Below are 54275 nucleotides of genomic sequence, written 5' to 3' on the forward strand. Positions count from 1 at the left end.
AGAGCACGATGAAAAAACTCATAAAATTCTCGCGGGCTTCGTAAGCCTGCCGTGCCGTCATCAAAACGCGTTATCGCGAAGGTCTCGCGTGCGTGCGCCATGCTCGCGAAAAATAATTCCGGCGCGGTTGCCGCGACGGCGCGTCAGTAGAAGCCGTTATGATGCGAGGCATCGAAACTCTGCGCACGGCCGTGCGGAAAGCGTGGCGCACGGTTACGCCGCCGCTAACGAGCGTGGTTGACGCTTTCTTTGGCCTGTGTCGCGGCGCTTGCCATGATGGCGCGGAACGTGGTTAAGACGTTTCCACGTGTCTGCAAAACGAATGCGGACCGCGGGTCCGCACGCGAGAAAGAACAGTCAAAATGGCCGGAATCGTTGCTGGAAAAGTCGCCATCGTCACGGGTGCGGGCCGCGGGATCGGCCGCGCCATCGCGCTGCTGTTGGCGCAGGAAGGCGCGAGCGTCGTCGTCAATGACGTCGGCGCAAGTCTCGAAGGCGCGGGCGCCGACACCGGCCCGGCCCAGGAGGTCGTCAACGAAATCAAGAAGGCGGGCGGCAAGGCCATCGCCTCGACCGACAACATCGCGGAGCCGAAGACGGCGGACGCCATCGTCAAGGCGGCGATCGACGCCTTCGGCAAGGTCGATATCCTCGTCAACAATGCCGGCATCCTGCGCGACCGTATCTTTCACAAGATGAGCTGGTCGGACTGGTCCGACGTCATCGCCGTCCACCTGCACGGCTCGTTCAACATGAGCAGTGCCTGCGCCCGGTTGTTCCGCGAGCAGAATTCCGGCGCCATGGTTCACATGACCTCGACCTCCGGCCTGATCGGCAATTTCGGTCAGGCCAATTACATGGCAGCCAAGCTCGGCATCGCCGGCCTGTCGCGCGGCATCGCGCTCGACATGCAGCGCTATAATGTGCGCTCGAACTGCATCGCGCCGTTCGCCTGGAGCCGCATGATCGGCTCCATCCCGGCCGAGACCGACGCCGAGAAGAAGCGCGTCGAACGCCTGCAGCAGATGACGCCGGAAAAGATCGCGCCGCTCGTCGTCTATCTCGCCTCCGACAGCGCCGAGGGGGTGTCCGGGCAGATTTTCTCGGTGCGCAACAACGAGATTTTCCTGTTCAGCCAGCCGCGGCCGATCCGCGTCATTCATCGCTCCGAGGGCTGGACGCCGGCGAAGCTCGAGGAGCAGCTCAAGGGCGCTTTCGGTCCCTCGCTGACGCCGCTTGAGCGTTCGGCCGACGTGTTCGCGTGGGATCCGGTCTAGATGCCGATCGTCTACGACAAGCTGCTCGCGCTGAACATTCCGGAAGTCGAGCACGTCTATACCGAAAAGGACGCGATCCTCTACGCGCTCGGTCTCGGCCTCGGTCAGGATCCGATGAACGAGGACGAGCTTGCCTTCGTGTATGAGAAGGCGCTCAAGGTGTTGCCGACCTATGCGCTGGTGCTCGGCTATTCGCCGTACTGGCTGCGCAACCCGGAGTCGGGCGTCACCTGGAACAAGGTGGTGCACGGCGAGCAGTCCTTCACCGTTCACAAGCCGATTGCGGGCAAGGGCACGGTGATCGGCAAGACCCGCATCGTCGAGGTGATCGACAAGGGCGAGGGCAAGGGCGCGCTGGTCTATTCGGAGCGCAAGGTCACCGACAAGGCGACCGGCGACCTCGTCGCGACATTGAAGCAGACCACGTTCTGCCGCGCGGACGGCGGCTTCGGCGGGCCGGCGCGCGAAGCGCCGCCGGTGCATGCCATTCCCGACCGCGCGCCGGATATCGTCTGTGATCTGCCAACCCGGCCCGAAATGGCGCTGGTCTACCGCCTCTCCGGCGATATCAATCCGCTGCATGCCGAACCGGCCTTTGCCAAGGCGGCCGGATTTCCGCGGCCGATCCTGCACGGGCTCGCGAGTTTCGGCGTCGCCGGCCACGCGATCCTGAAAAGTGTGTGCGGCTATGACCCGGCGCGTCTGACGGGCATGGCCGGGCGTTTCTCCGCGCCGGTCTATCCGGGCGAGACGATCCGCACTGAAATCTGGCGTGACGGCAGCGTGGTGAGCTATCGCGCCCGCGTCGTCGAGCGCGACATCGTCGCGATCAACAACGGCCGTGCCGAAATCTCCGGGTGATGCGATGACCCTGCCGCTCGACGGCATCCTTGTCGTTTCCATCGAGCAGGCGGTTGCCGCGCCGCAATGCACCTGCCGGCTGACGGATGCCGGCGCGCGCGTCATCAAGGTCGAGCGGCCGGAAGGCGACTTCGCCCGCGACTACGATCATGTCGTCCACGGCGAGAGCGCCAATTTCGTCTGGCTCAACCGCGGCAAGGAATCCGTTGTCCTCGACCTCGGCAAGGACGAGGACAAGGCCGTCCTCGAGGCCATGCTCGCGCAGGCGGATGTGTTCGTGCAGAATCTCAAGCCCGGCGCGCTCGCCAAACTCGGCTTCGCGGTGTCGCGGCTGCGCAAGGACTATCCGAAGCTGATCTGCTGCTCGATCTCCGGTTACGGCGAAAGCGGCCCTTACAAATCACGCAAGGCTTACGATCTTCTCATTCAGGCTGAGTCCGGCGTCGCCTCGGTGACCGGCGGGCCGGATGCGCCGGCGCGCGTCGGCATCTCGCTGGTCGACGCCACCGCCGGCTTCAACGCCTATCAGGCGATCCTCGAGGCGCTGCTGGCGCGGGCCAGAACCGGGCAGGGCGCCGACATTGCCGTGTCGATGTTCGACGCCATGGCGGAATGGATGACGGTGCCGCTGCTGCATGCCGAAGGCGGCCAGCCGTTCAAGCGTATCGGGCTTGCCCATGCGACCATCGCGCCCTATGGCGTGTTCAAGTCGCGCGACGGCGCGGACATTCTCATCGCTATCCAGAACGACCGCGAATGGCGGGTGCTGGCGGAGAAAATTCTCGGCAACGCCGCGCTCGGCACCGATCCGAAATTCGCGACCAATCCCAGGCGCGCCGAAAACCGTGCCGAGACCGACGCGGCCGTGGGCCAGTCCTTCTCGAAGCACGATGTCGCCGAGCTGATGAAACTGCTCGAGGCCGCCGATATCGCCTTCGCGCGGGTCAACGATTCGATGCTGCTGTCGCAGCATCCGCATCTGCGGCGGATCACGGTCGGCGCGCCGACCGGCCCGGTGTCGACGCCGGCGCCCACGCCGATCGTCAACGGAGAGCAGCGCCGCTATGGCGCGATCCCGGCGCTGGGCGAGCATACCGGCAAGGTCAAGGCCGAGTTTTCAAAGAAGTAGTCGTTCAGTCCATCGCGTGCGCCGCGGACGCCTGCGGGGCGCTCGCGCGTGACGTGCTGATCAGCAGCACCAGCGGAATGGTCGCGATGGCGAGAATCATCAGCAGCTTGAAGTCGTTGGCATAGGCGATCACCGCCGCCTGTTCGGTGACGATACGGTCGAGCATGGCGCGGCCGAGATCGGTCTGCATGTTGAGCGTGCCGGCGACATCGGGCATCTGCAGCGCGTTGTTGAACGGCGTCACACTCTCGGTCAGCCGCGCGTGCATCAGCGTCGTCTTGCTGGTGAGATTGGCGATCACCATCGAGATGCCGATCGACGAGCCGATGTTGCGCACCAGCGTCATCATCGCGGTGCCGCTGGTCCGCAGATGACCGGGCAGCGTCGCGAAGCCGACCGAGGTGACAGGCACGAACAGCAGGCCGAGGCCAATGCCCTGGATGATGCTGATGGTCACGATGGTCGAGGGCTGGGTGTCGGTGGTGAACCCCACCATCTCGTACAGCGTTCCGGCGGTCAGCAGCAGACCGGCCAGGATGAGATAGCGCGATTCGACGTGCTTCATCAGCCGTGGCGCCGCCATCATCGTCATCATGGTGCCGACGCCGCGCGAGCCGAGCAGCATGCCGGCGGTCAGGATCGGATAGCCGAGCACGTTCTGCATGAACGGCGTCACCAGCGCCATCGTGCCGAACAGCACGATGCCGATCACCACCATGAACAGGCAGGCGGCGGCGAAATTGCGGTCCTTGAACAGCTCGAAGCGGATGAACGGCGCATCGGTCGTCAGCGAATGCGCGAAGAAGTAGTAGAAGCCGGCGGCCGAGATGATGGTCTCGATCCAGATTTCGCCCGCGTCGAACCAGCCGACCTGCTCGCCGCGATCGAGCATCAGTTGCAGCGCGCCGATGCCGACCGCCAGCGCGCCGAAGCCGAACCAGTCGAAGCGCAGGTGTTCCTGCTTCTTGGTTTCTTCCATGAAGAACATGAGGCCGAGCACGGTGATGATGCCGATCGGCAGGTTCACCAGGAACACCCAATGCCAGCTGTAGTTGTCGGTCAGCCAGCCGCCGAGGGTGGGGCCCATGATCGGGCCGAGCATCACGCCCATGCCCCAGATCGCCATCGCCGAGCCGCGCTTCTCGATCGGGTAGGCGTCGAGCATGACGGACTGCGACAGCGGCACCAGCGCAGCGCCGGCCATGCCCTGCATCAGGCGGAACAGCACCATCTGCTCGATGTTCTGCGCCATGGCGCACAGCACCGAGGCAAAGGTGAAGCCCGCGGCGCAGATGATGAACAGCGTCTTGCGGCCGTAACGGTCGGCGAGCCAGCCGATCGGCGCGGTCATCACCGCGGCGGCGACAATGTAGGAGGTCAGCACCCAGTTGATCTGGTCGAGCGAGGCCGACAGCGAGCCCTGCATATAAGGCAGCGCGACGTTGGCGATCGTGGTGTCGAGCGCCTGCATGATGGTCGCGGTCATGGCGCAGACCGTGACCATCGTGCGCCGGAGTTCCGGCGATATGGCGCTTGCCGTCGTCATCGAAGGGCGTCTCTGCTTACTTCTCCGCCGGCGCCGCGTTGGCGACGAAGGGGAGGCGGCTGTAGCCGGTATCGATCGAGACCGTCGCGCTCATGCCGGAACGCAGGCGGGTCAGATCCTCGTTCTTGTCGAACACGATCCGGACCGGAACGCGCTGCACGACCTTGACCCAGTTTCCGCTCGCGTTCTGCGCCGGCAGGATCGAGAACTGCGAACCCGTGCCGGGGCTCACCGACTGAACCGTGCCGTGGAAGGTGTGCGAGGGGAAGCTGTCGACGTCGATCTCGACCTTCTGGCCGATGCGCAGATGGGTGATGTCGGTTTCCTTCGGATTGGCGTCGATCCAGGGCGCGCTGTCGTCGACGATGCTGAACACCGGAGATCCCGCGGTGACGAAGCGGCCGAGCTGAATGTTGTCGACCTGCGTCGCGATGCCGGCGATCGATGACCGCAGCACGGTATGGTCGAGATCGCGCCGTGCCTGCCCGACCGCCGCCCTGGCCTGCTCATAGGCCGGGAACTTCTCGAGCGGCAGATTGGGGTCGCCGAGCAACTGGTTCAGCGTATTGGCGCGCTGCTGCGCGGCGTACTGCGACTGCAGCTTCGCCGCGACGAGGGCGGCCGCGGCAGTGTCGACCGCGGCTTGGGCGCCGGTGCGGTTCTGCAACAGTTCCATCTTGCGATCGACATCGGCCTTCTTCAGATCGACGTTCTTCTTCGCCAGATCGGAGAGGTCGGTCAGCGACTCGAGGTTGGTCTTCAGATTGTCGTACTGGACCTTGGTGTCGGCGAGCTTGGCCTCGGCCTGCGCGAGCGCCAGCTTGTAGGGCTGGGGGTCGAGTTCGAACAGATCGTCGCCGGGCTTTACGCGCTGGCCTTCGTGCACCAGCACCTTGGTGACCTTGCCGGACACGTCCGGCGTCACCAGCACTTTCTGCGCGCCGACATAGGCGTTGTCGGTGGAGATGTAGCGGCCGCCGACGAAATAGATGCCGGTGCCGATCACCAGCGCCAGGGCCGGGATGCCGATCAGGAGGATTTTGCGCAGCCGCGCGCGGTCGATGCGCGCGAACGGCCCACGCTTGCCGGACTGTTCTGCGGGCGCATCGGGCGACGACTTCGCCTGGGGCGCGTCGACGACTTTGAGGGTACGGTCAGCCATATTTCTTGCTCTTGCTACTGGTGTCGGTGTCCTTGGCGACGAGTTCGCCGCGGATGTTGTCGCGGACGGCGCCGATCTGGCTCGTCAGGCTCGCCAGGGCGTCGGCGGATATGCCTTTGAGCACGTTGCGCATCATGTCGCGGCCGAGCGCATCAAGGCGGTCGACCAGCGGCTTGGCCGCGGGCGTGAGATAGAGCCGCCATGCCCGGCGGTCGTTTTCGTCCGGCCGCCGCTCGATCAGGCCGTTCTCCGCAAGGCGGTCGAGCAGCCGGGTCAGCGTGATCGGCTGGATCTCGAGGATTTCCGCGATCTCGGATTGCTTGAGGCCTTCGTTCCGCTCGATGCGGGCGAGCACGGCCCATTGCGCGCGGGTCATGCCCATCCGGCGAACCTCCTGATCGGAGAGCGTTCGCAGGAGCCGCGCGGTATCGATTAGCGTGAAGGCGAACTCGCGATAGGGATGGCGCGGCGGCATCGCAGGATCCAAGAGGTTCGGGACGTCAGCTTGCACAAATTCTAAGCAGCAATATAATAAGCTTGCTTATTATCTCCAAGCGCAATCTTCTCAGGGCTGCCATGCGCCGCAAGGGCCGGTAGCCTGCCACCATGAGACGGCGTGACGCCGCCGCCCGGCTTCGGCAAACTCCTGCAAACCTTGAGGAAGCGGGCGGAGGCGGCGATGGAGATCGGATTTATCGGGCTCGGCAACATGGGCGCCCCCATGGCACGGCGGCTGATCGAGGCCGGCCATTCGCTCGTCATCTACGATACCCGCAACGACGCCGCGGTCCCGCTGGTCGCGCTCGGCGCGAAACTCGCCGCCTCGCCGGCCGACGTCGCCGACCGCGCCGAGACGGTGCTGGCGAGCCTTCCGGAGCCGCACATCGTCGCGAAGGTCGCGACCGGCGCGGGCGGTGTCATCGAAGGACGAAGGATCAAACGCTTCGTCGATCTTTCGACCACCGGCTCGCGCGTCGCCGCCGAAGTCGCCGCCGCGCTCGCGGCGAAGACCATCGTCCAGATCGATTCGCCGGTGTCGGGTGGCGTCGCCGGGGCACAAAAGGGGACGCTTGCGGTGATGGTGTCAGGCCCCGCGGCCGAGATCGCGCATGTGAAGGATGCGCTCGCCGTCTTCGGCACGGTGTTCGTTGTCGGTGACAAGCCCGGCATGGCTCAGACCATGAAGCTCGCCAACAATATCCTGTCCGCCTGCGCGCTGGCCGCGACCTCCGAGGCTGTGGTGATGGGCGTCAAGGCCGGGCTCGATCCCGCGATCATGATCGACGTCATCAACGCCGGCTCTGGACGCAACACCGCGTCGACCGACAAGTTCCCGAAAGCGATTCTGCCGCGCAGTTTCAACCTCGGCTTTGCCACCGCGCTGATGACCAAGGACGTGCGGCTCGCGCTCGACGAGGCGAAGGCGCTCGGCGTGCCGGACGATATCATGCGCGCGGTCGGCCGTGCCTGGGAGACGGCGTTCAGCGAGATCGGCCCCGACAAGGACTTCACGACGATCGTTCAGCCGATCGAGCGCCGCGCCGGCGTCGTTGTCGGCAAGCAGACATAAAGCGTGCCGTCAGGCCCACTCGGCCTGTACCTCCGAGCGCAGGTCCACGGTGCCGCGTTCGCCGATGTCGTTGAAATGCTCATCGAGAAAACGCCGCGCCGCGCGGCGTCCGTTGGTGCGCAATAGCTCGAAGAAATCGTAGTCGGTGTTGAGCCGGCTCTCGGCGTTCAGCGTCTTGGCGGAGCCGGCCATGGCGATGCGGTGCATGTTGATGCGGCGGTATTTGCCGGCGCCGGCTCCGCGCGGCAGCCGGCCTTCGTCGATCAGCCGGCCGACGAATTCGATCGCGCGCAACTCGCCCATCAGCGGCGAGTTGAAGGTGATCTCGTTGAGCCGGCTCATGATCTCGGAGGTCGAGGTCGGCATGGCGTTGCGCACCAGCGGGTTGATCTGCACCAGCAGCACGTCCTCGGTCCGGGTGCGGCCGAACAGCGGAAAGATCGGCGGATTGCCGAGATAGCCGCCGTCCCAATAGGGTACGCCGTCGATCTCGACGGCGCGGAACAAGAGCGGCAGGCAGGCGGAGGCGGCGACCATCTCGGCCGTGAGCTTCTCACGCGCGAAGATCCGCAGCCGGCCGGTGTGCACGTTGGTCGCGGAGATGAAGATCTGCGGAGCATCCGCCTTGCGCAGCGCCTCGAAGTCGACGAAGCGCTCGATCAGATCCTTCAGCGGGTTGATGTTGAGCGGATTCATGTCGTAGGGCGACAGGTAGCGCGACATCGCCTTGAACCAGATGCCCATCGGCGAGTCCTCGAGCGGCATGAAGGTGAACAGCCGGTCGATGACCTTGCGCTGCATGTCCGGCAGGTTGCCGCCGAGACTTGCCGCGCGCCAGAAGTCGGCGAGGCGTTTTCGTGCCTCCTCGCGGCCGCCGCGCGCGAGGCCGTCGGCGAGCAGAACCGCGTTGACCGCGCCGGCCGATGCGCCGGTGATGCCGTCGATCTCGATCCGGCCGTCTTCCAGCAGGAAATCGAGCACGCCCCAGGTGAAGGCGCCGTGCGCGCCGCCGCCCTGCAGCGCGAGGTTGACGAGTTTCGTCGACGGCTGGTCCGGCTTTTTCTCTTTGGAGTCGCGTCCGAGCGCGCGGTTGATGATGCCGATCATGGCGTTGCCGCGCTTACTGCGCGACCCAGCCGCCGTCGATCGAATAGGCCGAGCCGGTAATGCTCTCGGCGGCGTCGCTCGCCAGAAACACCGCGAGGTTGCCGATGTGCTCCGGCGTGGTGAACTTGTGCATCGGCTGCTTTTCCGACAGCAGCGCGATCTCCGCCTCGCGCTCCTTCTGGCCGGCCGCCTTGGCGCGGGCGTCGATCTGCTTCTGCACCAGCGGGGTGAGCACCCAGCCGGGACAGATCGCGTTGCAGGTCACGCCGTCGTTGGCGGCCTCGATGGCGACCACTTTGGTCAGGCCGATCAGGCCGTGCTTGGCCGCGACGTAAGCGGCCTTCTCGCCGCTGGCGACGAGGCCGTGCGCCGAGGCGATGTTGATGATGCGGCCCCATTTCTTCTTTTTCATCGCGGGCAGCGCGGTGCGGATGGTGTGGAACGACGACGACAGGTTGATGGCGATGATGGCGTCCCATTTCTCCGGCGGGAAATCCTCGATCTTCGCGACATGCTGGATGCCGGCATTGTTGATGAGGATGTCGACCGCGCCGAACTCCTTTTCGGCATCCCGGATCATGCCGGCAATCTCGTCCGGCTTCGACATGTCGGCGCCGGAATAGTGCGCCTTGATCTTGAATTCCTTTTCGAACCCCGCCCGCAATTTCTCGATCTCGCCGCCGTCGCCGAAGCCGTTGAGCATGAGGTTGGCGCCGTTCTTCGCGAACATGCGGGCGGTGGCGAGCCCGATGCCGGAGGTGGAGCCGGTGACGAGGGCGGTTTTGCCATTGAGCATGGGATGGTCTCCAAGGTGCTGGGATCGGAAGGAGGGGACGGTTCCGGATGGAGCCTGCCGAGATTTTTGTTGCGCTGCAATATGGCGATTAGGTGGTTGTCCTCTTTTTGCCAGACCCCAGATATGCGGTAGAAACAGGCGGTTGGAGGCGATTTCCAGGTGGCCCGAAAGTCATCCGCCCGGGCGGTATTCCCGGCACCCGATCACGATCATTCGCAGTGCTCGAGCGACGCGATCGCGCATGCCGAATCGATCTGCGCGGCGCGCTCGCAGCGGCTGACGCCGATCCGCCGCCGGGTGCTGGAGGCGCTGCTGGCGAGCCATCAGCCGCTCGGCGCCTATGACCTGATCGAGCGGCTGTCGAGCCGCGGCGAGCGGCCGGCCCCGATCACGATCTACCGGGCGCTCGATTTTCTGCGCGAGAACGCGCTGGTCCACCGCATCGAGAGCCGCAACGCTTTCATCGCCTGCGCGCACAATCACGACAGCGGCGATCCGGTGGTGTTCCTGATCTGCGAACGCTGCGGGGCGGTCGGCGAGGCGGCGGGCCAGGCCGTCGCCGAGACGATCAAGACCGCCTCGCGCGCCGCCGGCTTCACCCCGAAATCTCCGGTGATCGAAATCTCCGGCGTCTGCTCGCACTGCCGCGCTGCGTGATGTCGCAATCCGACGTGCCGGTCCATGACGCCAAGCCTGTTCATGACGCCAAGACGCGGGCGCTCGAGCCGCTGGCGGCCGGGCTTGTGCTGCTGCTCTGCTTCTCGTGGGGCTTCAACTACGTCGCGGTGAAGCTCGCGATCCCCGACATTCCGCCGATGACGCAGGCCGCGATTCGTTCCGCCGGCGCCTGCGTGCTGGTGTTCCTGTGGTGCCTGTTGCGCGGCATCCGGCTGTTCGAGCGGGATGGCACGCTGAAGGCCGGCTTGCTGTGCGGCGTCTATTTCGGCGTCGAGTTCCTGCTCGTCTATCAGGGCCTGCAATACACCACGGCGATCCGCGCGGTGGTGTTTCTCTATATGACGCCGTTCATGGTCGTGCTCGGCTCGCGCATCGTGCTGCCGTCGGATCGTTTCAGCGGCGCGCAATGGGCGGGACTGTTGATGTCGTTCGCGGGCATGGTGCTCGCCTTCGGTCTGCCGACGCCGGCGCTTGATCCCCGGCAGCTGCTCGGCGACCTGATGTCGGTCGCCGCGGCGTTTTTCTGGGCGATCACGATCCTGACGATCAAGGTGACGCGGCTGGCGCGCGCCTCCGCCGAGAAAACGATCCTCTATCAACTGGTCGTTTCCGCGCCGATCATGGCGGCCGGCGCCTGGCTGATGGGTGAGACGATGGCGCCCGTACTGTCCACCGTGTCGATCGTGTCGATGCTCTATCAGACCGTCTGGGTCGTCAGCATTACCTATGTGATCTGGTTCTTTCTCGTCTCGCATTATTCGGCGAACCGGTTGTCGGCTTTCACCTTCCTGACGCCGCTGTTTGGCGTCGCCGCCGGCCATTTCGTGCTGGGCGAACCGATGACGCCGGCTTTCGCCGCCGCCGTCGCGCTGGTCGCCGGCGGCCTCGTCTTGGTCAATCGTTCGTCGTGATGCTAGCGTTGCCCGCATGAAGCCGCCGCCATCACCCTTCGCGCCGCGCCCCAACGCCACCGAGCAGGCGTTGCAAGCCGCGGCCTTTGCGCTGCAGGCGAACCGCCCGGCCGAGGCCGAGCGCATCGCCGGCGAGGTTTCGCGCCGCAACCGCAGCGATCCGCGCGCCGCGCAGCTTTACGGTTATGCGCTGCTGATGCAGGGCAAGGCGAAGGACGCGATCCCGCCGCTGGAGCGCGCCTTCAAGCAGACCCGCGATCCGGCCGTCGAGACGCAACTGGCGATGGCGTTGCGCGAGGCCGGGCAGACCGAGCAGGCGCTCGAACGCTTCCAGCATGCGGTGTCGCGCAAACCGGTCTTTCCGCCCGCCTTCCTCGAATACAGCGTATTGCTGCTGAATCTCGACCGCACCGCAGAAGCGATCGATCTGATGAAGCATGGCGCGGCGCTCGCGCCGGAGTTCGGTGACCTGTCGTTGCAGCTCGCGCGAGAACTGTCCGGCGAGGGAGAGCTCGAGGCTTCGCGCGACGTGTTGTTGCGGGCGCATGCCGCTGCGCCGAAAAACTGCGATGTGCTCTTCTCGCTGGCGCGCACCCATCAGGCAATGCACGACTTCGAGCGGGCTGCCGAAACCTACCGCCTGATTCTTAAGATGATGCCGCAGGACGGAGCATCGAAAGTCGGTCTCGGCATCTGCCTGCTGGAGCTTGGCCGCGAGGACGAAGCCCTTGTGCAATTGCGCGAGGCGAGCCGCATGAGCGACAAGCTGCTCGGTGAAGCCATCGTCGCGCTGATCGACGCCGGCCGCGGACGGTTCTGGCTGAAACCAAGCGAGGCGAAGCGCATGCTTAGGGGCGAGACGAAATAGTTCGCCCGCGGCGCGTCAGCGCTTGCCGGCGCGGAACTGGTGGCGATAGACGCCTTCCTCAAGGGTGATCGCCTTGGAGACCGCGCGCAGTTTGCGGCTGTCCTCGTCCGACAGCGTCTCGACGCTCAGCGTCCAGCTCTCGCGCTTCACCGGCACGCATTGCGCGATCGGGGTGCCCTTCGGCAGGACACCGTTGAAGCCGATGTCGTGCCAATGCGCGGGAAAGTGGACCAGACTGTCGTGATAGAGATCGCAATCGACCAGGCCCGTCAGCGTGGTGAAGGGCAGGTCGGCCCGGTTGACCGGATGTGTGAACAGCACCGAGTAGCCGGGCGGCGCTTCGATGCTCCAGAAATTGTTGAACTTGATCGCGAAACGGTCGTCCTGAAAAAACGGCGTGCCCTTGATCTGGCTCGAATCGTGGAACGCGAGCGGCGAGCGCACGAAATTGTCGATGGTGTTGACCGGCATGTCGAAGTCCCAGGTGAACTCGCCATTGTTCACCTTGACGTCGCACGGCAGCGGGATCAGGAAGCCGTACGTCATGGCGTCGATGAAGGGCGGGCAGCGTTTCACAGTCTGTCCCTCGACCTGCGAGGTGTCGTTGAAGGCCCGTTGCGGCAGCGCCTTGAACCAGTCCGGCAGGCCCTGCACGGCCGGGATCGGCGGCGGCAGTTTGCCGGCAAGCTCGGGCCGGCAGCGGAACGTCAGTGTCATCGGGCCGTCTTGATCCATCGCGCTTTTCGGGCTCCTGCGGTCTTCGGCGGGGACACTAACGCACCCGGCGGTGGGTGTCAGCGTCCGTTGACCGTCCTATATAAGTCTGGCACTCCGAAGCCTTGGGAACAGCGATGACGGCAGCGATGCAACAGCGTCACAGAACGATGGCGGTCGACGTGGGCGGCGTCACGGTCGGCGGCGATGCGCCGGTCGTCGTGCAGTCGATGACCAATACCGACACCGCGGATGTCGACGCGACGGTCCGTCAGGTCGCGGCGCTGGCGCATGCCGGCTCGGAACTGGTGCGCATCACGGTCGATCGCGACGAGGCCGCCGCCGCCGTGCCGCATATCCGCGACCGCTTGCGCAAGATCGGCGTCGCGGTGCCGCTGGTCGGCGACTTCCACTATATCGGCCACAAGTTGCTGGCCGATCATCCCGGCTGCGCCGAGGCGCTCGGCAAGTACCGGATCAATCCCGGCAATGTCGGCTTCAAGGACAAGAAGGACAAGCAGTTCGGCGCCATCATCGAGATGGCGATGAAGCACGGCAAGCCGGTGCGCATCGGCGCCAACTGGGGCTCGCTCGATCAGGAGTTGCTCACCACGCTGATGGATGAGAATTCGCGGTCCACGCAGCCGCGCGACGCCCGTGCGGTGACGCAGGAAGCGATGGTGCAGTCGGCGTTGCTGTCGGCCGCGCGCGCCGAAGAGATGGGGCTGCCGCGCAACCGCATTATCCTGTCCGCCAAAGTGTCGGCGGTGCAGGACCTGATCGCCGTCTATCTGGAACTGGCGCGCCGCTCGGACTATGCGCTGCATCTCGGCCTTACCGAAGCCGGCATGGGCACAAAGGGCATCGTGGCCTCGAGCGCGGCGATGGGCGTGCTGCTGCAACAGGGCATCGGCGACACGGTCCGCGTTTCATTGACGCCGGAGCCGAACGGCGACCGCACGCGCGAGGTTCAGGTCGCGCAGGAGCTGCTGCAGACGATGGGCCTGCGCACTTTCGTGCCGCTGGTTGCGGCCTGTCCCGGCTGCGGCCGCACCACATCGACGACGTTTCAGGAACTCGCCGGCGACATCCAGAGCTTCATCCGCACGTCGATGCCGGAATGGAAAACCCGCTATCCGGGCGTAGAGACATTGAGCGTCGCGGTGATGGGGTGCATCGTCAACGGGCCGGGCGAGAGCAAGCACGCCGACATCGGCATCTCGCTGCCCGGCACCGGCGAGCAGCCGACAGCGCCGGTCTTCGTTGACGGCAAGAAGGCCGCCACCCTGCGCGGCCCGACGCTCGCCGCCGACTTCAAGCAGATGGTGATCGACTATATCGAGCGCCGCTTCGGCGCGGGCGCGAAAGCCGCCGAATAACAGAGTGTTCCGCCGGGCCGCCGGTTAAGCCGTGCCCTTTCATTGCCGAACGTCGATTGCTATCTGAATAGAGGGCGACTCCGCATCGTTTTCAAGCTGCGAGGAGATCAGCCATGTCTCAATTGCAACCGTTTCCCTTCGGTGTTGCTGTCGGCGTCGTGTGGGGAGTCGGCATTTTGTTCGCCGGCCTGATGGCGATGACCGGCTATGGCGCGGTGTTCGTCAACGCGCTCGGCACGGTCTATATCGGCTACAGCGCGAGCATTGTCGGCGCCATCATCGGCACGGTCTGGGCGCTGGTCGACGGCTTTGTCGCCGGCGCGCTGATTGCCTGGGTCTATAACCGCGTCGCGTCGTAAGCCCGCCCGCGCGGCGATCCTAGATCGCGCTTGCGGCGATGTTCACCATCAATGCCATCAGCGCGACGTTGAAGAAGAACGCGACGATGCTGTGCGCGAGCACGGTGCGCCGGATCGGCCGCGAAGCAGTGGCGACGTCGGAGACCTGAAAGGTCATGCCGATGACGAATGAGAAATAGACGAAATCAAGGTAATCCGGGCTATCCTCCTCGGAGAAAGACAGTCCGCTCTTCTTGGCGTGGCGCTCGCCGTAATACTGATGCGCATAATGAAACGCGAAGATGGTGTGAATGAAGAACCACGACAGCAAGATGGTCGCCGCAGAAAGCGACAGCAGCGCCGCATCGGATTTTTCCTCTCCGCCGAGCAGCGCGATGATGGCGGCAAAGCTTGCGAGCGTTGCGGCGACGGTCAGAACCAGGATCAGCGTGCTGCCTTCGTCCTCGATGGCCGCCCGGCGGCGGATACGGTCGACGTCGAAGTGCGCCATCGGCCAGATCGAACCGAGGAGATAGCAGCCGATGCCGGCGTCCCAGCCGAGTAGCAGTCGGGCGGACAGCGACCAGTCGGTGGGGAAAATGAACGCGAGGCCGAGCCCGACAGCGGCGGCAACAAACAGCCGCATTCTCGCGTGGATCACGCGGACCGGCAGAGGGAGATGCGACACCGCTCTGGTCTTTCGCGCCATGCTGGCCTCCGGATCAAGCCTTTCGTGCCGCGACGAACCGCGCCGCCGCCCGCAGCATGTCGGCCTTCGGCCCGAACCGAGCAAGCGCGGTTTCCGCATCCCTGACGAGCGCTGAAAGCCGCGCCGCGGCGGCGTCGCGGCCGAGCAGCGCCGGCAGCGTCGCCTTGCCGGCGGCCGCGTCCTTGCCGGTCGATTTGCCGACCACCGCCGCGTCGCCTTCGAGATCGAGCAGATCGTCCGCGATCTGGAACGCCTGGCCGATCGCGCGGCCGTAACGGTCGATCGCCACGCGCGCCTTTTCGTCGGCATTGCCGAGCAGCGCGCCGGCATTGCATGCGAATAGGATCAGCGCGCCGGTCTTCATCGATTGCAATGTCGTGACGTCGTTTTCTTTCAACGCTGCCTTGCCGAACCGCCCTTCGGCGGCGAGGTCGAGCATCTGTCCGCCCGCCATGCCGCCGAGACCGGAGGCGCGCGCGAGATCGCGGATCAGCGCAATGCGCGTCGAGGTGTCGGGATGCATGGCTTCGCGCGCCATCAGATCGAAGGCGAAGGTGAGCAGCGCGTCTCCCGCGAGGATCGCGGTTGCTTCGTCGAACGCTTTGTGCGCGGTCGGCCGGCCGCGGCGGAGGTCGTCATTGTCCATCGCCGGCAGGTCGTCATGCACCAGCGAGTAGCAATGCACGCATTCGAGCGCCGCGCCCGCCATCAGTGCGCGCTCGCGACGGCTGTCGAACAGCGCCGCGGTCTCGATCAGTAGGAACGGCCGCAGACGTTTGCCGCCGCCGAGTGCGGCGTGGCGCATTGCCGCAAGCAGGCGCTGCGGCCGCGTAATCTCGCCCGGCTCGCATGTGTCGGCCAGCAGCCCGTCGAGCAGCGCTTGCGTGTCCGCCGCCGCCGCCTCCAGCCGGATTGCAAATTGATCCGCCACGCCTGCTGCCTCGAAATCCGCGCCTGAGCTTGCCCGTTTCGGTCATGGATAGGCTAACCTAACACGGAAGGAAACGGCGTGAGGCATCGGCAGCGTGGCGTTGAAGCGGATGCAATCCTGGTCCTGGAAATCCGGGATATCGCGGCTCCCGCCCTGGCGGCGGGTGCTGCGCGCGGCCGCCGTCACGCTCCTCGTGCTGGTCGTCGCGCCCTATCTGCTCGCGCCGCTCTACAATTTCGGCCATCCGGTCTCGACGGTGATGCTGTGGCGCTGGGTGACCTTCCAGCGGGTCGAGCGGGAGTGGGTGCCGCTCGCACGGATCGCGCCGGTTCTCGCGCGCAGCGTGATCGTCGCCGAGGACGGCCGCTTCTGCGGCCATGCCGGCGTCGACCTGCAGGAGCTGCAAGAGGTGCTCGCGGAGGCCGAGGAACTGGGCGATCTCGAGGATCTGCGCGGCGGTTCCACCATCACCCAGCAGCTCGCCAAGAACCTGTTTCTCTGGCAGGGCCGTTCCTACGTCCGCAAGGCGCTGGAGTTCCCGCTGGCGCTCTGGATCGACCTCGTGATGCCCAAGCGCCGCATTCTGGAGATCTACCTCAACGTTGCCGAATGGGGCCCGGACGGCACCTTCGGCGTCGAGGCCGGCAGCCGCCGCGCCTTCGGCAAGCCGGCCCGCAGCCTGGGGCCTCGCGAGGCGGCGCTGCTGGCCGCCATGCTGCCCAATCCGGTCCGCCGGGACGCCAAAAAGCCGGGCCGGGGCCTGCAAAGGCTCGCCGGGCTTTATGTTTCGCGGGCCCGCCGGGCCGGCGGGGCCGACGATTGCCTTCGTCCGGGCCACTAGCCACGCCGGATATCTTCCTCTATAAGCCCGGCCTTACTGAAATTCCGCTGTTCAGCGCCGTCTGGAGCACGAGTTATGGCCGTCCCGAAGCGAAAAACCTCTCCGTCCCGGCGCGGCATGCGCCGCTCCGCCGATGCGCTCAAGCAGCCGACCTATGTCGAAGACAAGGATTCCGGCGAGCTGCGCCGTCCGCACCACATCGACCTGAAGACCGGCATGTATCGCGGTCGTCAGGTTCTGAAGGTGAAGAAAGAGGCGTAAGCCTTTTCGCGGGAGGGTGGGGCCATGTGGCTTGTCGGGTTTCCCCTCCTGCTGATCCCGTTCGCGATCTACAACATCGTCGCCTTTCTGATGCCCGACGTGGCGTGGGACGGTCCCGCCACGTCGCTCGGTATGGCCTCCGGCGTCCAGTGGGCTATGACGACCGGCGCCTGGCTGCTTGTGCTCGCGGTCTTCATGCTGATGCTGGAGACCATCAAGGCGACGCGCACCAGTCCCCGCAGCATCGTCGATCACGCGCTGTCGCTGATCCTGTTTCTCGCGATGGTCGTCGAGTTCATCCTGGTGCCGCGCGCGGCGACCGCGACGTTTTTCATCATGCTGGTCATCGCCTTTGTCGATGTGGTCGGCGGCTTCGCCGTGACGCTGCGGACCGCGCAGCGCGACCTGACCATCGAGGGCCACGACCGCCTCGTTTCCTGATAACTGTTCTCAGCCGGATTTCCCATGCCCCGTGATTTTCATTTGCCCGGCCGTTCGCCGGTGATCTCGTGCAATGCGGTTGCCGCGACCTCGCATCCGCTCGCGACGCTCGCGGCGATCGACATCCTGCGTGCCGGTGGCAATGCGGCAGATGCCGCGGTTGCGGCCTGTGCGGTGCTGTGCGTGGTCGAGCCGCACATGACCGGCATCGGCGGCGATTGCTTCACGCTCGTCTCGAAACCCGGCCAGCCGGTGTGGGGTTACAACGGCTGCGGCCGCGCCGGCGCGGCGGCGAGCACCGAGGCATTGCTCGACAAGGGCATCAAGACTATCGGCAACTCGATCCATGCCGTGACGGTGCCCGGCGCCATCGAGGCCTGGGGGGAGATTCTGAAAACTCACGGCAAGCTCGGCCTCGATCGCGTGCTGCAGGCCGCGATTGGCTACGCCGAAGGCGGCTTTCCGGTGGCTTCGCGGGTGGCAATGGACTGGTCATTCAACATCGGCAAGCTGAAGAACGATCCGGGTGCGACGAAGCATTATCTATTCAACGGTGCGCCGCCGAAGGAAGGCGATGTCATTCGTGCGCCTGCGCTGGCCGCCACGCTGAGAACGCTTGCTGCAAAGGGTGTACGCGCCTTCTACGAAGGCGAGCTCGCCGAGGACATGGTCAGGACGGTGGCTACGCGCGGCTCTTTCCTGACGATGGACGACTTCGCCAATCACAGAGGCGAGGTTGTCGCGCCGATCTCGACGAATTACCGCGGCCTCGACGTTCTCGAAATCCCGCCGAACGGGCAGGGCCTCACCGCATTGGTGATGCTCAACATCCTCGAGACTATCGATATGAAGTCGCTCGACGCGATTTCCGCCGAGCGCTTTCATTTCGCGCTGGAAGCCGCGCGCATGGCCTATGGCGTGCGCGACAGCCACATCGCGGAAGCCTCCTTCATGCGCATCGCCACCGACGCGCTGCTCGACAAGGCGTTTGCGAAGAAGCTCGCGGCGAAGATCGATCCGGCTCGCCGCTCCGACCTGCCGAAGGCGCCGGCGCCGGGCAACGACACTATCTACCTCACGGTGGTCGACAAGGATCGCATGGCGGTGTCTTTCATCAATTCGCTCTACTCGGCGTGGGGCACCGGCATCGTCACCGAGAAGACCGGCATCTCGCTGACCAATCGCGGCGCGTGCTTCGTCGTCGATCCGACGCATCCCAACACCTTCGGTCCGGGCAAGCGGCCGATGCACACCATCATTCCCGGCATGGCGATGCGGAACGGCCGCTGCGCCTATTCGTTCGGCGTCATGGGCGCACACTATCAGCCGATGGGTCACGCCCAGGTCATCAACAACATCGTCGACTACGGCATGGACGTGCAGCAGGCGGTCGATGCGCCGCGCGTGTTCTTCGAGGGCGACGACGTGCTGGTCGAGCGCGGCATGCCACTGGCGGTGAATGAGGGTCTTGCCGCGCGCGGCCACAAGGTCAGCGTCACGCCCTCGCCGTGGGGCGGCGCGCAGATCGTCAATATCGACTGGGATCGCGGCGTGCTGATCGCGGGCTCGGAGCCGCGCAAGGACGGCTGCGCGCTGGGCTACTAGCGCGGGATTATCTTCATCGCTGTCCGGTAGGCATTCGCCGCCTCGGCGGGGTCGGCGCGGCGGCGCTCGCGGGTCTGCGGATGGCTCTGCTTCACGGCAATCAGGTGCGCAAGGAATGCGGCCGGACGGACCGCTGCGCGCCGCCGCGGCGACGCAGGGCCGAGCGCCGCCAACGCGCGGCATTCGCCGTCCGCGGGCTCCGCCGTTAACGTTTGCTCCACCACGCGATGTTCCCTTTCAGGACAGAAACCGTGCCTCTGCGAAGAACGTCGCAAGCACCGTGCCGGTTGCCCGAATTCACACATTGCTCATTGTAAACGCCGGGAAATCGCACTTTTCCCGGAAATTAAAGAATTCCCGCTATCGTCGGCGGTAAATCGAATGACCCAATTCGTGCCGGAACGCGCGGCTTGCCGTTCCAAAACGGGGCGAACGTGATCCGACCTGACGAGTCCTCATCTCCGGGCGAAAAGCTTCGCCTGCCGCAGCGTTTCACCGCCGCGGCCGGGCCTGACGCCGCGCAGGTGCTGCGCTCGATCGGCGAGGCGGCCTATGAGTGGCATCTCGACACCGACAAGCTGACCTGGAGCGGCAATGCCGGCGAGGTGCTCGGCATCGCCGACATGACGACGCTTGCGAGCGGACGCGCCTTTGCCGAGCGCACAGAAGCCGAAACGGATGCCAGCCGCTTCGACGCGGTGACGCGCTCCAACCAGCGGGACGACGGCAAGGGCGTGTTCTATCAGACGCAGTATGCCTTCAAGTCCGGAACCGGCGACGAAAAAATCCGGCTGGAAGACACCGGCCGCTGGTTCGCCGGCGCCGATGGCAAGCCGGGCCGCGCGCACGGCGTGGTGCGCGTTATTACCGAACGTTACGAGCGCGAGGCGAGCCTGACGCAGAGCGCGCGCTACGATTCGCTCACCGGCGAATTCAATCGCGGCTATCTGTTCGAGATGTTGAGTATGACGCTCGACGAAGCCGTGCGCTTCCGCGAATCCTGCGGCTTCCTGCTGGTCGCCATCGACCATCTCGAGCAGCTCAATATTTCATATGGCTACGAGGTTGCCGACGACGTGATCGCGCAGGTTGCGAAGCGCCTGCGCCAGCACATGCGCAACGGCGACCATATGGGCCGCTTCTCCGGCAACAAGCTCGGCATCATTCTCAAGAAGTGCTCGCCCGAGGAGATCACCGTTGCGGCGGATCGTTTCCTCGCCTGCATCCGCGAGGAAACCTTCCTCACCAATGCCGGTGCGGTCGCCGTCACCGTGTCGATCGGCGGCGTCACCGCGCCGCGCCACGCGCGCAATGCGCAGGAGATCATGGCGCGCGCGCAGGATGCGTTGTCCGAGGTCAAGATGCGCCGCAACGGCGCTTTTGCGATTTATCATCCGAGCGTCGAGCGCGAGACCTTGCGGCGCGAGAGCGCCCGCGTCACCGACGAGGTGGTTGCCGCGCTGAACGATCGCCGGGTCGCGCTTGCGTTCGAGCCGGTGGTGCATACTAAGACGCGCGACACGGCGTTCTACGAATGTCTGATGCGGGTCGCCCGCGCCGACGGCACATTCGTCCACGCCAACGAGATCATCCCGATTGCCGAACGTGTCGGGCTGGTGCGCATGCTCGACCGCCGCGTGCTGGAACTGGTCGTCAAGGAGCTGGTGGCGGTGCCGGAATTGAACGCCAGCGTCAACGTCTCGGCGGCCTCGACCACCGACGCCGGCTGGTGGGACGGCCTCGGCGCACTGATGCGCGCCCACGCCGGCGTCGCCGAGCGGCTGATCATCGAGATCATCGAAACGGCGATGATCAAGGACATCGATGATACCCGCGGCTTCGTCTCACGGGTGAAGGATCTCGGCTGCCGCATCGCCATCGACGATTTCGGCGCCGGTTACACCTCGTTCCAGAATCTGCGCAAGCTCGGCGTGGATATCGTCAAGATCGACGGGGCCTTCGTGCACCGCATGGCGTCGTCCGCCGACGACTATGCCTTCGTGCAGACGCTGGTGGATCTCGCCCGCCGGCTTAACCTGCAGGCGGTGGCGGAATGGGTGCCGGACGAGCAGACCGCGCAGATTCTCGGCCAGCTCGGCTGCGATTATCTGCAGGGTGAATTGATCGGTCTCGCGTCGCCCACCCACAAGTGGCAGCGTCCGGCGGAACCGGATACGCAGGCTTCGTGCGCCTAGATTATGGTCTCGTGGTTCTGAGTCAGTTTCCTGTCATGCCCGGCCTTGTGCCGGGCATCCACGTCTTGCTTCCCTAGTTGCATCAAAGATGTGGATGGCCGGGACAAGCCCGGCCATGACGATAAAACAAGAACTGCCCGTTTGGGGCAGCGGCCTCAGCCGCCGCCCATCTTGTCGAGCCGCTTCTGCATCTCGCTGAGCTGACGCTTCAACTCGTCGATGTCGTCGCCGCCCGCACCGCCGCGGCCCGCCGCGGTCTTTTCGCCGCGCGCGAAGGGGCTGAACATCGCAAAGGCTTTCTCGAACATTTCCATGTTGCGGCGGACCTGGTCTTCCATCGCGCCGAAGCCGCCTGCGCCGAAGGCCTGCGCCATCTGCTCGCGGAACTTGCCCTGTTCCTTGGTGAAGGTGTCGATCGACTGTTCGAGATAGCGCGGCACCAGCATCTGCATGCTGTCGCCATAGAAGCGGATCAGCTGCCGCAGGAAGGTGATCGGCAGCAGGCTCTGACCTTCCTTGTTTTCCTGCTCGAAAATGATCTGCGCCAGAACCGAGCGCGTGATGTCGTCGCCGGTCTTCGCGTCATAGACCACGAAGTCCTCGCCGGCCTTCACCATCGCCGCAAGATCCTCGAGCGTGACGTAGGTGCTGGTGCCGGTATTGTAGAGCCGCCGGTTGGCGTATTTTTTGATCGTGATCGGCTCTTTTTCTTGGTCTGCCATGCCTTCAAGTCCCCTTGCCCAGAGCCGAAGGATAGACAATTTTTTGCAGTGCGGGCCACCGTTTTGTGGCATCGCGACAAGCCGCTGCCAACGGCCTATTGATGCGAAAAGCCCTCGATTCCGGCCCGATTCCGCCGGGCCGTCGTTATTGACTCAAAATGGCGGCGTATTAAGGATGCGGCAGTGCAGAAAAACCTGCGGACCGTTTGCCGGAACGCCGACCGTAACAGGAGCCTCGGATGAAAGACGACATCGTCATCGTAAGCGCAGCGCGCACCCCGGTCGGTGCGTTCAACGGATCGCTGTCGAGCCTGCCGGCTCACGAGCTTGGCAAGGCGGCCATCACGTCGGCGCTGGAGCGCGCCGGCGTCGAAGGCAAGCGGGTGTCCGAAGTCATCATGGGGCAGATCCTCACCGCCGGTGCGGGACAGAATCCGGCGCGTCAGGCTTCGATCGGCGCCGGTATCCCCGTCGAGAGCCCGGCCTGGGGCGTCAACCAGCTTTGCGGTTCGGGTCTGCGCGCGGTCGCGCTCGGCTATCAGGCGATCATGAACGGCGACAGCGACATCGTCGTCGCCGGCGGCCAGGAGTCGATGAGCCAGGCGCCGCACTGCGCGCATCTGCGCGACGGCGTGAAGATGGGCGACTTCAAGATGATCGACACCATGATCAAGGACGGCCTGTGGGACGCCTTCAACGGTTATCACATGGGCACGACCGCCGAGAACGTCGCCAAGCAGTGGCAGATCACGCGGGCGATGCAGGACGAGTTCGCGGTGAAGTCGCAGAACAAGGCCGAAGCCGCGATGAAGGCCGGCAAGTTCAAGGACGAAATTGCCGCCGTGACGATCAAGGGCCGCAAGGGCGACACCGTGGTCGACACCGACGAATATCCGAAGGCGGGCGTGACGCTGGACACGCTGGCCAAGCTGCGCCCGGCTTTCGACAAGGAAGGCACCGTGACCGCGGGCAGCGCCTCCGGCATCAATGACGGCGCCGCCGCTGTGGTGCTGATGAAAGCGAGCGAAGCCGCCAAGCTCGGCAAGACGCCGCTCGCGCGCATCGTCTCGTGGGCGCAGGCCGGCGTCGATCCCTCGATCATGGGCACCGGGCCGATTCCGGCCTCGCGCGCCGCGCTGAAGAAAGCCGGCTGGAAGCACGAAGATCTCGATCTGGTCGAGGCCAACGAGGCTTTCGCGGCGCAGGCCTGCGCGGTCAACAAGGATCTCGGCTGGGATACCGCGAAGGTCAACGTCAACGGCGGCGCCATCGCGATCGGCCACCCGATCGGTGCGTCCGGCGCGCGCGTGCTCGTCACGCTGCTCTACGAAATGCAGAAGCGTGACGCCAAGAAGGGCCTCGCCACACTCTGCATCGGCGGCGGCATGGGGATTGCGATGTGTGTTGAGCGCGGCTGAGGCCGCGCGAAAACACACCAGGAAAAACCCGTCGAGCGGTAGCGAAAACGCACCAATAAGAAAGATGCGTCGAACGCTAGTTCGGCGGAGCGTTAGCGAACGAAAGTCTTACAACTCATTGATCTGCGTCATCATGGCCGGGCAATCGCCCGGCCATGTTGTTTGTGGGCGCGTAACATGCTTGGATTCAGGTCGTGGGCATCCGAAAGGATGAAGAAAGGACCGAAGGGGAAATGCCATGTCTCGCGTTGCGTTGGTGACGGGTGGTTCGCGCGGTATCGGCGCGGCGATCTCGAAGGCGTTGAAGGCGGCCGGCTACAAGGTAGCGGCGAACTATGGCGGCAATGACGAGGCCGCGCAGAAATTCAAGGCCGAGGCCGGCATTCCCGTCTTCAAGTGGGACGTGTCATCCTATGACGCCTGTGTCGAAGGCATCAAAAAGGTCGAAGCCGAACTGGGGCCGATCGAGGTGCTGGTCAACAACGCCGGCATCACCCGCGATGCGATGTTCCACCGCATGACGCTTGAGCAGTGGCAACAGGTGATCGGCACCAATCTCGGCTCGCTGTTCAACATGACGCGCCCGGTATGGGAAGGCATGCGCGCCCGCAAGTTCGGCCGCGTCATCAACATTTCCTCGATCAACGGCCAGAAGGGCCAGATGGGTCAGGTGAACTATTCGGCGGCCAAGGCCGGCGACCTCGGCTTCACCAAAGCTCTGGCGCAGGAAGGCGCGCGCGCCGGCATCACCGTCAACGCCATCTGCCCCGGTTATATCAACACCGAAATGGTGCAGGCAGTGCCGAAGGACGTGCTGGAAAAGTCGATCCTGCCGCAGATCCCGATCGGCCGGCTCGGCGAGCCGGAGGAGATCGCGCGCTGCGTCGCCTTCCTTGCCTCCGACGACGCCGGCCTGATCACCGGCGCGACCATCACCGCAAACGGCGGGCAGTATTTCGCTTGATCGCGGCTGACGGGGAATGACGGGCACGCGCGCGACGCTCTCGGGTCTTGCCGCGATCGCGATGTGGTCGCTGCTGGCCGTGCTGACGGTGGCAAGCGGCACCGTGCCGCCGTTTCAGTTGGCCGCGCTCACCTTCGCGATCGGCGGTGCCATCGGCCTCGGCTGGATCGCCGCCACCGGCAACTGGCTGGTGCTGCGCCAGCCGCTCAAGGTGTGGGCGCTCGGCGTCGCCGGCCTGTTCGGCTACCACTCGCTCTACTTCATCGCGCTGCGCTTCGCGCCGCCGGCGGAAGCGGGATTGCTCAATTATTTCTGGCCGCTGCTGATCGTGTTGTTCTCCGGCCTGCTGCCGGGAGAGCGTTTGCGGGTGCATCACGTCGTCGGCGCGCTGCTCGGCCTTGTCGGCACGGTGGTGCTGTTTCTCGGGCAGGGGCTCGCGCCGGCTTTGCAATTCGCGTTCGGCTACGGCGCGGCGTTCTGCGCGGCCTTCGTCTGGGCGGGCTATTCGGTGCTGTCGCGGCGCTTCGCCATGGTGCCGAGCGCGGCGGTCGCCGGGTTCTGCGTGGCGACCGCGATCCTCGCCGCGCTCTGTCATCTTGCGGTCGAAACGACCGTGTGGCCGCAAGGCGCGGCGGAGTGGCTCGCGGTCGTCGCGCTTGGTGTCGGTCCGGTCGGGCTTGCGTTCTATGTGTGGGACGTCGGCGTCAAGCGCGGCGACATTCGCCTGCTCGGCGTCGCGTCCTATGCCGCGCCGCTGTTGTCGACGCTGGCGCTGGTGGTCGCCGGTTACACCGCGCCCCGCGCCACGCTCTGGCTCGCCGCGCTCTTGATCGCGGGCGGCGGGCTGCTGGCGGCAAAGGATATGCTCCGGCGCAAGGTCCGCGGCTAGCGAGGCTCGCTGGCCGGAGTCCAATCCTTCGGCGCCAGCTCGAAGCCGGCGAAGTCGAAACCCGGCGCCACCGTGCAGCCGACCAGCGTCCAGTCGCCGAGGCTTTCGGCGGCCTGCCAGGCGCGTGCCGGAACCACCGCCTGCGGCGCTTCGTCGGCGGCGATGTCGGGGCCGAGCCGCACGATCATTTCCTTGGCGCCATCGACGATCTCCAGCTTGAGCGGCGCGCCGGCGTAATAATGCCAGACCTCGACGGCATCGACACGGTGCCAGTGCGAACGCTCGCCGCGCGCCAGCAGGAAATAGATCGCGGTCGAGGCGGCCCGTGCGTCGGCCTCGCCGCGGTCGCGGAAGGTCTCGCGGAAATGCCCGCCCTCCGGATGCGGCTTCAGGTCCAGCATCCGGATCATGTCGGCGGCGGTGGGTGCGGTCATGTCAGAACTTGTTCTTCCGCTCGCGCACTTCGGCGAACACCTTGTTTGCGGGCGCCCCCGCGAGGCCGACCGCGGCGGCGACTTCGGGCGCGTCGGCGCGCAGGAAGGTGTTGGCTTTCTTTTCCTCGCCGATCGTCACCGGAATGGTGAACGTGCCGGCGTCGATCTGCTTCTTCGCCTCGTCGGCGCGGGCGAGCAGCGCGGCGTTGCCGCCCTCGATGCTCAACGCGAATTTGATGTTGGCGAGCGTGTATTCGTGGCCGCAATAAATTGCGGTTTCGTCGGGAAGGTCGCGCAGCTTCTTCAGCGAATCCCACATCTGGTCCATCGTGCCCTCGATGACGCGGCCGCAGCCGATCGAGAACAGCGTGTCGCCGACGAAGGCGGCCTTGGCGCCGTGGAACCAATAGGCGATGTGGCCGAGCGTGTGGCCGGGCGTTTCGATGACATTGGCGGACAGCTTGCCGACCGAAACCTTGTCGCCCTCGCGCACGGTCTCGTCGACCGCCGGGATCTTCGTGGCTTCGCCGGCCGGCGCGACCACGCGGCACTTGTATTTGCTCTTCAGCGCCTCGATGCCGCCGACATGGTCGTGATGGTGGTGCGTGACCAGAATGTCCGTCAGCTTCCAGCCGGTCTCTTTCAGCGCGGCTTCGACGGGCGCGGCTTCCGGCGCGTCGATGGCGGCGGTGGCGCCGGTCTCGGAATCGTGGATCAGCACGCCGTAATTGTCCTGGAGGCAGCGGAACAGGCGGATTTCAGCGGACATTGGAACTTTCCTGCAAATGACGGTCGAAGTGATGGTCGGTGAACCTTAACACGCGCGTCGCGCGTGCGGCCAAACCGCGATCGAGCGTTTTGCCGCGATTTTCATGCTAGATATTGCGCATGTCGAACGACGTTGTCGACCTTCGGAGTTTCTACGGCCAGCGGCTCGGCGTCGTGGCGCGGCGCTTCATCGGCCGCGCGGTGCGGGGCCTGTGGGGCGACACGCGCGGCAAGCGCGTGCTCGGCATCGGCTACGCGACGCCCTATCTCGGCCTGTTTCGCGAGGAAGCGGAGCGCTGTCTCGCTTTCATGCCGGCGACGCAGGGCGCGATCAAATGGCCGACCTCGCGGCCCGCGCTCGCCGCGCTGGTCGATGAGCATGAATGGCCGCTGCCGGACGCGGCGGTCGATCTCGTGCTGCTGGTGCATTCGGTCGAGATGTCGCGCGACGCCGCGTCGCTGTTGCGCGAGGCGTGGCGCGTGCTCGCGCCAGGCGGCCGTTTGCTCGCGGTGATCCCGAACCGGCGCGGATTGTGGGCGCGCATGGATACGACGCCGTTCGGCCACGGCCGGCCTTATTCGCGTTCGCAGATCACGCAGCTCCTGCGCGAGACCTGGTTCACGCCGCTGTCGTGGAAGGAGGCGCTTTATGTGCCGCCGGTCTCGCGCGGCTGGTTCCTGCGCTCGGCGGTCGCCTGGGAGCGCACCGGCGCCACGTTGTCGGCACCGTTCGCCGGCGTCTATCTGGTCGACGCCAGCAAGCAGGTCTACCGGCCGGTGTCCGCGCGCAAAGAAAAACGCCGGCTCGTGCCTTCGCTCGAGCCGGCGCTGGCGCCATCGCCCGGAGGCGCGGCGCGAACGTCGATGACGGACTAAGCCGGGTTACTCGCCGGCCGGCGCCTCGTCGCCTTCGCCGGCCATGTTCTGCTGGTGGTCGCCCATGTTATCGGGCCGCGGGCCGCGATGACGGCGGCGGCGGTTACGTCCGCCGAAGCGATCGCCGCCCTGGTTGCCTTGATTGCCCTGATGCTGGCCGCCGTGGCCGTTCTGCTGTCCCTCGGCCGGCGCGCCGTTCTGCTGTCCGCCGGTGATGAAGGAGGGCAGGCCGCCGACCTCCTGATGTTCGTTGTTGTTGTTGCGCGGCTGGTTGAACTGCCGTCCGCCCTGCTGCTGCGGCTGCTGCACACCCTGCTGCGGAAACTGCGCGTCACGCGGCAGATAGGGCTGCGGCTGGTCGCTGCGCGGAATGAAGGGTTCGTTGTTGCCCTGCGCAACCGCCTCGTCGTCGTCGCCGTCGAAGCCGTCGTCGTTCTGCGGGAAGCCGGACGGCTGCTGCTGTTGCTGGTTGTAATACGGGTTCTGCTGCCGGAACTGCTCCTGCGCCGCCGCGATCAGACGGAAATAATGCTCGGCGTGCTGGTAGTAATTCTCGGCCGCGACCGGATCGCCGGAACTCTGCGCATCGCGCGCGAGCTGGATGTATTTATCGGCGACGTGGTTTGCGGTGCCGCGGATTTTGACGTCGGGACCGTTCGACTCATAAACCCGGGTGAGCGGATTCTGACTCTTGCGGTGGTTGCGGCCCCGCATGCGCTTCTGACCGTTTCTCATGTCTCTCCGTCACTTACCTTTCATTCGGCGCGGTCCGTTGCCCGGGCCGCCGCGTAGAGGGTCGAACTTTCATTGCGTTACAGCACGCCGGCTCACAGCGTCACATGCCGATCGGTCTCATGCTCCATCGCAACGCAGACCAAGACGCGGCCTCTGCCGCGGCAAGCGCGTTTGCGCGAAGTCATCCGATCATTAGCGCGATAACCGCATCAGCCCCGTAACCGCGATCATGTCGCAGTATTGCCGACCTTTCATGACGCGCATCGTTTTGTCGTTCTTCGAAAACCACAGCTCTTCGAAAACCACAGTCCTTCGAGAAACGATGCGCCTAACAGGTGAAGCATCCGGACCCGATCAGGGCGAGCGCGTACCAGGAAAACTGTGTTGTCCGGCTCGTCGCCATCCGCCTTCGCCGCTGGCCGCCTGCCGAAATCCGTTTCGTCCGGGTTCCGTATCAAGGGCGGCGCGACCGTCTCGGGTCGATTCCGTGACCGGAAGCTAGTCGTTTCCGCCCCCCATTCCAAGTGCTTTTTTGCACTTTTCGGATTGCGCTTAATTCATGGCGACGGGCCGTTAAGCCCTGCGTTACGCGCTTTTCCGGGCTGCGGGGCGCGCCAGCAGGGCGCGGGCCACGCCGCCGAGATCCTTGCGCGCCGGAGCCGGCACGGCGAGCCCTGCCTGTGTGAACAGCAGGCGGACGGCGTCCTCTTGCCCGATGCCAAGCTCGACGACCAGCAGGCCGCCGGGTGCGAGCAGCCGTCCGGCATCGGCGGCGATCGCGCGGTAGGCGGCAAGTCCGTCGGCACCACCGTCAAGCGCGAGCCGCGGATCATAGTCGCGCACCTCGGGTGCAAGCGCCGCGATCTCGGCGCTCGCAATATAGGGCGGGTTGGACACGACGAGATCGAACGGGCCTTCGACACCCCGCGCGATGTCCGCGGTGACGAATGCACACCGCGCTTCGAGCGCCAGCCGCGCCGCGTTGGCGCGCGCGACATCCAGTGCGGCGTCGCTGATATCGGCGCCGATGCCGGTTGCGTTCGGCAATTCGGTCAGCAGCGCGAGCAGCAGCGCCCCGGAGCCGGTGCCGATGTCGAGGATACGCACCGGCCGCTGCCGTCCGCCATTGGCGGTGACGGCATCGAGCGCAGCCTCGACGACCGTCTCGGTATCCGGCCGCGGCACCAGCACTGCGGCATTGACGGCGAGCTGCAGACTCCAGAATTCCCGCGCGCCGACGATGCGCGCCACCGGTTCGCGCGCAATGCGGCGGCCGGCCAGCGCGTCAATGGCGTCGATCTCACGGGCGTCGAGTAATCGTTCGCTGTCGACGACAAGCCGGGCGCGGTCGATACGCAGAGCGTGTCCTGCGAGGACGCGGGCATCGAGTTGCGGCGTATCGATGCCGGCGGCACGGAAAGCCTGGATCAGCGTTTCGACCGCGCGCGACAGCGAAATTCCCGCGCGCAGCCCGGCGACGGCGCGCGCCATCACATGCCTTCCGCCGCCAGCAATTCGGCCTGATGTTCGGTGACCAGCGCGTCGATCATCTCGCCCAGCGCCTCGCCCTCCATGACGGCGGGCAGCTTGTAGAGCGTGAGGTTGATGCGGTGGTCGGTCACGCGGCCTTGCGGGAAGTTGTAGGTGCGGATCCGCTCCGAGCGGTCGCCGGAACCGACCTGGCCGCGCCGGTCGGCCGAGCGTTCGGCATCGCGCTTGCTGCGCTCGGCGTCGTAAAGCTTGGCGCGGAGCATGGCCATCGCCTTGGAGCGATTCTTGTGCTGGGAGCGCTCCTCCTGAACCAGAACCACGATGCCGCTCGGAATGTGGGTGATGCGGATGGCGGACTCGGTCTTGTTGACATGCTGGCCGCCCGCGCCTTGCGCCCGCATGGTGTCGATCTTGAGGTCGGCCTCGTTGATGTGAATGTCGACATCCTCGACCTCGGGCAGCACCGCGACGGTCGCTGCCGAAGTGTGGATGCGGCCCGACGCCTCGGTGTCTGGCACGCGCTGCACGCGATGAACGCCGGATTCGAATTTCAGCTTGGCGAACACGCCGCGGCCGGAAATTTCCGCGACGACCTCCTTGTAGCCGCCCTTGGTGCCGTCGCTGATCGACAACACCTCGGTCCGCCAGCCTTGCGAGGCGGCGTAGCGCTCGTACATGCGGAACAGGTCGCCGGCAAACAGCGCCGCCTCGTCGCCGCCAGTGCCGGCGCGGATTTCGAGGATGGCGTTGCGCTCGTCCATCGCATCCTTCGGCAGCAAGGCGAGACGAAGCTGGTGTTCGATCGTTTCCGCGCGTTCGCGAAGGTCGGGGAGTTCTGCGGCCGCCATCTTGCGCATTTCGGCGTCGGTCGAAGCGTCCTCGATCATGGCCTGGAGACCGTCGATTTCCTCGGTCACCTGCCGGTAGGATTTGATGACATCGACGACGGGCGAGAGATCGGAAAATTCCCGCGACAGTGAAACGAATTCATCGCCGGTGACGCCGCTTGCGAGCTGGCTTTCCACCAGCGCATGGCGATTGACGAGGGCGGAGAGCTTCTGTTGCGGGAGCATGGCGACTTGCGGTCAGATCTGGATGTTTTCGGCCGCGGCGAAGCTCTTCAGCTCCTCGCGGATGGAGATGCTGCCGACCGGCTTGTCGAGCAACGGCAGAATGGCCGCCTCGGCCTTCTTGACGTCGAGGTCGAGCAGGGCGGCCTTGACGGGACCGACAGCCGAAGGCGACAGCGACATCGCCCGATAGCCGATGGCCGCCAGCGCGATGGCGGCGAGCGGCTGCGACGCCATCTCGCCGCACAGCGCAACCGGCTTGTTATGAGTGCGCCCCTTGTCGACGATTGATTTCAGCGCGCGCAGCACCGGCGCCGACAGGTTGTCGAAGCGCTCGGACACGCGGGAATTGCCGCGGTCGGCGGCGTACAGGAACTGCATCAGGTCGTTGGAGCCGACCGAGAGGAAGTCGACGCGCTCCAGAAGGTCGTCGAGTTGCAGCAGCAGCGAGGGAACCTCGACCATGGTGCCGATGTCGACGCGCTCGGGCAGCGAGTGGCCGTGCCGGCGCAGATGCGTCAGCTCCGCCTCGACCAGCTCCTTCGCCTTGTCGAATTCCTCGACCGCCGCGATCATCGGGAACATCACGCGCAATTGCCGGCCGCCGGCCGCGCGCAGCATGGCGCGGACCTGGCTGCGCAGCAGCCCCGGCCGGTCGAGGCCGAGGCGAATCGCGCGCCAGCCGAGCGCGGGATTTTCCTCTTCCACGTTGCGCATATAGGGCAGCACCTTGTCGCCGCCGATGTCGAGCGTGCGGAAGGTGACGGGCTTTCCGCCGGCGGCGTCGAGCACCGAGCGATAAAGCAGAAACTGCTCGTTGGTGCGCGGAAACGCGTTAGCGACCATGAACTGCAGCTCGGTGCGGAACAGGCCGATGCCGCTGGCGCCGGTTTCCTCGATGTGCGGCAGGTCGATCAGCAGGCCGGCATTGATCATCAGGTCGAGTTTCTGCCCGTCCTTGGTGACGCAAGGCCGGTCGCGGAGCGCGCGGTATTGCGCCTGCCGCCGCGCACGCAGCTTCACCCGCTCCGCATAGGCGGCTTCGATGTCGGGCGAGGGCCGGAAATGGACGAGGCCGGAACTGCCGTCGACGATCATGGCGTCGCCGGATTCGGCAATGCCGGTGGCGTTCGGGATTTCACCGACCGCGGGGATGCCGAGTGCGCGCGCGACGATCGCGACATGCGAGGTGGTGCTGCCTTCCTCGAGTACGAGGCCGCGCAGCCGCTTGCGGTCGTAGTCCAGCAGCGCGGCCGGACCCATCGAGCGCGCGACCAGCACGGCGTTGAGCGGCAATTGCTCGCGCGAGGGCGCATGGTCGCGCCCCATCAGCACGCGCATCAGCCGGTTGGCGAGATCCTCGAGGTCGTGCAGGCGGTCGCGCAGATAAGGATCCTGCGCGCGCAGCATGCGGGCGCGGGTGTCGGACTGCACGCGCTCGACCGCGGCTTCAGCGGTCAGACCGCCGTTGGAGACAGCTTCGCGGATGCGGCGCATCCAGCCCTGATCGTGGCCGAACATCCGATAAGCTTCGAGCACGTCGCGATGTTCGCCGTCCTCCGCCATCTCGCCGCTCTCCAGCAGGCGGTCGAGGTCGGCGCGCATCGTCGAGATCGCGGTATCGAGACGTTTCAATTCCTTCGGCACGTCGTCGGCGATCACGTTGGTGATGACGACGCGCGGCTCGTGCAGCACGACATGGCCGAGCGCGATGCCGTCCGACAGCGCGATCCCGCTCTGGTGCTGGCTGTGGCGGGCGGCGGGTTCCGCGCCGGGGCGGGCGAGGGAGGACAGTTCGCCCGAGGCGACCATTTCCGCGACGACCATCGCGGTCGTCTGCAGCGCTTCTTCTTCTTCCTCGGAGTAGGTGCGGCTGGCGCGGTTCTGCACGACCAGCACGCCGAGCGTGTTGCCGGCACGCAGCACCGGCACGCCGAGGAAGGAGTGATAGATTTCTTCGCCGGTTTCCGGGCGGAACGAGAAGGCCGGGTGGTCTTGCGCTTCCGACAGGTTGATCGGCTTCGCCTCGCGGGCGACCAGGCCGACGAGGCCCTCGTCGGCGTTCAGCACCGTCTGGTGGACCGCTTCGCGCTTCAGACCTTCGGTGGCGTATAGCTCAAGCGTTCCGTCTACCCGCAGGATGTAGACAGAGCAGACCTCCGCCACCATGTTGGCGGCGATCAGCACCACGATCTTGTCGAGACGGTCCTGCGCGCTGACCGGCTCCGCCATCACCTCGCGGAGCCGCCGTAACAGCACGCGCGGACCGCCAAGCGCGCCACGCATTGTGTCGTTCCTTATGCCGCGGCCCCTGCCACGGCGTGCCTACGGCCCGATCATGTACGGAAAACGACTGGGGGTCTCGCCGCCCCGGCCGCATTCACGCTGAGGCTATAGCGAACGGGCCATGCAAGGCGCAAGCCAAGGGAGCCGGAGCCGGCCAAATCGGTCTTGCAGTGCGGGATAACGCGGACCGCCGCGGTTCGCCGGTCAGCGCCGCGGTTCCGATTCGCCCTTGCGAAAGAAGCTGCCGAGTGCGGCGGTCTCGGTCCTGTCGCCGGCCACATCGACGGCGAGCCGCTCGTAGAGCCTGGCGATGGCATCGAACATCTGCCGCTCGGAGCCGGGGCCGACAAAGGCCGCGACCTCCTCGAACTCCGCGACCCAGCGATAGGCCTTCGGGAACATGTCGGGGATGCCGCGCTCGAGCTTGCCGAGCAGCGGCGCCTGGCTGCGTTGCCATTCGCGGTTCAGCGCGGCGGCGACGCCCTCGCGTTCGGCGGCGAGGATCACGGCGGCGCCGAGCGCCGTCACGCCCTTGTTGAACGCGCCGTAGCACATCTTCAGCGCCGAGGCGTCGCCGGTCTTGCCGCCCATGATCTCGACCGCGAGACCGTGGCTCTGCAATGGGGCGAGCCGTTCGCTCGCCGGACCGGAAACGTAAAGGCGGGTCGCATGGCTGCCGGCCTTCGGCGGCGGTCCGATGATGCCGCCATCGATAATGTCGCAGCCGGTCGGGCGCAGCAGATCGACGATCTCCTGCATGGTCTGCGGATTGATGGCGTTGCAGTCGGCATAGAGCGGCTTGCGCTTTGCCGCCGTCAGCGCGGGCACGAGACGCTTTGCCAGCGCGAGCGCCTCGCCGGGCGGCACAACGGACAAAATGAAATCCGCGCCCGCGACGTCCGCTTCGTCCGCGTTGACGATGCCGGCTTCCGCCGCGCGCTTGCGGCTTGCTTCGCTGCGGCCGTCGAGCAGCGAGATCGTCTTTACGCCATTCTCTGTGAGGCGCGCGCCGATGGCGGCGCCCATCGCGCCGGTGGCAATGACCGCGACGGTGGGCGCGGTCGTCACGGCGTCAGCCCTTGTCGAGGCCGTAGAGCGAATGCAGCGTGCGCACCGCAAGCTCGGTATAGGCGGCGTCGATCAGCACCGAGAACTTGATTTCCGACGTGGTGATGGCGCGGATGTTGATATTGCGCTCCGACAGCGCCTTGAAAGCCTGCGCGGCGACGCCGGCGTGGCTGCGCATGCCGATGCCGATCACCGAAATCTTCGACACATCGGTCGCGCCGTCGAGCCGCTCGTAGCCGATCGCGCTCTTCGCCTTCTCGATGGTGCCGCGTGCGCGGTCGAAATCCGAGGCCGGCACGGTGAAGGTGAGGTCGGTGGTCGCGCCGTCGGCCGAGACGTTCTGCACGATCATGTCGACATTGATGTTGGCGTCGGCGAGCGGGCCGAAGATCGCGGCGGCGACGCCCGGCTTGTCCTGCACGCGGCGGATCGAGATCTGGGCCTCGTCCTTGGAGAAGGCGATGCCGGTGACGACTTGCTGTTCCATGATTTCTGCCTCGTCGCAGATAAGGGTGCCGGGCGGATTCTTCGAATGCGGGTCGATGTCTTCCGGCTTGTCGAAGCTGGAGCGCACGAAGATGCGCACGCCGTGCACCATGCCGAGTTCCACCGAGCGGACCTGCATGACCTTGGCGCCGAGGGATGCAAGCTCCAGCATCTCCTCGTAGGCAATCTTGTCCATGCGCTGCGCCTTCGGCACCACGCGCGGGTCCGTGGTGTAGACGCCATCGACATCGGTGTAGATGTCGCAGCGGTCCGCCTTGATGGCGGCGGCGATCGCCACCGCGGAGGTGTCGGAGCCGCCGCGGCCGAGCGTAGTGACGCGCCCGGTGTCCTTGTTCATGCCCTGGAAACCGGCAATCACCGCGACCTGTCCGCGCTCGGTGAAGCGCTTGACCAGTTCGTCGCCGTTGACGTCGAGAATGCGGGCGGAGGCGTGCGCGCCGTCGGTCAGGATCGGCAACTGCCAGCCCTGCCATGAGCGGGCGTCGACGCCCATGCCTTCGAGTGTGATGGCCAGAAGTCCGGCCGTCACCTGCTCGCCGGTCGCGACCACGGCGTCGTATTCGCGGGCGTCGTGCAACGGCGCGGCGTCGCGGCACCAGGCGACAAGCTGGTTGGTTACGCCCGCCATTGCCGAGACGACGACCGCGACCTGATGGCCGGCATCGACCTCGCGCTTGACGTGGCGCGCCACATTGCGAATGCGGTCGAGATCGGCGACCGAGGTTCCGCCAAATTTCATGACCAGCCGGGCCATCGAAAAATCCGCTAGTATCCTGAACCACTGACACGCGGCAGCGTCGGATTGGTCCGGCGCTGGCCGCAAAAGGCGCGTATACATACCGACGGCCCGGTTGCGCTGCAACAGCGGGCCGCGACGGCAGGGCCGGGGACTATCCTTAAGGTGAAGGATCAGACAGTGAACGCAAAAACCGCCCCCACCGTGGACCAGAGCGAGGTCGAGCGCTTCTCGCGGCTCGCCGCGACCTGGTGGAATCCGCGCGGCCCGATGGCGGTGCTCCATAAGTTCAACCCGGTCCGGCTGGCCTATATCCGCGACCATGCCGCGGAACGTTTCGGCCGCGACCGCAAGTCGATCGACTGCCTCGCCGGCCTGCGTGTCCTCGACATCGGCTGCGGCGGCGGCGTGCTGTCGGAGCCGCTGGCGCGGCTCGGCGCGCAGGTGGTCGGCGCCGACCCGGCGCAGGACAATATCGGCGTTGCGCAAACGCATGCGCAGGAAAGCGGCGTTGCGGTCGACTATCGCGCGACGACGGCGGAGGAGCTTGCCGAGGCCGGCGAGCGGTTCGACATCGTGCTGGCGATGGAGGTGGTCGAACACGTCGCTGATGTGCAGCTTTTCATCGACAGTTGCGCGGCGATGGTGAAGCCGGGCGGGCTGCTGTTCATGGCGACGCTCAACCGCACCATGAAGAGCTTCGCGCTCGCGATCGTCGGCGCCGAGTATGTGCTGCGCTGGCTGCCGCGCGGCACGCACAAATGGGACAAGTTCATCACGCCGGTCGAACTTGAGACGGCTATCGAGGCGACCGGGCTGCGCGTCACCGGCGAGCGCGGCGTGATCTATCATCCGCTGGCCGACCGCTGGCAGCTGTCGTCCGACATGGACGTCAATTACATGCTGGTGGCGCAGCGGCCGGAACAGGGAGAAGCGTCATGATTCTTGAGCTGGTCGAATTCAAGTCGCCGGAGGCGCAGACGCGCGATGAGGTGATGGAGGATGCCCGCCACGTCATCGCGAAGTGGCGCGCCAACCCGCAACTCAAGCGCAAGCATTTTCTGTTGAGTCTCGACGGCAAGACCGGTGGCGGCGTTTACATCTGGCCGTCGGTCGAGGCGGCGAAACAGGCGCACAACGAGGAATGGCGGCAAGCCGTCATCAAGCGCACCGGCTCGGAGCCGACCATCCGCTATTTCGATCTGTTTTTGCTGATCGACAACGAAAACGGCGCTGTCACCGAATTTGCCGCCGACGGACGGGAGCGGGCGCTCGCGCCGGTGTGACGCGCCGCCGCCCGCCGGTCCGTTGTCATCAGACGAATGTGGCCAGATAGATCATCGCGAACGCGATGATGACGGCGGTTGTGCTGGCGATCAGCACGAAGCGCACGTTATGCCCGGTGACGCCCTGCCGCGCCTCTGTCGTCGTCTTGACCGCGAAGTCGCGGTCGTAGTCGCTCATTCGGCCATAGTGGTGGAAGGTCATCGCGGCCTCCTATTTCGAGAAGTCAAAAGCTCCCTTCATCGAGCTGCTGTCCGCATACGTTAATGCGATGGAGTTGCATGCGGTTCCCGCAGCGCCATTCCGGCGCCGCGGAAGGCTTATGCTGCAACAGCGGATTGACCGCTTTAAGGCGAAGCGGCACGGTGCTGCCGCATTTCGCTCCACCCGCTGATACCGCTCCTCTCATGATCGTCTCCCCCTGGCTCTGGGTTGTTTTCACGCTGATCGCCGCGGCGGCACAGACCGCGCGCAACGCCATGCAGCGCGAGCTGACGGTGACGCTCGGCACCGTCGGCGCGACGCATGTGCGCTTTCTGTTCGGCTTTCCCTTTGCACTGTTGTTTCTCGCCGGCGTGTTGTTCGTCACCGGTAAGCCGGTGCCGCGTCCGCCGCTCGAATTCTGGCCGTGGGTGATCGGCGCGTCATTCGCGCAGGTGCTTGCGACGGCGCTGATGCTGGCGGCGATGGGGGAGCGTTCTTTCGTCGTCGCCATCGCCTATATCAAGACCGAGCCGGTGCAGGTCGCGCTGTTCGGCCTCGTCGTGCTGGGCGACAGGCTGACATGGCCGATCGCGCTCGCGATTTTGATCGCCACCGCCGGCGTGGTGCTGATGTCGCTGAAACCCGGCGCCGCCGCGCAGGTCAGCGCGAAGCCGACGCTGATCGGCATCGGCAGCGGCACGATGTTCGCGCTGTCGGCGATCTGCTACCGCGGCGCGATCCTGTCGCTCGACAATCCGGATTTCGTTCTGACCGCGACGCTGACGCTGGTGGTCGGGCTCGGCCTGCAGGCGGCTCTGCTGTCGCTTTATCTCGCGTTGCGCGATCCCGGCGTGCTGCGCGCCATTGTCAAGGCATGGCGGCCGTCATTGTTTGCCGGGTTTCTCGGCGCGCTCGCCTCGCAGTTCTGGTATCTCGGCTTTGCCATCGCCACCGCGGCCAGCGTGCGGACGCTGGCCTTGGTGGAGGTGCTGATGGCGCAGGCGGTGTCGCGCTTCATCTTCAAGCAGCCGACCTCGCCGCGCGAGGCCGCCGGCATCGTGCTGATCGTTGCCGGCGTCCTCTTGTTGCTGTACGCTCATTAGCGCCAGCGCGTGATCCCGAAAAGTGGGAACCGGTTTTCGGACAAGATCACGCGCCAAAAGTTCAGCGCATCACGCAGCCCTTGGGCACGCCGCGCCGCTTGCAGTAGACGACATGCGGCTTTGTCGCCGGCCGCACGACGCAGCCGACCGGAACGCCGGGGCCCGTGCAGTAGACGACGCGCGCCGGCGCGGCCGGCCGCGCGACGCAGCCTTTCGGGACGCCGACGGTCTTGCAGTAGACGACCGCTTCGGCCGGGCCGGACGGAAAGGTGATGAAGCCGAATGCCGCGAGCGCGAAAGCCGCGGCGGACATCGCAGTGATGCGAAGCATGATCGATCCTCGTGTTGGTCACATCGGGATCAAGGGCCGCCCCGTTGATCCGAAGTGGATCATAGAGAGTCCGGCGCCCGGCGTGTGCAGCCCGAGGCGGCTCGCCGGCGGATTATTTTTAGGTGGAACGTTTTGAGCTTAATTCCGCTCGTCGGGCAGGATCGGCAACGGGTGGAATTCGATGCCTTCCTCGGCAAGTTTCTTGGCCTCGTCGGTCGAGGCCTCGCCGTAGATCGAGCGGTGCTCGATCTCGCCATAGTGCATCTTGCGCGCTTCTTCCGGGAAGCGGCCGCCGACATTGTCGGCGTTTTTGGTGAGGTGGTCGCGCAGTTCCTTCAGCTTGCTGCGGAACTCGCGCTCCTGCGGCGACATCATCGCGACCGGCGCGGTGTCGGGAGTGTTGTCCGGCGCAGCGGACGAAACCGCGGCTTCTGGCGCTTGCGGCTCTGCCGCCCTTCGATTTTTGCTGCGCTTCTTCGCCGTCATCGACAGACGCGGCGCCATGATGGCTTTGTCGACCTTGGCCGAGCCGCAATGCGGGCAGGTGACGAGGCCGCGCTTGGCCTGCTTGTCGTAGGCGGCGGAATCCTGAAACCAGCTTTCGAAGTGATGGCCCTCGGCGCAGGCGAGCGCGTAGCGGATCATGGCTTGCTCCGCACCATGTGCAGATGCGCCGGCTCCGCCATCGGCTCGACGATCTCGAAGCGTCGGCCGTGCTGCAGCGAGGGAATGCGCGCCCGTGCGGCCGTCACCTGGCTCAAGTCGATCTCCGCCATGACGACGCCCGGCTCGGTGCCGCCTTCGGCGAGCACCTTGCCCCATGGATCCACGATCAGCGAATGGCCGAACGTCTCGCGGCCGTTCTCATGCTTGCCGCCTTGCGCCGCCGCGAGCACGAAGCAGCCGTTCTCGATGGCGCGGGCGCGGTTGAGCACATGCCAATGGGCTTCGCCGGTCTGTTGCGTGAAGGCCGATGGAATGGCGAGCATGGTTGCGCCCGCTTCCGCCAGAGCGCGATAGAGCGCGGGAAAGCGGAGATCGTAGCAGACGGTGACGCCGAGCCGGCCCCACGGCAGGTCGGCGGTGATCGCGGTGTCGCCGGGGCGGTAGTTGCGCGACTCGCGATAGCTCTCGCCGTTGGCAAGATCGACATCGAACATATGAATCTTGTCGTAGCGCGCGGCGATCTCGCCTTGCGGGTCGATGACGAAGCCGCGGTTGGCGGCGCGGTCGGCCGCGAGCTTGATCGCCAGCGAGCCGATATGGATGTAGAGGCCATGCTTGCGCGCGAGATCGCGGAAGGTGGCGAGTGCGGGATCGGCATCCTCGTCGCGGATCGCCGCGAACAGCCGCTCACGCTTGACCTCCATGATGTTGGTCATCTCCGGCGTCTGCACGTAATCGGCGCCGGCCGCTTTCGCTTCTTCGATCAGCTTGACGGCGGTTTCGATATTGGCGGCCGGCGTGATGCCCGAACGCATCGCGATCAGCGCCGCCCTGAAAGTGCCGGCTTCGCTCATGCCGGCTGGCCTTCGCCCGCGAGCAGGGGATCGAGTTTGCCGGCGCGCTCCAGCGCATGTAGATCGTCGCTGCCGCCGACATGGACCTTGCCGATGAAGATCTGCGGCACGGTGGTGCGGCCCTTGGCGCGCTGGATCATCGTCTCGCGCAGCGCGAAGTCACCGCTGACGTCGATCTCCTTGTAGGCCGCGCCCTTGCGGTCGAGCAGCGCCTTGGCCGACCGGCAATAGGGGCAGAACGGGGTGGTATAGACTTCGATCGGCGGCATGGGCGTCGTGTCCGGGCGGCAGAAAGCCGTGCCTTTTTATATGGGGGTGGACACCGGGGCCACAACCCGGGCGAATACCAGCACGTCGACATGAGCGGCGCCCGCCCGCAGCAGCGCCTTGGCGCAGGTGTCCGCGGTCGCCCCGGACGTCAGCACATCATCGACCAACACCAGCCGGCGCCCGGCCACCGCCGCTTTCGCCTCGGGCGCGACGCGGAATGCGCCCTGGACGTTGTCGGCCCGCTCGGGCTTGGAGAGGCCGACCTGCTGCGCGGTGGCGCGCACCCGCTTCAGGGCGTCGTGGGCGACCGGCACGCCGCGCTCCGCCGAGATTGCCCCGGCCAGCGCCGCCGACTGGTTGAAACGCCGCGCCCACAGCCGGCGCCAGTGCAGCGGCACCGGCACCAGCGCGTCGGCTTCCGCCAGCAGGTCGCGGCCCGCGCGCGCCATCCAGCCGCCCAACAGCGGCGCGAGGTCCATGCGGTCGCCGTATTTGAAGGCGTGCACCAGCGCGCGAGCGACATCGTCGTAGCGCACCGCGGCGCGGGCGCGGTCATAGGCCGGCGGGCTGGCGATGGCCTCCATCGACAACAGGCCGGGGCCGGGATCGTAGGTGAAGGGAATGCCGAGCCGCGCGCAGTACGGCGGTTCGATCATCGACAGTTTCGACCAGCAGGCGGCGCAAAGCCCGGCGCCGTCGCCGAGCGGCTCGCGGCAGCTCGGGCACAGCGGCGGCAGGGCAACGTCGAGCGCGAGGCGGACGGTCTGCCCCAGCGCGGAACGCAGTCGCGGCGCGAAAGTCAGCATGGCGGGATGAGGCTAGCATCGGCATTATTTGATTGTCATGCCCCGCGAAGGCGGGGCATCCATTAGTCACGCAACTTCATTGGTTACTGGATCGCCCGCCTTCGCGGGCGATGACAGTGGGAGAGCGATGACCGCAGGCCCGACGATTTTCGACCGAACTCTGCTGGCCGCACGGCTGCGCCGCGCGCGGGCGCTTGGGCCGGCGACCTTTCTGCTCGAGCGCGCCGCCGAGGATATGTCCGACCGCCTGCAGGCGGTGACGCGGAAGTTCGACCGCGCCGCCGATCTCGGCACGCCGGCCGATGCGGTGCGCCGCGCGGTGATGGCGATCGGCAAGGTGACCTCGATTGTGCCCGTGGGCTGGGGCGAGGCCGAGCTTGTCGTTGACGGTGAAGGGAAGCCGCTTGTGCCGGGCGAGCTCGATCTCGTCGTCTCCGCGCTGGCGTTTCAGTTCGTGAACGATCTGCCGGGCACGCTGGCGCAAATCCGCCGCGCGCTGAAGCCGGACGGGCTGCTGCTCGCCGCCATGCTCGGCGGCGAGACGCTCACCGAACTGCGGCAGGCCTTCGCGCAGGCGGAAAGCGAAGTCGAAGGCGGCGTGTCGCCGCGTGTCGCGCCGTTCGCCGACCTGCGCGATGTGGGAGCGCTGCTGCAACGTGCGGGACTGGCGTTGCCGGTTATCGACTCCGATCGCGTGACGGTGCGTTACGCCTCGATCTTCGATCTGATGCAGGATCTGCGCCGCATGGGCGCGACCAATGCGCTGGTCGAGCGCCGCCGCGCGCCGCTGCGCCGCGCAACGCTGATCCGTCTCGGCGAGATTTACGCGGAACGCTTCAGCGACAGCGATGGCCGTATCCGGGCCACCTTCGAAACCATCTGGTTGTCGGGCTGGGCTCCGCATGAGAGCCAGCAGAAGCCGCTGCGTCCGGGCTCGGCACAGCAGCGGCTTGCCGACGCGCTCGGCACGAAGGAACAGTCGGCGGGAGAAAAAGCGGGCGACTAGGGCAAGGTTATGCGCGGCAAGAACAGTATTGTTCAGCCGAACGCGTTCTGAACGCTGGTCCAGAGATTCAGCAGCGATGTGCCTGTCAGGGTCAGCGTCGCCGCGATGGCGCAAGCGATTCCGGCGGCGATGATCGAGTATTCGATCGCCGTGGCGCCACGTTTGTCGGCGGCAAATCGCGCAATCCGTTTTCCGATCTCGACCATTGTTTGTCTCCGGCGTCGCGCCAGCGATTACAGAAGCGCCATCAGATGAGCGACCAACGGCTCGTCGGCCGGCGGCATCTGATAGTCGCGCAGCCTGTTCGGCCGGACCCAGGTGAGCCGCTGTCCTTCCTTCGGACTGACCATTCCCTCCCAGCGCCGGCACACATAAAGCGGCATCAGGAGATGAAAGTCCGGGTAGGCGTGGCTCGCGAAGGTCAGCGGCGCAAGACAGGGCTCGCTGACGGTGATCCCCAACTCCTCGTTCAGTTCCCGGATCAGGGTCTGTTCCGGCCGCTCGCCGGTTTCGACCTTGCCGCCGGGGAACTCCCACAAGCCTGCCATCGGCTTCCCGGCCGGGCGCTCGGCAAGCAGCACGCGCCCGTCGGCATCGACGAGGGCACAGGCGGCGACCAGAACCAATCTGCTGCTCATGTCCTCAGGTCCGGACGGTACGGGGCGTGTGGTTAAAGCGGTCTCAATGGCGAACAAAAGCTGCGTTGCGTGCCTTGATAAACGCGATTGGCGGCCGGGTTTTAATGCCGCGATTACGAGCGGTAATCGCCGTTGATCGCGACATATTCCTTGGTGAGGTCGCAGGTCAGCACGCGGTCGCGGCCCCTCCCTAACCCGAGCGCGACCTTCAGGCTGATCTCCGGCTTCTTCATCGCGGCGCTGACCTCGGCCTCGTCGTAGGCTGGGTCGCGATAGCCCTTGTGGGCGACGCGGATGCCGTTGAACCAGATCGACAGCTTGTCGCGGTTCGCCGGCTCGCCGGCCTTGCCGACCGCCATGACGACGCGGCCCCAGTTGGCGTCCTCGCCGGCGAGCGCGGTCTTCACCAGCGGTGAATTGGCGATCGACATCGCGATTCGCCGCGCTGACGTCTTCGACACCGCGCCCTCGACGGTGATCTCGACCAGCTTGCGCGCCCCTTCGCCGTCGCGCGCGATCTGTTCGGCAAGATTGCCGAGCACGGCGTTGAGTGCCTTGCGAAACGCCTTTAGCCGCGGATCGGACGCGCGGGAAATCTTCGGGGCGTTCTTCGCTTTGCCGGTCGCGAACATCAGCAGCGTGTCGGAGGTCGAGGTGTCGCCGTCGACGGTGACGGCATTGAAAGTATCGACGGTGCCTTCCGCGAGCAGCGCGCGGAGCGCCGGCGCGGCAATCGCCGCGTCGGTGAAGACGAAGGCGAGCATGGTCGCCATGTCGGGCGCGATCATGCCGGCGCCCTTGGCGATGCCGTTGAGCGTCACCTTCGCCTTGCCGATCTTCACCGTGGCGGTTGCGACCTTCGGGAAGGTGTCGGTGGTCATGATCGCTTTTGCCGCGTCGGGCCACGGCTCGGGCGTCGCGGCGGCGACCATGCCGTCCATCACGCCGTCGAAGGCTTGAGCCTTGAGCGGCTCGCCGATCACGCCGGTCGAGGCGAGGAACACCTCCGCCGGCTTGCAGCCTGCCGCGCGCGACGCGATGGCGGCGGTGAACTTGCAGGCCTCGCGGCCGGTCTTGCCGGTGAAGGCGTTGGCGTTGCCGGAATTGACGACCAGCGCGCGCGCTTTACCCCTCTTCATCTTGTCACGGCACCATTCAACCGGCGCCGACGGACACTTCGAGCGCGTGAACACGCCGGCGACCGTGGTGCCGGGTTCCAGCAGCGCGAGCAGCACATCGGTGCGGCCCTTGTAGCGAATGCCGGCCGCGGCGGTTGCGAGCCGCACGCCGTCGATTGGCGGCAGGTCGGGAACGGAGGTCGGGGCGAGGGGAGAAACGGCGGCGGACATGGTGTCACCCAATGGAATTGGCACGCCCTAGATAGCAGAACGGCCGGACAAAAAATGCCCGGCCGTTGCCAAAAATTTCAAGCGGCCGCCCGGCTTACTTCTTCGCCGGTTCGTCGGCCTTCTTGTCGTCCTTGGCCGGCTCGTCCTTCTTGTCGAGCCGCTCGATCTTGGCGTCGGCGCGCAGCTTGGTGACGAGATCGGCCTGCGCCTTGCGCACGACATAGGTTTCGATCTGCGCCTTGACTTCATCGAAGGCCGGGGCGGGCTTCTTGCGCTTTTCCTCGACCTTGAGGACGTGCCAGCCGAACTGGGTCTTGATCGGATCGGAAATCTTGCCCGGCGCGATCTCGAAGGCCGCGGTCGCGAATTCCGGCACCATCTGCTCCTTGGTGAAGAAGCCGAGGTCGCCGCCATTGGCCTTGCCGGACGGATCTTCGGTCAGCTCGCCGGCGAGCTTGGCGAAATCCTCGCCCTTGTTGAGGCGCACGATGATCGCCTTGATCTTGTCCTCGGCGGCCTTGCTCGCCTTGTCGTCCTTGGCGTCGGCGCGGATCAGGATGTGGCGCGCATGCACCTCCTGTTCCTCCGGAAGCTGCTTCACGGCGTCGTCATAAACCTTCTGCATCGCCGCGTCGGTCAGCGCTTCCTTGCCGGTCACGTCGAACAGCTTCGACATCAGCAGCTTGTTGCGTGCGAATTCCATTCGCTTCTTGAAATCCGGCGTGTCGGCGATCTTCTTGGCTTCGGCGGCCTGGGTGACCAGCACCATGTCGGTGAGGAACGAGATCAGGTATTCGCGCTTCGCATCGGGCGTCATCTGCGGAATCTGCCCGGCTTCCTCTTCGGCTGCCTTCACGTCGCTTTCGTGGATGTCGACGCCGTTGACCTTTGCGATCACGGGATCGGGTGTCTGGGCGCGGACCGGCAGGGCATTGATGCTCGCGAGCGTTAACGCGAGCGCCAAAGTTGCGGTCAGGGTCGCGGTGATTGCGCCGGCCGCGCGCATCGCGAGCGCCGGGCCGGTCTTGTTCGGGGTCAACATGATGTTGTCCTTGAAATGGGGGATTCTCGTGCCCGAAAGGGGCTGCGGCGGTCTTGTCGCCCAACCATCACACCATTGCAACGGCGGAGCGCCGCGAAGCATTAACGTCCGCGTGAGCGGAAATTGCGGCAATTGACAACAATCGGACCCCCTCCTATGTCTCCCAAGGCTCGTCGCGCGGGCCGCGCGCGTTCTAATTGCCTGAAATGTGCCGTATTTCCGCAGCGTCTGATGTCACGGCCGGCGCAGCCCTCATCCGGGCGGTGCCGTCGGGAACAGGTTGAAGGTTAAGGAAATTTCATGCTCGGCGCAGTCGCCCGCAAACTGTTCGGTTCCGCCAACGACCGGCGCGTTCGCAGCTATCAGCCGCGGGTCGCGGAAATCAACGCGCTGGAGGCCGAGGTCGCCGCGCTCAGCGACGATGCGCTGAAAGCGCGCACCGACGATTTCAGGAAGCAGCTCGCCGACGGCGCCGCGCTCGACGATCTTCTGGTTCCCGCCTTCGCCACCGTGCGCGAAGCCGCTAAGCGCGTCATCGGTCAGCGCCATTTCGACGTGCAGCTGATCGGCGGCATGATCCTGCACGAAGGCAAGATTTCGGAAATGAAGACCGGCGAAGGCAAGACGCTGGTCGCCACCGCGCCGGTTTATCTCAACGCGCTCGCCGGCAAGGGCGTGCATGTCGTCACCGTCAACGACTACCTCGCCAAGCGCGACAGCGAATGGATGGGCCAGATCTACAATTTCCTCGGCCTGTCGACCGGCGTGATCGTGCACGGCATGGACGACGACGAGCGCAAGGCCGCCTACGCCGCCGACGTGACCTACGGCACCAACAACGAGCTTGGCTTCGACTATCTGCGCGACAACATGAAGTACCGCATGGAGGACATGGTCCAGCGCGGTCATCATTATGCGATCGTCGACGAGGTTGACTCGATCCTGATCGACGAGGCGCGCACGCCGCTCATCATCTCCGGGCCGCTCGACGACCGCTCCGATTTCTACAACACCATCGACACCTTCATCCCCAAGCTCGACAAGTCCGACTACGAAGTGGACGAGAAGCAGCGCACCGTCACCATGACCGAAGCCGGCATGGAGAAGATGGAGCAGTTGTTGCGCGACGCCGGTCAGCTCAAGGCGGAGTCGCTGTACGACGTCGAGAACGTCTCCGTCGTCCATCACGTCAATCAGGCGCTGCGTGCCCACAAGCTGTTCCAGCGCGACAAGGACTACATCGTGCGCAACGATGAGGTCGTCATCATCGACGAATTCACCGGCCGCATGATGCCTGGCCGCCGCTATTCGGAAGGTCTGCACCAGGCGCTCGAAGCCAAGGAACGCCAGCCGATCCAGCCGGAAAACCAGACGCTCGCCTCGATCACCTTCCAGAACTACTTCCGCATGTACGACAAGCTGGCCGGCATGACCGGCACGGCGATGACGGAAGCCGACGAGTTCATGGACATCTACGGCCTCGAAGTGCTCGAGGTGCCGACCAACATGCCGCTCGCGCGTATCGACGACGACGACGAGGTCTATCGCACCACGGTCGAGAAATACCGCGCCATCGTCACGCTGATCGATGACTGCAAGACGCGCGGCCAGCCGGTGCTGGTCGGCACGACCTCGATCGAGAAGTCCGAGCAGCTTGCCGAGATGCTGCGCCAGGAAGGCTGGGAGCAGCACGACTTTTCCGATCCCAACGCCTTCGCCAAGCTCTATACCGGCGACGAAGGCGCGTCGAAGACCAAGGTCTTCGCCATCCTGAACGCGCGCTACCACGAGCAGGAAGCCTATATCGTCTCGCAGGCCGGCGTGCCGGGCGCGATCACCATCGCGACCAACATGGCCGGCCGCGGCACCGACATTCAGCTCGGCGGCAACGCCGACATGCGCATCCGCCAGGAGCTCACCGGCGTCGAAGGCGACGAGCGCGACAAGCGCGCCGCCGACATCAAGGCGCAGGTCGCGAAGCTGAAGGACAAGGCGCTCGCCGCCGGCGGTCTTTACGTGCTCGGCACCGAGCGCCACGAGAGCCGCCGCATCGATAATCAGCTGCGCGGCCGCTCCGGCCGTCAGGGCGATCCCGGCCACTCCAAGTTCTTCCTGTCGCTTGAAGACGACCTGATGCGCATCTTCGGGTCGGACAAGCTCGACGGCATGCTGACCAAGCTTGGCCTCAAGGAGAACGAGGCCATCGTCCATCCGTGGATCAACAAGGCGCTGGAGAAGGCGCAGCAGAAGGTCGAGGCGCGCAACTTCGATATCCGCAAGAACCTGCTGAAGTTCGACGACGTGATGAACGACCAGCGCAAGGTGATCTTCGAGCAGCGGCTCGACCTGATGCGCGACGACACCGCGGAAGAAACCGTCGCCGACATGCGCCACGAGGTCGTTCACGATCTCGTCGCCAAGCACATTCCGGAAAACGCCTATCCAGAACAGTGGGACACCGCCGGTCTCGACCAGGCGCTGCGCGACGTACTGACGCTCGACCTGCCGGTGCAGGACTGGGCCAAGGAAGAAGGCATCGCCGACGAAGAGGTGCGCGAGCGTATCGACCGCCGCGCCGACGAGTGGATGGCGTCCAAGGCCGCCAAGTGGGGCCCGGATGTCATGCGCTATGTCGAGAAGTCCGTGCTGCTGCAGACGCTCGACCACCTCTGGCGCGAGCATCTCGTGATGCTCGAGCATCTGCGGCAGGTGATCGGCCTGCGCGGCTATGGCCAGCGCGACCCGCTCAACGAGTACAAGGCGGAAGCCTTCAATCTGTTCGAGGCGATGGTCTCGCGGCTGCGCGAGGCGGTCACCGCCCAGTTGATGCGCGTCGAAGTCGTACAGGAGCAGCAGCCGGACGCGCAGCAGCTTCCCTACATGGAAGCCCACAAGGTCGATCCGCTCACCGGCGAGGACGAAATGGCGGCCCGTGCGATGCTGGCTCCCGCGCTCGCCGGCAACGGCGCCGAAGTCGCCCGCGATCCCAACGATCCGGAAACCTGGGGCAAGGTCGGCCGCAACGAGCCGTGCCCCTGCGGCTCCGGCAAGAAATACAAGCACTGCCACGGCAAGTTCTGATCCGCCGTCGCATCGCTGAAATATGAAACGCCGGGCTTCTGCCCGGCGTTTATGTTTTCAGTGTCCCGCTGAGTTTTTTCCGGAACGCGCGGTCGCGCTTCAGATGCCATTCCCGGCTCATGGCGTGGCGGCGGCTGGCGCAGCGCTCCTCGTGCAGCAGCACCCAGATGCGTCCGCGCGTCGTGCGCGCGCCGGTGCCGGCATTATGGCGCGCGAGGCGGCGCGCGAGGTCGTTGGTCCAGCCGACATAAGTGAGCCGCCGGCCATCCTTGCCGACCGTGCCGAGAACATAGACGAAGCAGTCCGATGCGCTGGACGTTCCTGCCGGCGCTGTCTTGATCGGCTTTTTGGCCGTTGATTTGGCTGTCGTCGTCTTGCGCGCGGGCAAGGGAGCGGACTTGAGCGCGACGATCAGTTGCGCAGGCCGGACCAGCGGCTCTCGAACGAGCCCGCGGGCACGACCGGCTGCGCGCCCATCATGCTGGCTCGCTGCGGCGTGCTGGTGAACGCCGTCCGGGTCTGCGGCTGGGCGGCAGGCGCGGGGCGTTCATCGTTCGCGGCCACGCGCGGCTTCAGCTCGGGCTTGGGTTCCGGCTCGGGCGGCGCAGCGGCAGCGGTCCGGTGTTCAACCGGCTTGTTCGATTCCGCGGCAGGCTTGTGCGAGGGCTTGGCGGCGACACGGGTCGGCTTGGCCGGACGGCGCTTCGCCGCCGCGGTGCGGGTCGCGGGAGCGGGCGCCGGTTCGGCGGCTTCCGTCGGCGTTGCGGAGGCTTCGGCGGACGAGCCGCTCAGCAGGTTATCGAGCAGGCCGCCGATGGTTTTCGGCTGCTCCGGCGCTTCGCCGGTTTTCGGCAGCGGCGCGGCGTCGGGCACCGGCACCTTGCCGCGGATCGCGGGCGTGCCGGTTTCGACGGAGGCGAGTTGATACTTCGGCTCGACGCCCGGCATGTTGGCCGGAATGGTGGTCTGCGCGGGCGGATTGCTCGAGGTGCGCGGCAGCGCACCCGGCGTCGTCGAGGCGATCAGCACCGGCTGACTGAAGCGGGTGTCGCCCTGCGCGACGCTCGTCGCCTGCAGCTTGTCGTAGAACGAAGGATGCATGCCGCCGTCGACGCCCTTGCGGCTGGCGACGACCGAAATGTTGCTGGAGACGAGCTCGGCATATTCGGTGTTGTCGCGCTGCTGCTTCTCGGCGACCGCGCTGGCGATCGTCGGCTCGACCTGGAAGGCCGGGCACTTGCCGCGCGCGCTGAACGAGGGCGCGCGTGCCGCGCCTTCCGGGGTCGTCGCGTCGAACACATAGTGGCGTTCGCAGACATCGACCTTCGGCTGCTGGCGGGTGACTTCGAAGTGGTCGCTGCCGACCTTCAGCATCTTCCAGAAGGCGAGGTGCGGGCTGTTGCGGTGACGGGCGAGATTGCGCGCCGTCATACGGAACGGATAGGCCTGAACTTGGAACGCTTTCTGGCCGCCGAAGAAGGACTCGCGCGCGAGCGCGTAGATTTCGACCATCTGCTCGTCGGTCATCGCGTAGCAGCCGCGCGACGAGCAGTCGCCGTGAACCATGAGTTCGGAGCCGGTGCGGCCCCACGAACGGTCGAAGGCGTTCGGGTAACCCATGTTGAAGGCGAGGTAGTAATTCGAGTTCGGATTCATCTGCCCCGGCGTCACGGTGTAGAAGCCTTCCGGCGCCTGCCGGTCGCCTTCCTTCACCTTGGGGCCGAGATCACCGGACCAGCGGCAGATCGGATAGGTCTTGAGCAGCGCGTATTCGCCGCTGCGGTTCTTCTTCCAGACTTCGGCTTCGGATTCTTCCTTGAAGAGGCGAACCAGGATCGGGGAATCCTTGTCCATCTGCTTCTCTTCAAGCAGCGCGAGCGTCTTGTCGGAGAGCGGCGCCTGAGCGCGTCCGGTCGGCGCGATGTTATCGGCGTAATTGCAGCCGCTCAGCGTCACAGCCACGCAAAGGGCCGCGGACGCGAGCAATGCGCGCGCGAAGGGCAGAGATGTCAACGCGATACTCCCCGACCGATCGGATCGTTATTGAGTAATCGTTATCCATAAGATGTGGCTTTCGCAAGGCGACATGGTCCGGGCCTCTGGAAGCCGTATCCTATGGTGAATTCAGCGTAAATCCTGTTCAGGTGGCCGGCAATGCCCTAAATGAAGGGCTTCGGGCAAGCCGCCAATACTGAGTTTTGCACGATGAATATATCGGCCGGCGGTTAATTTACTTCACCGCATCGGTGCCCGTCATGCGGGGCCGTCGCCAACACTTCGTTTCACTGGCGAAATTGGCTCAGCCGAGCGTGCGGCCGAGCGCCAGGAACTTCTCCCGGCGGCTGCGGCGGACGGCGTCCCGGTCCATGCCGGCAAAGCCGGCGAGCGCCTGCTCGATCGCCTGGCCGGCGGCGGTCACCGTGGCGGCGGGGTCGCGATGCGCGCCGCCCATCGGCTCGGGGATGATCTGGTCGATGACGCCGAAGCGCAGCATGTCCTGCGCCGTGATCTTCATGTTGGTGGCGGCTTCCTGCGCCTTGGTGGTGTCGCGCCACAGGATCGAGGCCGCGCCTTCCGGCGAGATGACGCTGTAAATGGAATGTTCGAGCATCAGCACGCGGTTGGCGGTGGCGATGGCGATCGCGCCGCCGGAGCCGCCTTCGCCGACCACCAGCGCGACGTTCGGCACGCCGAGGCCGAGGCACATGTCGGTCGAGCGGGCGATGGCTTCGGCCTGGCCGCGTTCTTCGGCGCCGATGCCGGGATAGGCGCCGGCGGTGTCGATCAGCGAGATCACTGGAATCTCGAAACGGTCGGCCATTTCCATCAGCCGCACCGCCTTGCGATAGCCTTCCGGCCGCGCCATGCCGAAATTGTGCTTGATGCGGCTTTCCGTGTCGGAGCCTTTCTCGTGGCCCATGACGCAGACGCTTGCGCCGCGGAAGCGGCCGAAGCCGCCGATGATCGCGGCGTCCTCGCCGAACTTGCGGTCGCCGGCGAGCGGGACGAAGTCGGTGATCAGCTTTGCGATGTAGTCGACGCAGTGTGGCCGCTGCGGATGTCGCGCGACTTGCGTCTTCTGCCACGGCGTCAGCGCGGCATAGAGTTCCTTCAGGGCCTGCGCCGCCTTGGTCTCGAGCCGCGCGACGTCCTCGCCGATCGAGACGGCATCGCCGGTGTCCGACACCTTGCGAAGCTCCTCGATCTTGGCTTCGAGTTCCGCGACCGGCTTTTCGAAATCGAGATAGCTGCGCATTGCGATGATGGGTGTGCTCTATCGGCGGTTAAATGGCGTTGACTGGAGCCGCAACTGACACGCGTGCGGCCCGGGTTTCAAGCGGGCCCGGTCATGGTTACGAACTCATTGAAGATATGCGCTAATTTGATTGGTCCCGATAGCGCGGTTTTAACCCCATTTCGCGGCGGGGGCCAAGTTCGCGGCGGTTTTGTATCCGTCTTAAGGACGCTTGGCCACTGTGCCCTTCAAGGACGCCGGGGGGCGTGTTGGCGCCCTGGCGATCGCTGTGGGGTACGGGACGGCAATGTCGACCATCGATCACTGGAATGGCTGGCGTGCGCCGCCGGCCGGGCGTCATGCCGGCGTCGAGGTGCAACGCCGCACCCGCCGCCATGACGCAACCGTCGAGGTCGTCGAACTGTTCGATGTGCCGCGCGCGGCCTGGGCCGATCTGGCCGGGCGCGCGCTGGAAGCCAATGCATTTTATCTTCCGGACTGGGCGCGTGCCGTCGCGGGTCATGCCGAAGGCAAGTCCGGCGCGCGCGTGTTGCTCGCATGGGATTCGCCGGCGCGCGACCGGCTGATCGGATTGCTGCCCGTGATGTCCGCGTGGTGGACGCTGCGCATTCCGGTTCCGATTTTTGTCGCGTGGCATCCTTATTCTCCGGTCGTCGCTCCGCTGCTCGACCGCGATCGCGCCGGCGATGCCGCGCGCGGGCTCGTTGCGGCTGCAAGAAGCGGCGGCGCTTTCGCTCTGCTGCTGCCGTCGGCGCCGGATGAAGGTCCGGCGGTCAAGGCGCTGCGCGCGGCCGTCGCGGATTTCGACGCCGCGCCGGTTGCGATGAACCGCCAGCAGCGCGCGCTCCTGGATGCAACGCAGGACGGCGAGACGGCGATTGCCGGGCTCGGGTCGAAAAAAATCAAGGAACTGCGCCGTCAGCGCAATCGGCTCGCCGATGCCGGCGAGGTCGTGTTCAAGGTCGCGCGTCCGGGTGTCGAAGCGGACGCCGCGCTCGATGCGTTTCTTGCGCTCGAAGCCTCGGGCTGGAAAGGCGCCAAGGGCACCGCGCTTTCCAGCAAGCCGGGCGATACACGCTTCATTAAGTCCGCAATGGCCGAGCTTGTCGCGGCCGGCGTTGCCGACATCGCAACGCTGTCGTCGGGGCAAAAGGTCATCGCCGCCGGCATCCTGTTGCGGCATTTGCGGCGCAGCTTCTTCTTCAAGATCAGCTATGACGAGAGCGCCGCCAGGACATCGCCCGGCGTGCAGCTCACCCTAGACCTGACGCGCCTGCTTTGCGCCGACGCCGGCATCGACGATGTCGATTCCACGGCGGTCAGCGGCCACCCGATGATCGATCATGTCTGGCGCGCGCGCCTTGCCGTCTCGGACTGGCTGTTGCCGGTCGGGCCGGGCAAGGCGGCGTTCGCGCTCTGCGCCGCGCTCGTCGCGTCGCGTCATCGTCTGCGCGAAAGCGCGCGCTCCGTTTTTCACCGCATCCGTTCGCTGAAAGGAAAGAAGCCATGACAGCCACTGCCACGGCCGCCACGTTGTTCGAGCCCGCCGATCGCGTGGCCTTCGCGAAGTCGTTTCCGCTGCAGCCGCTTGCGATCCGGCACCGGCTCGCCGACAATCCGCTGTTCACGCTTCCGAAGATCATCGATCTGGTGCGCGAGCTGCCGGCGGACTCCATCGAATACAATTCCGGCAAGGCCGCGATCGGGCAGGATCCCGGCGCGACGCAGCTAATCGATCTCGACCCGGCCGAAGTGGTTCGCCGCATCGAGACCTGCGGCGCCTGGATGGTGCTCAAGCGCGTCGAGGCGCATCCGGCCTATCGCGCGGTGATCGAGGACGTGCTGCTGTCGGTGGCGCGCGAGAACGGCCATGCGAGCCTCGAAGACGCCGGTTTCGAGGATCTGCGCGGCTTCCTGTTCGTCTCGTCGCCCGAGTCGACGACACCGTTCCACGTCGATCCCGAAGACAACATCTTCGTCCATATCCACGGCGACAAGTTCTTCACGGTTTGCGACAACCGCGACGGCTCCGTGGTGCCGGACGATGTCATCGAGCAGGCGCTGACCAAGCACCGCAATGTCGGCTACAGCGACGCCTTCGAGAAAAAGTCGACCTGCTATTCGCTGAAGCCAGGCGACGGCCTGTTCGTGCCTTATCTCTGGCCGCACTGGGTGCGCACCGGCTCGCAGTTCTCGATCTCGATGGCGGTGACCTGGAAGACCAAGGCGGTGATGCGCAAGAACGACGTGTTCGTGGTCAATTCGCTGTTGCGCCGCGCCGGCCTGCCGCAGCGCGCGCCCGGCCGCAATCCCGCGCTCGACGCCGTCAAGCTTGTGCTGTTCCGCAGCGTCAAGGCGGTCGTCAATCCGCTGCGCAAGAGCCTCGCGATGCGCGCCTTGATCCGCAAGCTGGTGCTCGGCAAGGACGCCAACTACTACATGAAAACAAAAACAGCGGCCTGATCACGGTCAGGGCTTGGCGCGATCTGCGAGCGGATGCAGGTCGCGCACTAGGCTTTTCAGCCGGTCCTCCAGCACGTGCGTGTAGATCTGCGTCGTCGAGATGTCGGCGTGGCCGAGCAGCGTTTGCACCACGCGCAGGTCCGCGCCGTTATGCAGCAGGTGGCTGGCGAAGGCGTGGCGCAGCACATGCGGGCTGATCCGTTCGCCCGAGATGCCGCAGCCGGCGGCCAGCGTTTTCAGGTCGCGGGCGAAGTGCTGGCGGGAGAGGTGGCCTGCCTCGCCGAATGACGGGAACAGCCACTTGGAGTCGGTTTTCTTTCCGGCATCGTCCACGGCCTCGTCACGCAGCGCGAGATAGTCGGCCATCGCCTTGCGCGCGGCGTCGTTGAGCGGCACCAGCCGCTCCTTGCCGCCCTTGCCGCGGATCACCAGCATGCGCTGGTCGCGCCGCGCGGCGCTCGTCGGGAGCGCGACGAGTTCCGACACGCGCAGCCCGGTCGCGTAGACGATTTCCAGAAGGCAATAGAGCCGCGCCGCGCGCAACCGTTGCGCCGGCGATTTGCCGGCCTCGTCGATCCCGACGCGCGCGGCCTCGATCAGCCCGTCGACTTCGGCGATGGTCAGCACCTTCGGCAGCGT

At 65.7% G+C, this 54275-nt stretch carries 57 protein-coding genes (1 of these 57 only partly in view); 25 read left to right on the top strand and 32 right to left on the bottom strand.

Annotated features, from left to right (window positions below):
• Positions 1–362 precede the first annotated feature (362 nt).
• Genes AB7F10_RS18080 through AB7F10_RS18090 form a run of 3 tightly spaced genes read left to right on the top strand, consistent with a single transcriptional unit; the run spans position 363 to position 3267 of the window.
• Complete coding sequence (locus tag AB7F10_RS18080) at positions 363–1277, top strand: SDR family NAD(P)-dependent oxidoreductase (protein ID WP_428564104.1); 915 nt, start codon at positions 363–365, stop codon at positions 1275–1277.
• Positions 1278–2138, top strand: a complete 861-nt coding sequence (locus AB7F10_RS18085) for a MaoC/PaaZ C-terminal domain-containing protein (RefSeq protein WP_428564107.1) — start codon at positions 1278–1280, stop codon at positions 2136–2138. It abuts the gene before it with no gap.
• A 4-nt stretch (positions 2139–2142) separates the two neighbouring features.
• Positions 2143–3267, top strand: a complete 1125-nt coding sequence (locus AB7F10_RS18090) for a CaiB/BaiF CoA transferase family protein (protein WP_428564110.1) — start codon at positions 2143–2145, stop codon at positions 3265–3267.
• Positions 3268–3271: 4 nt separating this feature from the next.
• On the opposite strand, the gene AB7F10_RS18095 is transcribed toward AB7F10_RS18090, so the two are convergent.
• From AB7F10_RS18095 to AB7F10_RS18105, 3 genes are read right to left on the bottom strand one after another with little or no spacing between them, the layout of a single operon-like run.
• Positions 3272–4813 carry a DHA2 family efflux MFS transporter permease subunit gene (locus AB7F10_RS18095; RefSeq protein ID WP_428564113.1) on the bottom strand — a complete coding sequence of 514 codons (1542 nt, stop codon included), beginning with the start codon at positions 4811–4813 and terminating at the stop codon, positions 3272–3274.
• Between the two features lie 16 nt (positions 4814–4829).
• Positions 4830–5975: an HlyD family secretion protein gene (locus tag AB7F10_RS18100; protein ID WP_428564116.1), complete on the bottom strand. Its 1146-nt coding sequence runs from the start codon at positions 5973–5975 to the stop codon at positions 4830–4832.
• Positions 5968–6450: a MarR family winged helix-turn-helix transcriptional regulator gene (locus AB7F10_RS18105; protein ID WP_428564119.1), complete on the bottom strand. Its 483-nt coding sequence runs from the start codon at positions 6448–6450 to the stop codon at positions 5968–5970. The genes AB7F10_RS18100 and AB7F10_RS18105 overlap by 8 nt, the downstream gene beginning before the upstream one ends.
• 204 nt (positions 6451–6654) lie before the next feature.
• On the opposite strand from AB7F10_RS18105, the gene AB7F10_RS18110 reads away from it, so the two are divergent.
• A complete protein-coding gene (locus tag AB7F10_RS18110) occupies positions 6655–7545 on the top strand; it encodes an NAD(P)-dependent oxidoreductase (RefSeq protein WP_428564122.1) in 891 nt (296 codons plus the stop codon).
• A gap of 9 nt (positions 7546–7554) precedes the next feature.
• Here AB7F10_RS18110 and AB7F10_RS18115 read toward each other — a convergent pair whose 3' ends face one another.
• Together AB7F10_RS18115 and AB7F10_RS18120 are read right to left on the bottom strand one after the other, a co-directional pair.
• Positions 7555–8652 (bottom strand): patatin-like phospholipase family protein, encoded by a 1098-nt coding sequence (locus AB7F10_RS18115; protein ID WP_428564125.1) that lies wholly within the window; start codon positions 8650–8652, stop codon positions 7555–7557.
• A gap of 13 nt (positions 8653–8665) precedes the next feature.
• A complete protein-coding gene (locus AB7F10_RS18120; RefSeq protein ID WP_428564128.1) occupies positions 8666–9448 on the bottom strand; it encodes a 3-hydroxybutyrate dehydrogenase in 783 nt (260 codons plus the stop codon).
• 159 nt (positions 9449–9607) lie between these two features.
• On the opposite strand from AB7F10_RS18120, the gene AB7F10_RS18125 reads away from it, so the two are divergent.
• The 3 genes from AB7F10_RS18125 to AB7F10_RS18135 are packed head-to-tail and all read left to right on the top strand — an operon-like array spanning position 9608 to position 11905.
• A complete protein-coding gene (locus tag AB7F10_RS18125; RefSeq protein ID WP_428564132.1) occupies positions 9608–10105 on the top strand; it encodes a Fur family transcriptional regulator in 498 nt (165 codons plus the stop codon).
• Positions 10105–11037 (top strand): DMT family transporter, encoded by a 933-nt coding sequence (locus AB7F10_RS18130; RefSeq protein ID WP_428564135.1) that lies wholly within the window; start codon positions 10105–10107, stop codon positions 11035–11037. The genes AB7F10_RS18125 and AB7F10_RS18130 overlap by 1 nt, the downstream gene beginning before the upstream one ends.
• A 16-nt stretch (positions 11038–11053) precedes the next feature.
• Positions 11054–11905 (top strand): tetratricopeptide repeat protein, encoded by an 852-nt coding sequence (locus tag AB7F10_RS18135; protein WP_428564138.1) that lies wholly within the window; start codon positions 11054–11056, stop codon positions 11903–11905.
• A 15-nt stretch (positions 11906–11920) separates the two neighbouring features.
• Here the strand turns inward: AB7F10_RS18135 and AB7F10_RS18140 are convergent, their stop codons facing one another.
• Positions 11921–12622, bottom strand: coding sequence for a hypothetical protein (locus tag AB7F10_RS18140; protein ID WP_428564141.1), 702 nt, complete (start codon positions 12620–12622; stop codon positions 11921–11923).
• Positions 12623–12756: 134 nt separating this feature from the next.
• Here AB7F10_RS18140 and ispG point away from each other — a divergent pair, with 134 nt between their 5' ends.
• Together ispG and AB7F10_RS18150 are read left to right on the top strand one after the other, a co-directional pair.
• Entirely contained in the window at positions 12757–13998 is a 1242-nt protein-coding gene (ispG, locus tag AB7F10_RS18145; RefSeq protein WP_428564144.1) for a flavodoxin-dependent (E)-4-hydroxy-3-methylbut-2-enyl-diphosphate synthase, read from the top strand.
• Positions 13999–14111: 113 nt separating this feature from the next.
• The gene (locus AB7F10_RS18150; protein WP_428564147.1) at positions 14112–14357 is read left to right on the top strand and encodes a bacteriophage holin; all 246 of its coding nucleotides are present in this window, start codon (positions 14112–14114) and stop codon (positions 14355–14357) included.
• Positions 14358–14376: 19 nt separating this feature from the next.
• On the opposite strand, the gene AB7F10_RS18155 is transcribed toward AB7F10_RS18150, so the two are convergent.
• Entirely contained in the window at positions 14377–15045 is a 669-nt protein-coding gene (locus tag AB7F10_RS18155) for a DUF1345 domain-containing protein (RefSeq protein ID WP_428564150.1), read from the bottom strand.
• 13 nt (positions 15046–15058) lie between these two features.
• Complete coding sequence (locus tag AB7F10_RS18160) at positions 15059–15976, bottom strand: polyprenyl synthetase family protein (RefSeq protein WP_428564153.1); 918 nt, start codon at positions 15974–15976, stop codon at positions 15059–15061.
• A gap of 109 nt (positions 15977–16085) precedes the next feature.
• Here AB7F10_RS18160 and AB7F10_RS18165 point away from each other — a divergent pair, with 109 nt between their 5' ends.
• The 4 genes from AB7F10_RS18165 (at position 16086) to ggt (ending at position 19124) form a co-directional block, all read left to right on the top strand.
• Positions 16086–16817 carry a biosynthetic peptidoglycan transglycosylase gene (locus tag AB7F10_RS18165; RefSeq protein WP_428564156.1) on the top strand — a complete coding sequence of 244 codons (732 nt, stop codon included), beginning with the start codon at positions 16086–16088 and terminating at the stop codon, positions 16815–16817.
• A 75-nt stretch (positions 16818–16892) separates the two neighbouring features.
• On the top strand, positions 16893–17078 hold the full coding sequence (gene rpmF, locus AB7F10_RS18170) for a 50S ribosomal protein L32 (protein ID WP_428564159.1): 186 nt from the start codon (positions 16893–16895) through the stop codon (positions 17076–17078).
• Between the two features lie 24 nt (positions 17079–17102).
• The gene (locus AB7F10_RS18175) at positions 17103–17519 is read left to right on the top strand and encodes a hypothetical protein (RefSeq protein WP_428564162.1); all 417 of its coding nucleotides are present in this window, start codon (positions 17103–17105) and stop codon (positions 17517–17519) included.
• Between the two features lie 24 nt (positions 17520–17543).
• Positions 17544–19124 (top strand): gamma-glutamyltransferase, encoded by a 1581-nt coding sequence (gene ggt / locus AB7F10_RS18180; RefSeq protein ID WP_428564165.1) that lies wholly within the window; start codon positions 17544–17546, stop codon positions 19122–19124.
• On the opposite strand, the gene AB7F10_RS18185 is transcribed toward ggt, so the two are convergent.
• Positions 19121–19348 carry a hypothetical protein gene (locus tag AB7F10_RS18185; protein WP_428564168.1) on the bottom strand — a complete coding sequence of 76 codons (228 nt, stop codon included), beginning with the start codon at positions 19346–19348 and terminating at the stop codon, positions 19121–19123. The two genes, ggt and AB7F10_RS18185, sit on opposite strands and share 4 nt — an antisense overlap.
• Positions 19349–19558: 210 nt before the next feature.
• On the opposite strand from AB7F10_RS18185, the gene AB7F10_RS18190 reads away from it, so the two are divergent.
• Complete coding sequence (locus AB7F10_RS18190) at positions 19559–21319, top strand: EAL domain-containing protein (protein ID WP_428587197.1); 1761 nt, start codon at positions 19559–19561, stop codon at positions 21317–21319.
• 155 nt (positions 21320–21474) lie between these two features.
• On the opposite strand, the gene phaR is transcribed toward AB7F10_RS18190, so the two are convergent.
• A complete protein-coding gene (gene phaR / locus AB7F10_RS18195; protein WP_428564174.1) occupies positions 21475–22041 on the bottom strand; it encodes a polyhydroxyalkanoate synthesis repressor PhaR in 567 nt (188 codons plus the stop codon).
• Between the two features lie 239 nt (positions 22042–22280).
• Between phaR and AB7F10_RS18200 the strand changes: the two genes are divergently transcribed.
• The 3 genes from AB7F10_RS18200 to yddG all read left to right on the top strand — a co-directional run bounded on the left by AB7F10_RS18200 (position 22281) and on the right by yddG (position 25312).
• The gene (locus AB7F10_RS18200; protein ID WP_428564177.1) at positions 22281–23459 is read left to right on the top strand and encodes an acetyl-CoA C-acetyltransferase; all 1179 of its coding nucleotides are present in this window, start codon (positions 22281–22283) and stop codon (positions 23457–23459) included.
• 238 nt (positions 23460–23697) lie between these two features.
• Positions 23698–24423 (top strand): beta-ketoacyl-ACP reductase, encoded by a 726-nt coding sequence (locus AB7F10_RS18205; RefSeq protein ID WP_428564180.1) that lies wholly within the window; start codon positions 23698–23700, stop codon positions 24421–24423.
• A gap of 16 nt (positions 24424–24439) precedes the next feature.
• A complete protein-coding gene (gene yddG / locus AB7F10_RS18210; RefSeq protein ID WP_428564183.1) occupies positions 24440–25312 on the top strand; it encodes an aromatic amino acid exporter YddG in 873 nt (290 codons plus the stop codon).
• On the opposite strand, the gene AB7F10_RS18215 is transcribed toward yddG, so the two are convergent.
• Positions 25309–25746 carry a cupin domain-containing protein gene (locus tag AB7F10_RS18215; RefSeq protein ID WP_428564186.1) on the bottom strand — a complete coding sequence of 146 codons (438 nt, stop codon included), beginning with the start codon at positions 25744–25746 and terminating at the stop codon, positions 25309–25311. The two genes, yddG and AB7F10_RS18215, sit on opposite strands and share 4 nt — an antisense overlap.
• 1 nt (position 25747) lies before the next feature.
• Positions 25748–26515 (bottom strand): hydroxyacylglutathione hydrolase, encoded by a 768-nt coding sequence (gene gloB, locus AB7F10_RS18220; protein WP_428564189.1) that lies wholly within the window; start codon positions 26513–26515, stop codon positions 25748–25750.
• 119 nt (positions 26516–26634) lie between these two features.
• Here gloB and AB7F10_RS18225 point away from each other — a divergent pair, with 119 nt between their 5' ends.
• Entirely contained in the window at positions 26635–27390 is a 756-nt protein-coding gene (locus AB7F10_RS18225; RefSeq protein WP_428564192.1) for a class I SAM-dependent methyltransferase, read from the top strand.
• Positions 27391–27396: 6 nt separating this feature from the next.
• Here the strand turns inward: AB7F10_RS18225 and AB7F10_RS18230 are convergent, their stop codons facing one another.
• The 6 genes from AB7F10_RS18230 to AB7F10_RS18255 form a co-directional block, all read right to left on the bottom strand.
• Positions 27397–28125, bottom strand: a complete 729-nt coding sequence (locus tag AB7F10_RS18230; RefSeq protein ID WP_428564195.1) for a DUF4167 domain-containing protein — start codon at positions 28123–28125, stop codon at positions 27397–27399.
• Between the two features lie 585 nt (positions 28126–28710).
• Positions 28711–29616, bottom strand: coding sequence for a peptide chain release factor N(5)-glutamine methyltransferase (prmC, locus tag AB7F10_RS18235; RefSeq protein ID WP_428564198.1), 906 nt, complete (start codon positions 29614–29616; stop codon positions 28711–28713).
• Entirely contained in the window at positions 29616–30689 is a 1074-nt protein-coding gene (prfA, locus tag AB7F10_RS18240; protein ID WP_428564201.1) for a peptide chain release factor 1, read from the bottom strand. The genes prmC and prfA overlap by 1 nt, the downstream gene beginning before the upstream one ends.
• Before the next feature lie 12 nt (positions 30690–30701).
• The gene (ptsP, locus tag AB7F10_RS18245) at positions 30702–32972 is read right to left on the bottom strand and encodes a phosphoenolpyruvate--protein phosphotransferase (protein ID WP_428564204.1); all 2271 of its coding nucleotides are present in this window, start codon (positions 32970–32972) and stop codon (positions 30702–30704) included.
• A gap of 204 nt (positions 32973–33176) precedes the next feature.
• Entirely contained in the window at positions 33177–34040 is an 864-nt protein-coding gene (locus AB7F10_RS18250) for a DUF1932 domain-containing protein (protein WP_428564207.1), read from the bottom strand.
• A gap of 4 nt (positions 34041–34044) precedes the next feature.
• Complete coding sequence (locus AB7F10_RS18255; protein ID WP_428564210.1) at positions 34045–35301, bottom strand: aspartate kinase; 1257 nt, start codon at positions 35299–35301, stop codon at positions 34045–34047.
• Between the two features lie 162 nt (positions 35302–35463).
• On the opposite strand from AB7F10_RS18255, the gene ubiG reads away from it, so the two are divergent.
• On the top strand, positions 35464–36225 hold the full coding sequence (gene ubiG / locus AB7F10_RS18260) for a bifunctional 2-polyprenyl-6-hydroxyphenol methylase/3-demethylubiquinol 3-O-methyltransferase UbiG (protein ID WP_428564213.1): 762 nt from the start codon (positions 35464–35466) through the stop codon (positions 36223–36225).
• Positions 36222–36569 (top strand): monooxygenase, encoded by a 348-nt coding sequence (locus AB7F10_RS18265; RefSeq protein WP_428564216.1) that lies wholly within the window; start codon positions 36222–36224, stop codon positions 36567–36569. Before ubiG ends, AB7F10_RS18265 begins: the two co-directional genes overlap by 4 nt.
• 28 nt (positions 36570–36597) lie before the next feature.
• On the opposite strand, the gene AB7F10_RS18270 is transcribed toward AB7F10_RS18265, so the two are convergent.
• The gene (locus AB7F10_RS18270; protein ID WP_428564219.1) at positions 36598–36771 is read right to left on the bottom strand and encodes a hypothetical protein; all 174 of its coding nucleotides are present in this window, start codon (positions 36769–36771) and stop codon (positions 36598–36600) included.
• A gap of 203 nt (positions 36772–36974) precedes the next feature.
• Between AB7F10_RS18270 and AB7F10_RS18275 the strand changes: the two genes are divergently transcribed.
• Positions 36975–37874 carry a DMT family transporter gene (locus AB7F10_RS18275; RefSeq protein WP_428564222.1) on the top strand — a complete coding sequence of 300 codons (900 nt, stop codon included), beginning with the start codon at positions 36975–36977 and terminating at the stop codon, positions 37872–37874.
• Between the two features lie 61 nt (positions 37875–37935).
• Here AB7F10_RS18275 and AB7F10_RS18280 read toward each other — a convergent pair whose 3' ends face one another.
• The 5 genes from AB7F10_RS18280 to AB7F10_RS18300 form a co-directional block, all read right to left on the bottom strand.
• Positions 37936–38205, bottom strand: coding sequence for a hypothetical protein (locus AB7F10_RS18280; RefSeq protein WP_428564225.1), 270 nt, complete (start codon positions 38203–38205; stop codon positions 37936–37938).
• Positions 38206–38343: 138 nt separating this feature from the next.
• Positions 38344–38850 carry a DUF1178 family protein gene (locus AB7F10_RS18285; RefSeq protein ID WP_428564228.1) on the bottom strand — a complete coding sequence of 169 codons (507 nt, stop codon included), beginning with the start codon at positions 38848–38850 and terminating at the stop codon, positions 38344–38346.
• The gene (locus tag AB7F10_RS18290) at positions 38847–39725 is read right to left on the bottom strand and encodes a carbon-nitrogen hydrolase family protein (RefSeq protein WP_428564231.1); all 879 of its coding nucleotides are present in this window, start codon (positions 39723–39725) and stop codon (positions 38847–38849) included. Before AB7F10_RS18290 ends, AB7F10_RS18285 begins: the two co-directional genes overlap by 4 nt.
• Positions 39722–39994, bottom strand: a complete 273-nt coding sequence (grxC, locus tag AB7F10_RS18295) for a glutaredoxin 3 (RefSeq protein ID WP_428564234.1) — start codon at positions 39992–39994, stop codon at positions 39722–39724. The genes AB7F10_RS18290 and grxC overlap by 4 nt, the downstream gene beginning before the upstream one ends.
• 36 nt (positions 39995–40030) lie before the next feature.
• Positions 40031–40801, bottom strand: a complete 771-nt coding sequence (locus AB7F10_RS18300) for a ComF family protein (protein WP_428564236.1) — start codon at positions 40799–40801, stop codon at positions 40031–40033.
• A gap of 127 nt (positions 40802–40928) precedes the next feature.
• Here AB7F10_RS18300 and AB7F10_RS18305 point away from each other — a divergent pair, with 127 nt between their 5' ends.
• Entirely contained in the window at positions 40929–41807 is an 879-nt protein-coding gene (locus AB7F10_RS18305; protein WP_428564239.1) for a methyltransferase domain-containing protein, read from the top strand.
• A 32-nt stretch (positions 41808–41839) separates the two neighbouring features.
• Here the strand turns inward: AB7F10_RS18305 and AB7F10_RS18310 are convergent, their stop codons facing one another.
• The 4 genes from AB7F10_RS18310 to AB7F10_RS18325 form a co-directional block, all read right to left on the bottom strand.
• Positions 41840–42013 (bottom strand): Flp family type IVb pilin, encoded by a 174-nt coding sequence (locus AB7F10_RS18310; protein WP_428564242.1) that lies wholly within the window; start codon positions 42011–42013, stop codon positions 41840–41842.
• A 27-nt stretch (positions 42014–42040) separates the two neighbouring features.
• Positions 42041–42445 carry an 8-oxo-dGTP diphosphatase MutT gene (mutT, locus tag AB7F10_RS18315; protein ID WP_428564244.1) on the bottom strand — a complete coding sequence of 135 codons (405 nt, stop codon included), beginning with the start codon at positions 42443–42445 and terminating at the stop codon, positions 42041–42043.
• A 113-nt stretch (positions 42446–42558) separates the two neighbouring features.
• The gene (gene argJ / locus AB7F10_RS18320) at positions 42559–43794 is read right to left on the bottom strand and encodes a bifunctional glutamate N-acetyltransferase/amino-acid acetyltransferase ArgJ (protein WP_428564247.1); all 1236 of its coding nucleotides are present in this window, start codon (positions 43792–43794) and stop codon (positions 42559–42561) included.
• 94 nt (positions 43795–43888) lie between these two features.
• Positions 43889–44836, bottom strand: coding sequence for a peptidylprolyl isomerase (locus AB7F10_RS18325; protein WP_428564250.1), 948 nt, complete (start codon positions 44834–44836; stop codon positions 43889–43891).
• A 300-nt stretch (positions 44837–45136) separates the two neighbouring features.
• On the opposite strand from AB7F10_RS18325, the gene secA reads away from it, so the two are divergent.
• Positions 45137–47917, top strand: a complete 2781-nt coding sequence (secA, locus tag AB7F10_RS18330) for a preprotein translocase subunit SecA (RefSeq protein ID WP_428564253.1) — start codon at positions 45137–45139, stop codon at positions 47915–47917.
• A gap of 49 nt (positions 47918–47966) precedes the next feature.
• Here secA and AB7F10_RS18335 read toward each other — a convergent pair whose 3' ends face one another.
• The 3 genes from AB7F10_RS18335 to AB7F10_RS18345 form a co-directional block, all read right to left on the bottom strand.
• Positions 47967–48257, bottom strand: coding sequence for a GIY-YIG nuclease family protein (locus AB7F10_RS18335; RefSeq protein WP_428564279.1), 291 nt, complete (start codon positions 48255–48257; stop codon positions 47967–47969).
• A 71-nt stretch (positions 48258–48328) separates the two neighbouring features.
• Entirely contained in the window at positions 48329–49879 is a 1551-nt protein-coding gene (locus AB7F10_RS18340; RefSeq protein ID WP_428564256.1) for a L,D-transpeptidase family protein, read from the bottom strand.
• Between the two features lie 337 nt (positions 49880–50216).
• Entirely contained in the window at positions 50217–51173 is a 957-nt protein-coding gene (locus tag AB7F10_RS18345) for an acetyl-CoA carboxylase carboxyltransferase subunit alpha (RefSeq protein ID WP_428564259.1), read from the bottom strand.
• A 286-nt stretch (positions 51174–51459) separates the two neighbouring features.
• Between AB7F10_RS18345 and AB7F10_RS18350 the strand changes: the two genes are divergently transcribed.
• Positions 51460–52683 carry a GNAT family N-acetyltransferase gene (locus AB7F10_RS18350; RefSeq protein ID WP_428564262.1) on the top strand — a complete coding sequence of 408 codons (1224 nt, stop codon included), beginning with the start codon at positions 51460–51462 and terminating at the stop codon, positions 52681–52683.
• Positions 52680–53636 carry a cupin-like domain-containing protein gene (locus AB7F10_RS18355; protein ID WP_428564265.1) on the top strand — a complete coding sequence of 319 codons (957 nt, stop codon included), beginning with the start codon at positions 52680–52682 and terminating at the stop codon, positions 53634–53636. The genes AB7F10_RS18350 and AB7F10_RS18355 overlap by 4 nt, the downstream gene beginning before the upstream one ends.
• 6 nt (positions 53637–53642) lie before the next feature.
• Here the strand turns inward: AB7F10_RS18355 and xerD are convergent, their stop codons facing one another.
• On the bottom strand, positions 53643–54275 hold the 3' portion of the coding sequence (gene xerD / locus AB7F10_RS18360; RefSeq protein ID WP_428564268.1) for a site-specific tyrosine recombinase XerD. 348 nt of this gene lie beyond the right edge of the window; only the last 633 of its 981 coding nucleotides appear in the window; its start codon lies off the right edge, out of view; the stop codon is at positions 53643–53645.

It is taken from the genome of Pseudolabrys sp. (assembly GCF_050250095.1).
Taxonomy (GTDB): Bacteria; Pseudomonadota; Alphaproteobacteria; order Rhizobiales; family Xanthobacteraceae; genus Pseudolabrys.

Excerpts from the sequence above, each read along its gene's own strand:
- AB7F10_RS18080 (WP_428564104.1), top strand. The coding sequence starts at position 363 with ATGGCCGGAATCGTTGCTGGAAAAGTCGCCATCGTCACGGGTGCGGGC.
- AB7F10_RS18085 (WP_428564107.1), top strand. The coding sequence starts at position 1,278 with ATGCCGATCGTCTACGACAAGCTGCTCGCGCTGAACATTCCGGAAGTC.
- AB7F10_RS18090 (WP_428564110.1), top strand. The coding sequence starts at position 2,143 with ATGACCCTGCCGCTCGACGGCATCCTTGTCGTTTCCATCGAGCAGGCG.
- AB7F10_RS18095 (WP_428564113.1), bottom strand. The coding sequence starts at position 4,813 with ATGACGACGGCAAGCGCCATATCGCCGGAACTCCGGCGCACGATGGTC.
- AB7F10_RS18100 (WP_428564116.1), bottom strand. The coding sequence starts at position 5,975 with ATGGCTGACCGTACCCTCAAAGTCGTCGACGCGCCCCAGGCGAAGTCG.
- AB7F10_RS18105 (WP_428564119.1), bottom strand. The coding sequence starts at position 6,450 with ATGCCGCCGCGCCATCCCTATCGCGAGTTCGCCTTCACGCTAATCGAT.
- AB7F10_RS18110 (WP_428564122.1), top strand. The coding sequence starts at position 6,655 with ATGGAGATCGGATTTATCGGGCTCGGCAACATGGGCGCCCCCATGGCA.
- AB7F10_RS18115 (WP_428564125.1), bottom strand. The coding sequence starts at position 8,652 with ATGATCGGCATCATCAACCGCGCGCTCGGACGCGACTCCAAAGAGAAA.
- AB7F10_RS18120 (WP_428564128.1), bottom strand. The coding sequence starts at position 9,448 with ATGCTCAATGGCAAAACCGCCCTCGTCACCGGCTCCACCTCCGGCATC.
- AB7F10_RS18130 (WP_428564135.1), top strand. The coding sequence starts at position 10,105 with ATGTCGCAATCCGACGTGCCGGTCCATGACGCCAAGCCTGTTCATGAC.
- AB7F10_RS18135 (WP_428564138.1), top strand. The coding sequence starts at position 11,054 with ATGAAGCCGCCGCCATCACCCTTCGCGCCGCGCCCCAACGCCACCGAG.
- AB7F10_RS18140 (WP_428564141.1), bottom strand. The coding sequence starts at position 12,622 with ATGACACTGACGTTCCGCTGCCGGCCCGAGCTTGCCGGCAAACTGCCG.
- ispG (WP_428564144.1), top strand. The coding sequence starts at position 12,757 with ATGACGGCAGCGATGCAACAGCGTCACAGAACGATGGCGGTCGACGTG.
- AB7F10_RS18150 (WP_428564147.1), top strand. The coding sequence starts at position 14,112 with ATGTCTCAATTGCAACCGTTTCCCTTCGGTGTTGCTGTCGGCGTCGTG.
- AB7F10_RS18155 (WP_428564150.1), bottom strand. The coding sequence starts at position 15,045 with ATGGCGCGAAAGACCAGAGCGGTGTCGCATCTCCCTCTGCCGGTCCGC.
- AB7F10_RS18165 (WP_428564156.1), top strand. The coding sequence starts at position 16,086 with ATGCAATCCTGGTCCTGGAAATCCGGGATATCGCGGCTCCCGCCCTGG.
- rpmF (WP_428564159.1), top strand. The coding sequence starts at position 16,893 with ATGGCCGTCCCGAAGCGAAAAACCTCTCCGTCCCGGCGCGGCATGCGC.
- AB7F10_RS18175 (WP_428564162.1), top strand. The coding sequence starts at position 17,103 with ATGTGGCTTGTCGGGTTTCCCCTCCTGCTGATCCCGTTCGCGATCTAC.
- ggt (WP_428564165.1), top strand. The coding sequence starts at position 17,544 with ATGCCCCGTGATTTTCATTTGCCCGGCCGTTCGCCGGTGATCTCGTGC.
- phaR (WP_428564174.1), bottom strand. The coding sequence starts at position 22,041 with ATGGCAGACCAAGAAAAAGAGCCGATCACGATCAAAAAATACGCCAAC.
- AB7F10_RS18200 (WP_428564177.1), top strand. The coding sequence starts at position 22,281 with ATGAAAGACGACATCGTCATCGTAAGCGCAGCGCGCACCCCGGTCGGT.
- AB7F10_RS18205 (WP_428564180.1), top strand. The coding sequence starts at position 23,698 with ATGTCTCGCGTTGCGTTGGTGACGGGTGGTTCGCGCGGTATCGGCGCG.
- yddG (WP_428564183.1), top strand. The coding sequence starts at position 24,440 with ATGACGGGCACGCGCGCGACGCTCTCGGGTCTTGCCGCGATCGCGATG.
- AB7F10_RS18215 (WP_428564186.1), bottom strand. The coding sequence starts at position 25,746 with ATGACCGCACCCACCGCCGCCGACATGATCCGGATGCTGGACCTGAAG.
- gloB (WP_428564189.1), bottom strand. The coding sequence starts at position 26,515 with ATGTCCGCTGAAATCCGCCTGTTCCGCTGCCTCCAGGACAATTACGGC.
- AB7F10_RS18225 (WP_428564192.1), top strand. The coding sequence starts at position 26,635 with ATGTCGAACGACGTTGTCGACCTTCGGAGTTTCTACGGCCAGCGGCTC.
- AB7F10_RS18230 (WP_428564195.1), bottom strand. The coding sequence starts at position 28,125 with ATGAGAAACGGTCAGAAGCGCATGCGGGGCCGCAACCACCGCAAGAGT.
- prmC (WP_428564198.1), bottom strand. The coding sequence starts at position 29,616 with ATGGCGCGCGCCGTCGCCGGGCTGCGCGCGGGAATTTCGCTGTCGCGC.
- prfA (WP_428564201.1), bottom strand. The coding sequence starts at position 30,689 with ATGCTCCCGCAACAGAAGCTCTCCGCCCTCGTCAATCGCCATGCGCTG.
- ptsP (WP_428564204.1), bottom strand. The coding sequence starts at position 32,972 with ATGCGTGGCGCGCTTGGCGGTCCGCGCGTGCTGTTACGGCGGCTCCGC.
- AB7F10_RS18255 (WP_428564210.1), bottom strand. The coding sequence starts at position 35,301 with ATGGCCCGGCTGGTCATGAAATTTGGCGGAACCTCGGTCGCCGATCTC.
- AB7F10_RS18265 (WP_428564216.1), top strand. The coding sequence starts at position 36,222 with ATGATTCTTGAGCTGGTCGAATTCAAGTCGCCGGAGGCGCAGACGCGC.
- AB7F10_RS18270 (WP_428564219.1), bottom strand. The coding sequence starts at position 36,771 with ATGACCTTCCACCACTATGGCCGAATGAGCGACTACGACCGCGACTTC.
- AB7F10_RS18275 (WP_428564222.1), top strand. The coding sequence starts at position 36,975 with ATGATCGTCTCCCCCTGGCTCTGGGTTGTTTTCACGCTGATCGCCGCG.
- AB7F10_RS18280 (WP_428564225.1), bottom strand. The coding sequence starts at position 38,205 with ATGCTTCGCATCACTGCGATGTCCGCCGCGGCTTTCGCGCTCGCGGCA.
- AB7F10_RS18285 (WP_428564228.1), bottom strand. The coding sequence starts at position 38,850 with ATGATCCGCTACGCGCTCGCCTGCGCCGAGGGCCATCACTTCGAAAGC.
- AB7F10_RS18290 (WP_428564231.1), bottom strand. The coding sequence starts at position 39,725 with ATGAGCGAAGCCGGCACTTTCAGGGCGGCGCTGATCGCGATGCGTTCG.
- grxC (WP_428564234.1), bottom strand. The coding sequence starts at position 39,994 with ATGCCGCCGATCGAAGTCTATACCACCCCGTTCTGCCCCTATTGCCGG.
- AB7F10_RS18300 (WP_428564236.1), bottom strand. The coding sequence starts at position 40,801 with ATGCTGACTTTCGCGCCGCGACTGCGTTCCGCGCTGGGGCAGACCGTC.
- AB7F10_RS18305 (WP_428564239.1), top strand. The coding sequence starts at position 40,929 with ATGACCGCAGGCCCGACGATTTTCGACCGAACTCTGCTGGCCGCACGG.
- AB7F10_RS18310 (WP_428564242.1), bottom strand. The coding sequence starts at position 42,013 with ATGGTCGAGATCGGAAAACGGATTGCGCGATTTGCCGCCGACAAACGT.
- mutT (WP_428564244.1), bottom strand. The coding sequence starts at position 42,445 with ATGAGCAGCAGATTGGTTCTGGTCGCCGCCTGTGCCCTCGTCGATGCC.
- argJ (WP_428564247.1), bottom strand. The coding sequence starts at position 43,794 with ATGTCCGCCGCCGTTTCTCCCCTCGCCCCGACCTCCGTTCCCGACCTG.
- AB7F10_RS18325 (WP_428564250.1), bottom strand. The coding sequence starts at position 44,836 with ATGTTGACCCCGAACAAGACCGGCCCGGCGCTCGCGATGCGCGCGGCC.
- secA (WP_428564253.1), top strand. The coding sequence starts at position 45,137 with ATGCTCGGCGCAGTCGCCCGCAAACTGTTCGGTTCCGCCAACGACCGG.
- AB7F10_RS18345 (WP_428564259.1), bottom strand. The coding sequence starts at position 51,173 with ATGCGCAGCTATCTCGATTTCGAAAAGCCGGTCGCGGAACTCGAAGCC.
- AB7F10_RS18350 (WP_428564262.1), top strand. The coding sequence starts at position 51,460 with ATGTCGACCATCGATCACTGGAATGGCTGGCGTGCGCCGCCGGCCGGG.
- AB7F10_RS18355 (WP_428564265.1), top strand. The coding sequence starts at position 52,680 with ATGACAGCCACTGCCACGGCCGCCACGTTGTTCGAGCCCGCCGATCGC.